Consider the following 57671-nt stretch of genomic DNA (forward strand, 5'->3'; position numbering starts at 1 on the left):
ACCGGGGATGCGGGCGCCATGCAGGTGCCGGGCGCCACGCTGGCGGGGGTCTTCAACATGGGCGGCACCGCCGTCGCCAACTACTGCTCCATCCTGGAGCGCGAAAGATGACAGGCCCCGCAGGCGGGCTGGTCCCCGTGTCCACCCGCGTGATGAACCTTGCGACCTTCCTGGCCCAGGCCGCCCGGCGCGATCCCGAGGGCATCGCGCTGGTCATGGGCGAGGCCCGCTGGACCTGGGCGGAATGGAACGCCCGCGCGGACGCCATGGCGCATGCCTTGCAGACCCGGTTCAACCTGCGCAAGGGCGACCGGGTGATGTGCCAGTCGCAGAACTGCATGGAGATGATGCAGGCCATGTTCGCGGTCTGGCGCGCAGGCGGGGTGTGGGTGCCCGCCAACTTCCGCCAGACGCCCGAAGAGGTGGCCTATCTGACCCAAGCCTCCGGCGCCTCGCTGATGTTTTGCAACGCCAGCTTCCCCGACCACGCGGCGGCCTGCAGGGTGACGACGCTTGCTTTCGGGGTGGCGGATTTCGGGCCGGATGTCGCGGCGATCACCGCCGATCACATGGGCCAGCGCCCGCAGGTGGCGGCAGTGGATCGCGACGATCCCTGCTGGTTCTTCTTCACCTCGGGCACCACGGGGCGGCCCAAGGCCAGCGTCCTGACCCATGGCCAGATGGCCTTCGTCGTGACCAACCACCTGGCCGACCTGATGCCGGGGCTGACGGCCGATGACGCTTCGCTGGTGGTGGCTCCACTGTCCCATGGCGCGGGGGTGCATCAGCTGACCCAGGTGGCGCGGGGGGTGAAGACGATCCTGCTGCCGACCGAACGCTTCGACGTGGCGCAGGTCTGGGACCTGGTCCGCGACTGGCGCGTGTCCACCATGTTCACGGTGCCCACGATCCTGAAGCTGCTTGTGGAACACCCCTCGACGGCGCAGGCCGACACGTCTTCGCTGCGCTATGTCATCTATGCCGGCGCACCGATGTACCGGGTGGACCAGCAGAAGGCGCTGCAAACGCTGGGTCCGGTGCTGGTCCAGTATTTCGGCCTTGGCGAAGTGACGGGCAACATCACCGTCCTGCCCGCCCATCTGCACCAGGCCGAGGACGGTCCCGCCGCCCGCATCGGCACGTGCGGTTACGCCCGCACCGGGATCGAGGTCCAGATCCAGGACGACAAGGGACACGAGGTCGCCCTTGGCGAGACGGGCGAAATCTGCTGCATCGGCCCCGCCGTCTTCGCGGGCTATTACAAGAACCCCGAGGCCAACGCGAAATCCTTCCGCGACGGCTGGTTCCGCACGGGCGACCTGGGCCACATGGACGAGCAGGGCTTCGTCTATATCACCGGGCGGCAGTCGGACATGTTCATCTCGGGCGGGTCCAACGTTTATCCGCGAGAGATCGAGGAGAAGATCCTCACCCATCCCGCCATCAACGAGGTCGCCGTGCTGGGCGTCCCCGACCCCCTGTGGGGGGAGATCGGCTGGGCGGTCTGCGTGGCGAACGGCCCCGTGGCCGAGGAAGATCTGGCCGCCTTCCTGGACGGGAAGCTCTCGCGCTACAAGATGCCGAAGCGCTTCCTGTTCTGGGACGCCCTGCCGAAATCGGCCTATGGCAAGATCACCAAGAAGATGATCCGCGAGGAACTGGAAGCCCGCGGCATGATCGCATGAAGCAGCGGATGGTCCATCCCGGTCCGCCCGCGGCGGAACGCGCGACGGCGGTGCCCGCCGATCTGCGGCGGATCGCGGGGGTTCTGCCCGCCGGGCGGAGCGTGATGACGGCTGTGGCGCGGCTTTTCGCGGATGCGGGCTGCAAGGGCGGCGTGGTCTGGCTGGACAATGCTGCCTGCGATCCGATGCGCTTCGTGCTGCCCGCGCCCTCGAACGACGGCATCCATGCGGCCTGGTATTCCGACACCCATGCGCCTGCGGGACCCGTCGCCATCGAACGGGCCACGGCCACGGTGGGTTGGAAGGACGGCGCGCCCTTCCTGCATTGCCACGGCACCTGGGGCGGCATGATGGGCCATCTGCTGCCGCTGGATTCGGTGCTGGCAGCGGATGCCCCCGTCTCGGGCATCGGCGCGCCGGATGCCTGGTTCGAAGCCCTGCCCGACGCCGAGACCGCCTTCACCCTGTTCACCCCCCAGGGCGGCGGTGCGGGCGACGGCCTGCTGGCGCGGATCGGGCCGGGCGAGGACGTGGTCACCGCCATCGAGGCCCTTTGCGCCTGCCACGGCATCACCGATGCCCGCCTGCATGGCGTGGGCAGCATCGACCATGTCCGCTTTGCGGATGGCAGGCGGATGGACTGCCACGCCACCGAACTGCGGCTGGACGGCGCGGCCCTGACCCAGGGCCGCGCCACCGTCCCGGTCGAGGTCGTGGACATCGCGGGCACCATCATGCGCGGCACGCTGGAACGCGGGGAAAACCCGATCGGCGTGACGCTGGAACTGATCGTCGAGACTGAAAGGACAGACACATGACGCAGGACGCCAAAGTCGCCTCCAAAGTTGCCATCGTGACCGGCGGCTGCCGGGGCATCGGCCTTGCCGCGACCGGGATCTTCCTGGAACAGGGCTGGCGCGTCGCCGTGGTGGACCGCGACACCGTCGAACTGCACCGCGCCTGCGACGCCATGGAAAACGTCCTGCCCGTCGAGGCGGACATATCCGACCCGCAGGCTGTCGATGGCGTGATCCGGCAGGTCGTCAGCCAGTGGGGCCGCGTCGATGCGCTGGTCAACAACGCGGGCGTGGCGCTGTTTTCCCGCGCCCACCAGACCAACTTCGAGCAATGGCGCGAGGTGATGGCCACGAACCTGGACGGCGTGTTCCTCTGCACCCAGGCCGCCATCCCGGAACTGGCGAAGACCCGGGGCGCCATCGTCAACATCGCCTCGATCTCGGGTCTGCGGGCCTCGACGCTGCGGGTGGCCTATGGCACCTCCAAGGCCGCCGTGATCCACCTGACCAAGCAGTTCGCGGCGGAACTGGGCGAACAGGGCATCCGCGTCAACTGCGTCGCCCCCGGCCCGGTCAGGACCAAGCTGGCCATGGCCGTCCACGCGCCGGAAATCATCGGCGCCTATTACGACGCGATCCCGCTGAACCGCTATGGTGAGGCGCGCGAGATCGCCGAGGCCATCGTGTTCCTGTGTTCGGACAAGGCCAGCTTCATTTCCGGCCAGACGCTGGCCGTCGATGGCGGCTTCGATGCCACCGGCGTCGGCCTGCCCGCCCTGCGGCGTGAGGACGGCACCGTGCGCGATGCCGCCGTGGTCCAGGATCCTCAGCCCGCAGGCTGAGACCTTCCTGGGCGCGGCCCGACGCTCTGAACAAGGTTCTGGCGACCGGCGCCCCGCTTTATGCCGGTTTCCCGGCGCATGCTGCGCTTCACAGGGCTTCCGGCGCAAGGACGGCTGGCCTAGCCCTGGTCGAACTGCTCGGCCAGGGCCTGCACCATCTGCCGGCCCAGGGGGCCGGGGCGGCGGTGCGTGGGCCAGGCCACGACAACGGTGCGGACCGGGTGGAACTGCATGTCCTCGCAGGTCAGGGCCACGACCTCGCCCCTCGCGATCTCGGGTTCGAAGGTGCGGCTGGCAGAGAAGCACCAGCCCAGGCCCGCCGTGACCATCGACTTGATGGATTCGATATCGTTCACCGTCCAGACATCGGTGGAAAAAAGACGCCCCACCCGCTCCATGTCGATCTGGGGCGAGCCGACGTAATAGATCTGCCGTTCCCGGTCGAAGGCGCGCATGGCCAGCGGCTGCGGCAGCCGGACCAGCCTGTGGCTTGCCGCGCAGACCGGGCCCAGGGTCTCGCTGCCCAGGTGCCGGGCCGAGATGTCGGAGGGGATGGCGGCGGCCAGCGTCAGGGCGAAGTCGAAGTTCCCCTCGCGCAGGTCGTCCCACAGGGTCGCCAGGGACGAGTTGAAGAACTGGAACCGCGCATGGGGGTGATCGGCCGCAAAGGACCGCAAGGCCCGGTTCAGGTCGGCGCGCGGGAACAGCACATCGACCAGCACGCGCAGGCGCGTTTCCTCGCCCTTTTCCAGCGATTGGGCATGGGTGGTGAAGCTGCGGGCGCGTTCCACGACGCTGCGCGCCTCGGCCAGCAGAACGCGGCCGCGCTCGGTCAGTTCGGCCCGGTTGGCGCCGCGTCCCAGCAGCGGAAAGCCGCATTGGTCCTCCAGTTGTGCCAGCGAATAGCTGACGGACGAGATCGGCCTCCGCAGTTCCTTCGCCGCCGCCGTCAGGCTGCCATGGTCGGCGATGGCGCAGAAGGCGCGCAGGTGATCGACGAGGTTCGGGTGCATTTCAGGAATTCCGAAATGGTTTTGCCATTCTTTTCGGTTTACCCAAAAACGAATCCGATGCTAGCCTTTCCTTATCCGAGGTCGGGGGAGGAACCGACCGGCAGAACTGTTTGGGAGGACAGCCTATGCACGGTTTTAGCGGCGCATGAGCAGCGATCACGTCCTTGTCTGCGACAACATCGTCCGACGCTTCGGCGGGGTGGTTGCGCTGAAGAACGTCTCGGTCGCCGTGGGGCGGGGCGAGATTTTCGGGCTGGTCGGGCCGAACGGGTCGGGCAAGACCACGCTGGTCAATGCCATCACCGGCTTCTATCCGCCACAGGAAGGCCGAATCACGCTGGACGGCCAGCAGATCAACGGGCTGAAGCCGTTCCGCATCGCCTCCATGGGCGTGGCGCGGACCTTCCAGAACGTCGCGCTGTTCCACGGAATGTCGGTCCTGGACAACATCCTGATGGGCCGGCACATCTTCATGAAGCCGAACCCGCTGGCGTCCTTTTTCTATCCATGGTGGGCGCGCAAGGAAGAGGTCGCCCACCGCCGCCATGTCGAGGAGGTGATCGACCTTCTGCAGCTTGCGCCCGCGCGCGACGAGCATGTCGATGTGATCCCGCTGGGCCTGCAGAAGCGGGTTGAACTGGCCCGCGCGCTTTGTGCGGAACCGCGCCTGCTGGTCCTGGACGAGCCGATGGCGGGCATGAACCAGGAAGAAAAGGAATACATGGTCCGCTTCATCCTGGATGCGCAGGAAGCCCTGGGGCTGACGGTCCTGATCATCGAGCACCACATGGATGTGGTGACGGCGCTGTGCGACCGCGTCCTGGTGCTGAACAACGGCCAGGAAATCGCGCAGGGCCCCGCGCGCGAGGCGATCGCCGATCCCCGCGTGGTCGAGGCCTATATCGGAAAGCCCCGCCATGCAGCATGATCCGGTTGACATGACAGGCGCGCAGGCGCTGCACCCGAACTGGCGCGCGGACGACACGATCCTGGCGCGGCTGTCGCAGAACGCGGCCGAGGTGCCGACCCAGGTCGCCATGCGCGAACGCGACCACGGCATCTGGCAGGAATATACCTGGGCCGATTACCTGCGCGCCGTGGTGGAATTCGCGGCCGGGCTGGAAGCGCGCGGCGTGAAGCCCGGCGACGTGGTCATGGTGATCGGCGACAACCGCCCGAACCTGTATTTCGCGATGCTGGGCGCGGCCTGCCTGCGCGCCATCCCCTCGCCCGCCTATGCCGATGCGCCGACCGAGGAGCTTGCCGCGCAGATGGAGCGCGAGGATATCCGCGTGGCCGTGGCCGAGGACCAGGAACAGGTGGACAAGATGCTGGAGGCCCGGGGCCGCTGGACGCATCTGGATCTGGTGATCTATGACGATCCGCGCGGGCTGGCGGGTCGCGAACCGCCGGGCGTGGCGGGTTTCGACGCCATCCGGGCCGAGGGCGCAGCACGTCTTGCCGCCGATCCGAATCTGGCCCGTGACCTGATCGCCCGGTCCACGATCCACGACACCGTGGTCCTGATGCATTCGTCCGGCACCACCGGCGCGCCGAAGGGCATCCCGCTGAAGCATGGCCATGTCCTGTCGGGCGTGCGCAACGCCGCAGCCGCCGGCTATTTCCAGCAGGGCGAGGTCCACATGGCCTATCTGCCGATGGCCTGGGTTGGCGACTTCATCTTCTCGGTCGGCGCGGCGATGGAACTGCGCTTTACCGTCAACATCCCCGAAGCCAATGAAACGGCGCTGCACGACCTGCGGGAAATGGCGCCGACGCTGTATTTCGCGTCCCCCCGCGCCTGGTCGGCCATGCTGACCCGCGTGCAGGTGGGGATCGCGGAAACCACCGGCATCAAGCGGCGGCTGTATGACTACTTCATGCCCCGCGCGATGGAGGCCGAACGGGCGCGCCTGGACGGCAAGCCCGCAGGCGGCGGGCTGACGCGGTTTCTGGGCGAATGGCTGATCTATGGCCCGATCCGCGACCAGCTGGGCCTGGGCCGCGTCAAGCGCGCCTATACGGCGGGCGAGGCCATCGGCGAGGACGTGTTCCTGTGGTTCCGCGCCATCGGGCTGAACCTGCGCCAGTTCTATGGCCAGACGGAAAACTGCGCGCTGGCGGTGGCCCAGAAGCCCGAGGACATCTCGCTGACCACGGTCGGCCGCCCCTTCCCCGGCGTCGAGATGAAGATCGACGAGCATGGAGAAATCCTGCTGCGCGGCGACAACATCTTCGACGGCTATTTCCAGAACCCCAAGGCCAGCGCCGAGGCCTTGCAGGACGGCTGGCTGCACACGGGCGACGCGGGCCAGATCGAACCGGACGGACAGCTGGTCGTCCTGGGCCGCGTGTCCGAGGTGGTGGAAAAGCGCGACGGCACCCGCTTCATCCCGACCTATATCGAGAACCGGCTGAAGTTCAGCCCCTACATCAAGGACGCCGCCGTCGTGGGCCAGGGCCGCGACATGCTGGTGGCGATCGTCTGCATCGACTTCCAGGCGGTCGGGCAGTGGGCGCAGGAACATGGCGTGCCCTATACCTCCTATGCCGAACTGTCGCAGCAGCCGCGCATCTATGACCTGATCTCGGGCCAGATCGCCGACGTGAACGCGCATCTGCCGCACGGGCTGTCCATCGACCGCTTCGTCAACCTGCACAAGGAATTCGACCCCGACGACGGAGAGGTCACGCGCACCCGCAAGCTGAAGCGTAACGTGATCGACGACCGCTATGGCCCGATCATCGAGGCGCTGAACGGGGGCCGCGATCAGATCGACTTCAAGGCCCGGATCACCTATGAAAACGGCCAGACCGGGTCGCTGGACCGGGTCCTGCGGCTGGCCGACGTGAAGGGGGCCGCGTGATGGCTTATTTCCTGGAACTGCTGATCTCGGGCGCGCTGACCGGGCTGATGTATTCGCTGGTCGCCCTGGGCTTCGTGCTGATCTACAAGTCGGCGGGCGTGCCGAACCTGGCGCAGGGCGCGCTGGTGATGACGGCGGGCTATGCCGTCTGGCTGGTGATGGCCTGGGGCCTGAACGTCTGGATCGCCATTCCCATCGCCGCCGCGATCATGTTCGGCTTCGGCCTGGTGGTGGAACGGCTGCTGCTGCGCCGCATGGTCGGCCAGCCGGTCATCATGGTCGTGATGCTGACCCTGGGGCTGGAGATCCTGCTGCGCGGGCTGGTCCCCGGCGTGCTGGGATCGACGCCGAAGCCCATCGACCTGGGGATCGACTTCGCGCCCATCATCATCGGCGACGTGTTCATCAACCGCACCTCGCTTTACGGGGGCATCGTGGCCCTGCTGCTGGTCGGCGCCTCGCTCCTGTTCTTCCGCACGCGGCTGGGGACCAAGCTGCGCGCGGTCTCCGACGACCACGTGTCAAGCTGGGCGGTCGGCATCTCGGTCGAACGGGCCATCGGGATTTCCTGGGGGCTGGCGGGCATCGCCGCCGTGGTCGCCGGGGCGCTGTGGGGATCCTCGCAGGGGGTGGACTGGACGCTTTCCACGCTGCTGTTCCCCGCCGTCGCCGTGGTGATCCTGGGCGGAGTGGACTCCGTCCCGGGCGTGGTCGTGGGCGGCATCCTGGTGGGCGTCCTGGGCACGGTGATCCCCGGCTACCTGGACAGCGTCGCGGGCGGATCGACACGCGATGTCGTGACCTCGCTTATCATCCTGCTGACCATCATGGTCCGCCCCTTCGGCATATTCGGCCGCGAAGACATCGAGAGGATCTGAGTCATGTTCTATCGCCTCTCGGGCACCTACCACACCAGCTACGAAGCCGACCGCAAGCTGTGGAAGATCCCCACGGATCGCTGGCTGGTCGTCGCCGTGCTGCTGCTGGCGCTGCTGGCGCCCTTGTATGTCTCGCCACTCTATCTCGGCAGCTATGTGCTGCCCTGGGTGATCTGGTCGGCGGCGGCGCTGTCGCTGACGCTGCTGATGGGGCTGGCGGGGCAATTGCATTTCGGCTTTGCCGCCGTGATGGCGATCGGGGCCTATGCCTCGATCCACCTGGTCCGCTTCGGTGTCCCGTTCGAACTCGCGCTGCTGCTCTCGGGCCTGATCGCCGCCGTGATCGGCGCGGTCTTCGGCGGCGCCGCGCTGCGGGTGAAGGGGCTCTACCTGGTGATGGCGACGCTGGCGATGCAGTATCTGGTGGATTGGGTCGTGGTGAACGTGCCCGCGATTTCCGGCGGGGCGCATGCCACGCTGAGAACGCCCGCCGTCAGTTTCCTGTTCATGCCGGTGGAAAGCCTCGCTGCGCGCTACTGGCTGGCGCTTGGATGGGCGGTGCTGCTGACCGTCTTCTTCATGAACGTCAAGCGCACCTCCTTTGGCCGGGCCCTGGTCGCGATCCGCGACAAGGACTTCGCCGCAGCCGTGATCGGCGTCGATCCGTTCAAGACCAAGCTGATGGCCTTCTTCACGTCCTCCTTCATGGGCGGCGTGACGGGCGCGATCCTGGCCTTCTGCTTCTATCGCGCGGTGACGCCGGAACAGTTCGGCTTCAACGTCTCGATCCAGCTGGTCGCCATGGTGCTGGTCGGCGGACTGGGCTCGGTGATCGGATCCTGGCTGGGCGCGGGCTTCGTGCTGCTGGCGCCGATCTTTTTGACGAACCTGGTGTCCGGGCTTGCCGCCGCGGGCTGGGTGCCGGTCAGCCAAAACTTCCTGTCGCACCTGCCCTTGATGATCTACGGCGCCATGATCATCGGCTTCCTGCTGCTTGAGCCGCTGGGGCTGGCGAAAATCTACGACAACATCCGCAAGTATTTCCTGGTCTGGCCCTTCCGCCACGCCAGAAGCTGAACCCTGGGGAGGGAAAAGGAAGAATGAAAGGAAAACACATGACCTTTCTGCGCAAGCTGGCGCTGACGACCGCTCTTGTCGCCGGCCTGTCCGCGCCCGTGGCAGCCGAGGACATCAAGTTCGGCCTGCTGCAGGACTTCACGGCGGTCTATACCTTCGTGACCGGGCAGTACAACCAGGGCCAGCAGGACTATCTGGCGCTGGCAAATGCCGAGGGCATCCTGGGCGAAGGCAACTCTGTGACCGCCATCGTCCGCGACACCGGCAACCAGCCACAGCGGGGGATCGAGGCCTATAACCGCGCCAAGGAGGAAGGTGCGGTTTTGTTCGACTTCCTTTCGACGCCGGTTTCCGCCGCGATCCTGGACCAGGCGCAGGCCGACAAGAACGTCGTCATCACCCCCGCACACGGCCGGGGCGACGCGTCCGACGGCACCGTCTTCCCTTATGTCTTCCCGATGATGCCGACCTATTGGGCACAGGCCGCGAACCTGATCGAGCACATGAAGAACAACGGCGGACTGCAGGGCAAGAAGATCGCCATCGTCCATATCGACAGCCCCTTCGGGCGCGAGCCCGGCCCGATCCTGCAGGCCCTGTCCGAACAGGAGGGCTTCGAATTCCAGGCCTTCCCCTATGCCAGCCCCGGCAACGAACAGTCCGCCGCCTGGTCCGAGGTCCGGCGCTACCGCCCCGATTATGTCCTGATCTGGGGCGCGGGCGGCGGGCAGGCCGTGTCGGTCAAGACCGCCATCCAGAACGGCATCCGGCCTGAACAGATCCATTCGGTGATCTGGCTGGCCGAAACCGACGCCGCCAATGTCGGACCGGCCATGAAGGGCGTCAAGCGGTTCGAGGCCACGGCGGCGGGCACCGACCATGCGATCATCCAGCGGATCCAGGAAAAGGTCATCGACGCGGGCAAGGGATCGGGCGACCAGGCCAATGTCGGCACCAGCTATTACAACCTGGGCGTCGCCACCATGGCCGTCGCGGTCGAGGCCGCACGCCTTGGGCTGGAAGGCGGCCAGCCGCTGACCGGCGACACGCTGAAGGCGGGGTTCGAGAAGATCGCCGGCTATGACGCCGAGGGCCTGATGCCGGCCGTCACCTACACGGCCGAGGATCACCAGGGCGGCGGCGCCGGGCGGGTCTCGGAATGGGACGGCGAGAAATGGGTGCCGGTCAGCGACTGGCACGCGGCCTATCCCGACCTGATCCGCCAGGTGATCGAGAAATCGGCCGCCGAATACAAGGCGGGGCACTGAGGCCATGCCCGCGCTGGTCCTGGAAAACGTCGAGGTGATCTATGACAAGGTCTTCCTTGCCATCAAGGGCGTCTCGCTGGAGGTTGGCGAGGGCGAAATGGTCGCCCTTCTCGGATCGAACGGCGCGGGCAAGTCGACGACGCTGAAATCCATCTCGGGGCTGCTTGGCCCCGAGCGTGGGCTGGTCACGCGCGGAGAGATCCGCTTCGGCGACCGGTCGATCCTGAACCTGGGCGCGCCGGAACGCGTGGCGGGCGGCCTTGTGCATGTGCTGGAAGGCCGCCGCATCTTCGGCCACCTGACGCCCGACGAAAACCTGGTCGCCGCCTATCGCGGGCGCAGCGCCGGCCGGTTCAACGAGCTGCGCGAACAGGTCTATGCCTATTTCCCGCGCCTGAAGGAGCGGATCAAGTCGAAGGCTGGCTACCTGTCAGGGGGCGAACAGCAGATGCTGGCCATCGGCCGGGCGCTGATGACGGAACCGAAGCTGATCATGCTGGACGAGCCGTCGCTGGGCCTGTCGCCGCTTCTGGTGCAGGAAATCTTCGGCATCATCGGCGAGATCAACGCCCGCGAGGGGCTGTCGGTGCTGCTGGTCGAACAGAACGCCGCAGCCACCCTAGACATCGTCGGCCGCGCCTATCTGATCGAACAGGGACAGGTCGTCATGTCCGGTTCGGCCGAGGTGCTGAAGTCGAACCCAGACGTGCAGGACTTCTATCTGGGCGGGGCCGAGCACACCGACTACCGCAACGTCAAACACTATCGCCGGCGCAAGCGCTGGCTGGCCTGAGGAAAGCCCCATGACTGCCGATCCCGACCACGACCGCGGCGCCCGCGAGGGGGACCCGCTTGCCCGACTGAACGTGCAACTGGCGCGGATGCGCGAAACCCAGGCCCGCTGGGCGGGGCTGCCCGCCGCCCCGCTGGCAAGCCTGGACGATCTGGCCGGGCTGCCGGTGCTGCGCAAGTCGGAGCTGGTGGAGATGCAGGCGGCGCAGCCGCCCTTCGGCGGCCTGAACGGCAACCCGGTGGCGGGTCTGCGGCGGTTGTTCGTCTCGCCCGGGCCGATCTTCGACCCGGAAGGGCGCGCGCCCGACTGGTGGGGATCGGCGGCGGCCTTGCGCGCCGCGGGCGTGCAACAGGGCGACGTGATCCTGAACACCTTTTCCTATCACCTGACCCCCGCCGCCTTCATCTTCGAGGCAGGGGCCGAGGCGATCGGCTGCCCGGTCGTCCCTGCGGGCCCCGGCAATACTGCCGACCAGATGATAGCCATCGGCCAATACCGCCCCCGGGTCTATGTGGGCGTGCCGGATTTCCTGAAGATCCTGCTGGACAAGGCGGACGAGGCCGGCGTGGACCGGTCCTGCCTTCAGGTCGGCATGGTCACCGGCGCGGCCCTGCCCGACAGCCTGCGCGCGGAACTGTCAGGCCGGGGCGTCGCGGTCAGTCAGTGCTATGGCACCGCCGACCTGGGCATCGTGGCCTATGAGGATGGCGGCCCGGGGATGGTGCTGAACAAGGGCGTGATCGTGGAAATCACCCGCCCAGGCACGGGCGACCCGGTCCCCGACGGCGAGGTGGGCGAGATCGTGGTGACGCGGCTTGATCATGACTATCCCCTGCTGCGCTTTGCCACGGGCGACATGTCGGCGATCATCCCGGACGCGCGCGATCGCCGCATCAGGGGCTGGATGGGCCGCGCCGACCAGGCCGCCAAGGTCAAGGGCATGTTCGTGCGCCCCGAGCAGATCGCCGCCATCGGACGTGCCATTCCCGGCTGCCACCGGCTGCGGCTGGAAATCAGCCGGGCGGGCGAACAGGACCGGATGCACCTGCTGGTCGAGCATGACGACAGCAATGCCGCCGCCCCCCTGGCCGACAGGCTGGCCGCCGTTACCCGCCTGAAGGGCACGGTCGAGGTGGTGGCGCCGGGCAGCCTGCCGAACGATGGCAAGGTCATCGCCGACCTGCGCTGATCACTCCATCGCCGGGGCGCCGTCGGCCAGCCGTTCGCGGTCCAGAACGCGGACGGCGTTGCGGCCAAGCTCGATGATGCCCGCGTCGCGCAATTCGCCCAGCATCTTGTTCACGGTCTGGCGCGAACAGCCGATGACCACGCCCAACTGCGACTGGCTGATGCGCACCGCATTGTCCGAATCGCTGGTCAGCTGGCGCAGATACAGCCGGATGCGCTGTCCGGCATTGTAGTAATGATCCGCCGTCCGGTTCCGGTTTTCCCGCATCAGCCGGTCATGCAGGAGGGTGCACAGGTTCGGGATCAGGATCTTCGAGGGCACATGGGCATAAAGCGCCTTTGCCGGGCAGAACAGCACGGTGGTGTCCGCCATGGTCAGGCAACTGCAGGCGCAGGGGCGCCCCGACAGGGCCTCGACCTCTCCCACCATCTCTCCGGGGGTGGCCAGATGGACGATCACCTGATTGCCCGAGGCATCGACATAGCCCACCTCGACCCGGCCCGAGGCGATGAAATAGCTGCCATCCGTAAGCTCTCCTTGCCGCAGGATGTGGGTCGGGGTTTTCAGGACGCGCGGGGTGCAGGATGCCAGCAAGGCGTGTTTCTGGTCCTGTGTGAGACCCGACAGGATCGGTGCATCGAACAGATGGGCGTAATCTGCAGGGTCGGTCATTGGAAAACGGTCCATCAACAGTCCGAATGACTGCCAGTAATCCAGGAAATGTTGTGGAAGAACCAGCGAAAACGGCTATCCCGGCCCGGCAGGGCACCGCATTGAAGCGTCGGGATAGCCTGAACTCGCACTTACCCCAGATTGTCACGCACCACGACTGCGTGTCTTAGGTGATAGCCCTTTTGGTGTAGAAGAAGTGTCAACCAGGCGACATTTCACCGCGAAGAAGGGGAAAATTATTTCCTGTCGGCCAACAGCGGAAAGACAATCAGACAATCAAAATTGTCCGGAAATCATTAACATTTGTCAATGTGGGTCCTGTGACGACCTGCGCGCCGATCCGCTGAAACAGGCCGTGGGCGTCGTTGGCCAGCAGCGACCGGTCTGCCCGGTCCGGGGTCGCGCGCGCCAGCGTATCGGGGCCGATCACCGCGCCCGCGACCTCGGCCGCGCCATCGATGCCGTCGGTGTCGCAGGCGAGCGCATGGATCCCCGCCGCACCCTGCAGCGCCAAGGCCAGCGCCAGGCAGTATTCCGCGTTCGAACCACCGATCCCACCGCCCCGGCGGGTCACCGTCAGCTCCCCGCCCGACAGGATCACCAGCGGCGGATCGCCCGGCCTGCGCGCGGCCTGCCGGTGCAGCGCCAGGCGGGCATGGGCCGCGGCGACCTCGCGCGCCTCGCCTTCCAGGGAATCGCCAAGGATTTCGACCGCGCATCCCGCCGCCCGCGCCAGATCGGCCGCGGCGGCCAGCGATTGGGCCGGGGCGGCGATGACGCGGTTCTCGGTCCGCGACAGGCGGGGATCGCCGGGCGGAACCACCCCGCTGCCGACTTGCAGCGCGCGGGTGACGCTGCCCGGCACCGAAACCTGCCAGCGATCCAGCACCGCCAGCGCCTCGGCAGGGGTCGAGCCGTCGCCCACCGTCGGGCCCGATCCGATAAGGGCCGGATCGTCGCCCGGCACGTCCGAGATCATCAGGGACAGCATCCGCGCGGGCCAGGCAGCCTTTGCCAACTGCCCGCCCTTCACGCGGGACAGATGCTTGCGCACCGTGTTCATCTGACCGATCGGCGCCCCCGAAGCCAGCAGCGCCGCATTCACCGCCTGCTTTTCCGCCAGCGTGACCCCTTCGACCGGCGCGCAGAGCAAGGCCGAGGCCCCGCCCGAGATCAGCGCCAGCACGAAGTCTTCCTCGCCCAGGCCGTCCAGCAGCGACAGCATCCGCAGCGTCGCCTCGGCGCCTGCCGCGTCGGGGACCGGGTGGGCGGCAAGGGCGATCTCGATGCCGGGACAGGGGCGGGCATGGCCATAGCGGGTGATGACCAGACCCTCGCAGGGGCCCCAGGCGGCAAGAACGGCCTCGGCCATGCGGGCGCTGGCCTTGCCCGCGCCGATCACCACCACCCGGCCCGGGGGCTTCGGCGGCAGATGCGCTGCCAGCACCCGCATCGGGTCGGCGGCCTGGACGGCGCAATCGAACAGGCTGCGCAGGAAGGACGGGGGATCGGCCAGCGGATCGGTCATGTCCGCCGCTGGCCCAGCCCGCCGCCCGACTGGCGGCGCCGCGCGGTTTCCAGTTGCGCCTCGGCCTCGGCCAGGTTGCGAGCGGCCTGGCGCACATAGGCCAGATGCGCATGGGCGGACGTCCGGGCGGCCTCGGGATCGCCTGCCAGGATCGCCTCGGCAATCGCCCGGTGCTGGGCGCGCAGGTGGTCGCGGACCTGCGGCAGGGTGAACATGCGCCCCCGGTTGGCCGCCACATTGCTGCGCAGGTTGCCCGAAAGCGCCCTCATGATCTGCAGCAGGACCAGGTTATGGCTGGCCTCGTAGATCGCCTGGTGCAGGGCGGCGTCGGCCTCGGCCTCCTCGCTGGGGATGGCGGCGGCATGGGCGGCCTCGATCCCCTCAAGCGCGGCGCGGATGCGGGCGTGATCGACGGGGGTGGCGCGGGCGGCGGCCAGCCCGGCGGCATGGCTTTCGACCACATCGCGGAAATCCAGGTAATCGTCCTCGACCTCGGGCCGCTCGGCCAGCAGCGCCAGCAGCGGATCGGTGATCGCCGCGCGGCCAAGCGGGGCCACGCGCAGGCTCCGGCCCTTTTCGCCCACCAGAAGCCCGCGCTCCTGCAGCAGCTTCAAGCCGTCGCGCAGGGTGGGGCGCGACACGTTCAGCCGGACCGCCAGGTCACGCTCGGGCAGCAGGCCTTCGTCCGGGGCCAGCGATCCTTCCAGGATCAGCGTCTCGATATGGCGCGCCACGGCCTCGGCGGCGCGTTCGGGGCGGATGGAGAACTCGGTCATAGGTTGCCCTTATCGTCGCCCCCATGTCATCGCAATTGACAGACTTGGTCAAATGATTTTACCACAGAAGGGCAACAGGGAGGGCAGAGCCATGACCATCGCCATGCCGGCGCCCGATTCGCGCGTCATCGCGCAGGCGCCCCGGATCGTCGCGGCCCTGCGCGCCGTGCTGCCCCCCGACGCGGTGATCGACGATCCGCAGGAAACCCGCGCCTATGAATGCGACGCCCTGACCGCCTATCGCTGCCCGCCGATGGCCGTGGTGCTGCCGCGCACGACAGCCGAGGTCGCGGCCGTGATGCGCATCTGCGCGGACATGGGCGTGCCGGTGGTCCCGCGCGGGGCGGGAACCTCGCTGGCGGGGGGCGCGCTGCCGACCGCCGATTGCGTGATCCTGGGCACCATGCGCCTGCGCGAGGTGCTGGAGATCGACACCGCCAACCGATACGTCCGCGTGCAGACGGGCGTCACCAACCTGTCGGTCAGCGCGGAACTGGAGCCGCACGGCTTCTTCTATGCGCCCGATCCGTCCTCGCAGCTGGCTTGCACCATCGCGGGCAATATCGCCATGAACTCGGGCGGCGCGCATTGCCTGAAATACGGCGTCACCACCAACAACCTGCTGGGCGCGACCGTGGTGCTGACCACCGGAGAGGTCGTGGACCTGGGCGGCCCCGAGATGGGACCGGCGGGCCTCGACCTGCTGGGCGTCCTTTGCGGGTCGGAAGGCCAGCTTGGCGTCGTGACCGAGGCCGTCTTGCGCATCCTGCCCCGCCCCGAGGGCGCGCGGCCGGTGCTGATCGGCTTCGATTCCCCCGAGGTCGCGGGCGAATGCGTGGCCAACATCATCCGCTCGGGCGTGTTGCCGGTGGCCATCGAATACATGGACGAGCCGTGCCTGCGCGCGGTCGAGGCTTTCGCCAAGGCCGGATACCCCGACTGCCCCGCCGTCCTGATTGTCGAGGTCGAGGGATCGAAGGCCGAGATCGACGACCAGATCGCCCGCATCCGCGCCATCGCCGATGCCCTGAACCCCGTCGAGTTCCGTGAAAGCCGCAATGCCGACGAGGCCATGGCGATCTGGAAGGGGCGCAAGTCGGCTTTTGGCGCCATGGGGCGGCTTGGCGACTATATCTGCCTGGACGGCACCGTGCCCGTTGGCCAGCTGCCCTATACCCTGCGCCGGATCGGCGAACTGTCCCGCCAGCACGGGCTGGAGGTCGCGAACGTCTTCCACGCGGGCGACGGCAACATGCATCCGCTGATCCTGTTCGACGCCAACAAGCCCGGCGACCTGGCCCGCGCCGAGGCCTTCGGCGCCGACATCCTGCGCCTCTGTGTCGAGGTCGGCGGCTGCCTGACCGGCGAACATGGCGTGGGCGTGGAAAAGCGCGATCTGATGTCGGAGCAGTATGCGCCCGATGATCTGGCGATCCAGATGCAGGTAAAGGACGTCTTCGATCCCGGCTGGCTCTTGAACCCCGCCAAGGTCTTTCCGCTGGAGGCCAGTGCGGCGCATCGCGCAAGGGCGGCGGAATGACGGTTGCCCTGGATCTTGCCCCCGCGACCGAGGCCGAAGTCGCGGACATCCTGGCCGATTGCCACGCCCGGCGCACCCCTCTGCGCATCTTGGGTGGTGGCACGCGGGTCGAAAATCGCGTCCCCGGCGAAACCCTGACCCTGTCGCGCCTGTCCGGCGTCGTGACCTATTCGCCGGGCGAGATGACCCTGATTGCCCGCCCCGGCACCCCCCTGCCGGAAATCGAACAGATGCTGGAAGCCGAGGGCCAGGCCCTGGCCTTCGAGCCGCCCGACATGCGCGGCATACTGGGCCGCAACGGCACCCCCACCCTGGGCGGCACCGTCGCCGCGAATGCCAGCGGCCCGCGCCGCTTGCTGGCGGGGGCCTGCCGCGATCATCTGCTGGGCGTGCGCTTCGTGGACGGGCGGGGCCGCGTGCTGAAGAACGGCGGGCGGGTGATGAAGAACGTGACCGGCCTTGACCTGTCCAAGCTTCTCGCCGGATCGCACGGCACCCTGGCCGTGCTGACCGAGGTGGTGCTGAAGACCCTGCCCCTGCTGCCCGCCCGAACGACCTTGGCCTTTCCCGACGTGACCGAGGCCACAGCGCTGCGCATCTTCACAACGGCCCTGTCCACGCCCTACGAAGTGTCCGGCGCGGCCCATGTCGGCGGCGCGGCATACCTGCGGATCGAGGGGCTGGACAGCCAGCTTGCCTATCGCCGCGACCGGCTGCTGGCCTTGCTGGCCGAACACCGGCCCGAGGTCATGGACGACGCCCCGTGGCAAGCCATCCGCGACGCGGCGCATTTCGCGGGCACCGACCCGCTGTGGCGGATCCTGTGCAAGCCGACCGAAGCGCCGGGCCTTTGCGACGGGCTGCGGGCGATGGGCGGCGATTGTTCCCTGGACTGGGGGGGCGGGCTGATCTGGTATCGCGGTCCCGGCAACCCGCGCGACCTTGCCGCCCATGCCACACTGGTCCGCCGCGGGGGCGTGTCCGGCCCGGCCTTCCCGCCGCTGGCCCCCGCCGTTGCGCGGCTTCAGGACGGGCTGCGCCGCAGCTTCGACCCGGCAGGCATCCTCAACCCCGGCCTGATGGACGGCTGACATGCAAACAACCTTTACCGCCGAACAACTGGCCGACCCGCTGACCGCGCGGTCGAACGAAATCCTGCGCACCTGCGTCCATTGCGGCTTCTGCACGGCGACCTGCCCGACCTACAAGGTTCTGGGCGACGAACTGGACAGCCCGCGCGGACGGATCTACCTGATCAAGGACATGCTGGAAAACGCCCGCGTGCCCGACGCCAAGACCGTGCAGCACATCGACCGCTGCCTGTCCTGCCTGTCCTGCATGACGACCTGCCCGTCGGGCGTGCATTACATGCACCTGGTCGATCACGCGCGCGAATATATCGAGGCCAATTATCGCCGTCCCCTGCCCGACCGGCTGCTGCGCTGGCTGCTCGCGAAGATCCTGCCCTATCCGGGCCGCTTCCGGCTGGCGCTGCGCGGGGCGAAGATCGCGCGCCCCTTCCGCCGCCTGGTCCCGGACGCGCGGCTGCGCGCCATGCTGGACATGGCGCCCCGCGACATCCCGCCGCCCAGCCTGAACGACCGCCCGCAGGTCTTCCCGGCCCAAGGGCCGCGCCGCAGGCGGGTGGCGCTGCTGGTGGGCTGCGCGCAGCGGGCGCTGAATACCGACATCAACGACGCCACCATCCGCCTGCTGCGCCGCCACGGCTGCGAGGTGGTGATCCCGCGCGGGCTTGGCTGCTGCGGCGCGCTGACCCATCACATGGGCCGCAGCCATGACAGCCATGCCATGGCAGGCGCCAATATCCGGGCCTTGGTGGCGGAAATCGACGGCGACGGCCTGGATGCGGTGGTCATCAACACCTCGGGCTGCGGGACGACCGTCAAGGACTATGGCCACATGTTCGCGGGCGGCCCGATGGAGCATGACGCCACCCGCGTCGCCCGGCTGGCCCGCGACATCACCGAAGTCATGGCCGATCTGGGCCTGAGGGACGCGACCCATGCGGCGCCGCTGCGGGTCGGCTATCACGCCGCCTGCTCGCTGCAGCATGGCCAGCAGATCAAGGCCACGCCCAAGGAACTGCTGGCGGATGCGGGCTTCACGGTGCTGGAACCCCGGGACAGCCACATCTGCTGCGGATCGGCCGGCACCTACAACCTGATGCAGCCCGCGATCAGCGCCGAGTTGAAGGCCCGCAAGGTCGCGACGCTGGAGGCCACCCAGCCGCAGGTCATCAGCGCGGGAAACATCGGCTGCATGATGCAGATCGGATCGGGCACGGGCGTGCCGGTCGTCCATACGGTGGAACTGCTGGACTGGGCGACCGGAGGTCCACGGCCCCGGGCGCTGTGCATGACATGAAAATATCACAGCAAGGGTAAATGTCGTAGAATTTTGGTCAGGAAATGGTTGACGGGCCGAACCCCCGGGTCCAAGGGGTCCGCAAAGCACCATTCCTCCAGGACCAATCATGCCCGCTTTCTCTCGTTTCCTGTTCCTTGCCAGCGTCAGCGCGCTGGCGCTGGCCTGTCCCGCCCTGGCGCAGGATGCCGGCACCGCCACGAACACCACGACCGCCGACGATTCCGTCTTCGTGCTGGGCGACATCACCCTGACCGTGGATGACGTGGCGGGCTATGTCGCGGATGGCGCGCAGACGACCAAGTCCTCCACTCCGATTGCCGAGTCCCAGCAGTCGGTGTCGGTGGTGACCGAGGAACAGATCGACGAGCAGGGCGCGCAGAACCTGGGCCAGGCGCTTGGCTACACGGCGGGCGTCCTTGCCGAACCCTTTGGCATCGATCCCCGCTTCGATTCGCCCTATATCCGCGGCTTCAAGGCCGACAATGCCCAGTATGTGAACGGCCTCCGGCAAGGGCGTTACTTCGGCTCGATCAGCCAGGAAATCTACGGCCTCCAGCAGATCGAGGTTCTGCGCGGGCCCTCCTCGTCGCTTTACGGGGCAGGCTCACCCTTGGGCGTCATCAACATGGTGCAAAAGCGCGCCCGGTCCTCCGACTTCGGCGAGGTCGGAATCGGCTATGACAGCAATGGCAGCGGCCAGTTGTTCTTCGACGTGAACAAGGTCCAGGACGACACGCTGTCCTATCGCCTGACCGGCATCGGCCGCGACGAAAGCACGCAGATCGAGGATCTGACCAACAAGGGCGGCTATCTGGCGGGCGCGGCCCGTTGGACGCCCGACGAGGCCACGACCATCGACCTTCTTGCGACCTATACCAATGATGCGCCGCTGTCGCCGACCGGCGTGCCCTTTGCGCTGGCCCGGACCGGCGACGGTGACTATCTGCGCGACCTTTACACCGGCCAGAAGGACTGGGACGACAGCGACCGCACCGCCTACAGCCTGGGCGCCGAGATCAGTCACGAACTGGAAAGCGGCTGGACGCTGAGCCAGGGCTTCCGCTACGAGAAGCTGGATTGGAAATACCGCAGCACCTATGCGATCGCCGTCAACGGCCCTGACACCTTCAGCCGCGGCTCCAGCCGGCAGAGCGAGGACAGCGAGACCATCAGCCTCGATACCCGGCTGAACGGCGAGATTGTGACCGGAGGAGTGACGCACAGGCTGCTGTTCGGCGCCGATGTCCGCAAGTACGACGCCTTCGAAAGCAGCCAGTTCGGCACCGCCGCCGATCTGAACTGGCGCAATCCCGATTACCACGTGGATGACCGGACGTTCTTTGGAACGCCCAACGCGGGCCCGTCGACGCTGCGCCAGGTGGGCTTCTATGCGCAGGACGAAGTCGAATACGGCAACTGGCGCGGTTCGCTGGGCCTGCGCTACGACTGGGTGAGGCAGACCGGCGAGCGTTATGGCAACCCGTCCGAATACAAGGACAACAAGGTGACCGGCCGCGCGGGCCTCGGCTATGTCATGGCGAATGGTGCCGCACCCTATATCAGTTACTCGACCTCGTTCGATCCGCAGGCGGGGCAGAACATCGACGGCGACGCCTTGCTGCCGACCGAAGGCGAACAATGGGAAGTCGGCATCAAGTACAAGCCGACCGACTTCGACGGCTTGATCACCTTGGCGCTCTATGACTTGCGTCAGACCAACGTGAACCGCTCGGTGATTGAAAACGGTGTGCCCGGAACCCGCCAGATCGGCGAGGTGAAGTCGCGGGGCGTCGAGATCGAGGCGACTGCCGAGATCGCCGATGGCTGGAAACTGCGCGGCGGCTATGCCTACAACAAGACCGAGCAGGTTGCGCCTTCGGACAATGTGCTGGATGGCAAGGAACTGGCCGATGCGCCGAACCACCTTGCGTCGCTCTGGATCGACCGCGACTTCGGCAATGGCCTGCGTGTCGGCGGGGGCATCCGCTACATCGGCTCGCGCTTTATCAACAACACCAACACCGACAAGCTGGACAGCGTCACGCTGGTCGATCTTGGCGGCGGCTACACCCGCGACAATGTCGAGATGTCGCTGAACGTCACCAACCTGACCGACGAGGTTTATGTGGGCGCCTGCGGCTTCTCCTACTGCTCGTATGGCGAAGGCCGCACGGTGACCGCGACGGTGAAATACACGTGGTGAAGCCGCTGGACGGCCGGGGGGCATCTGCCCGTCGGCCCCATCGCCGCGCCTTCCTTTCCGCCGCCGGGGCCATCCTGGCGGCGGGCTTGCCCTTGCGGGCCGCCCCGCCTGCGCCGCGTCTTGCAGCGATCGACTGGGCGATGCTGGAAACCGCCGCCGCCATCGGCCGCATGCCGGTGGCCGCCGCCGAACTGGTGCGGTTCCGCGCCGACGTGATCGAGCCCGCGATCCCGGGCCATGTCACCGACCTGGGCCTGCGCGGCGCCCCGAACTTCGAACTGCTGCAACTGACCCGGCCCGACCTGATCCTGTCCTCGCCCTATTACACCCACTACGAGGGCCGGCTCCGGGACATCGCCCCGGTCCTGTCCCTGCCCTTCTTCACCCCCGGCGAGCCGCCCTTTCCCAAGGCGCTTGCCGCGCTGACCCTGCTGGCCGATGCGATTGGCGACACGGCGGCGGGCAGGCGGACGGTGACAGAGACCGAAACGGCGCTGGATGCGCTGGCGCTTCGGCTGGCACCCTTCCGCGACCGGCCCGTCGCGCTGGTCGAGATCGGCGATGCGCGGCACATGCGGGTTTTCGGCTTTGACAGCCTGTTCGGCAGCACGCTGGAGCGGCTTGGGCTGCGGAACGCCTGGACGGACAAGACGCAGTTCAGCTTCCTCGCCCCCGTTCCCATCGAGCGTCTGGCCGGAATGCCCGATGCCCGGCTGGTCAATATCGGCACCCTGCCTCCTGCCGCCGGACGCGGGCTGTCGCGCAGCATCCTGTGGCGCGCCCTGCCACCGGTGGCCGAGAGGCGGACCTATCTGCTGCCCGACACCAATGCCTTCGGCGCCATCCCCGCCGCGCTGCGCTTTGCCACGCTGCTGGCCCGGGCCTTCGAGACGGGGCCAGAGGCCATCGCATGACCGCACGCCTGCTGCCCTTTGCCGTGCTGGCCGCCCTGCTGTGGCTGACCGCGGCCCTTCAGCTGCTGCCTTTCGCCCAGTGGCCCGCCTGGCCGCTGGATCCCGCGCGGATGGAGATCGGGCAGATCCTTCTGGGCTTCGGCCTGATGCCGCGCGGGGTCGTGGCGCTGCTTGCGGGGGGCGTGCTGGGTCTCTCGGGCGCGATCCTGCAGGTGGTGCTGCGAAACCCCGTCGCCGATCCGACCACGCTTGGCATTTCCTCGGGCGCGCAGCTGGCGCTGGTCATGGCCACCATGTTGGCGCCCGGCCTGCTGGACGGGGGCCGCTGGCCGGTGGCGTTGGCCGGCGCGGGGCTGGCCGCCATGCTGGTCCTGGCCATCGGCGCGCGGCGGGGCTTTGCGCCTGTCACCATGGTCATCGCCGGGATGCTGGTCGGCATGACGGCCAGCGCGGTTGCCACGGCGATGACGCTGGCGCAGGGGCAATATCTGCTGTCGCTGGTGATCTGGAACGGCGGCGCGCTGGTCCAGCAGGACTGGTCGGGGGTGAGGGTGCTGGCCGGGGTGCTGGCCTTCGGCGCTGTCGCGGCGGCCCTGCTGGCGCGTCCCTTGCGCGTGCTGTCCCTGGGGGTCGAGGGTGCCTCGGGCCTTGGCCTGAACGTCGCAATGGTGCGGCTCCTGGCGGTGGGCGTGGCGGTGATCCTGGCCGCTGCCGTGTCCGCCGAACTGGGGCTGATCGCCTTCGTGGGCCTGGCCGCGCCCGCGCTGGCGCGGGCCCTGGGCGCGGTGTCGATCCCGCGCCTGCTGGCGCTGTCGCCGCTGATCGGCGCGCTGATCCTGTCGGTCTGCGACGGGCTGGTGCTGTTGGTCGCAGGCAGCCTGGGCGAGATGTTTCCGACCGGCGCCCTGACCGGCCTGATCGGCGGGCCGCTGCTGATCTGGCTTCTGCCCCGCCTGCGCGGATCGACCCCGCCGGGGACCGAACGCGCCGAAGGCCCTGCCCCGCGCCGCGGCCGCCCCGCGCCGCTGCTGATCGCCCTGGCCCTGGCCCTGGTCATGGCGGCTCTGGTGCTGGTCTGGATCGGCCGCGTTCCGGGCGGCTGGACGGTTCTGGACGCCCGAAGCTTCTCGGCCTTCCTGCCGATGCGCCTGCCGCGCCTGATCGCCGCCTGTTCGGCGGGCGCGGCGCTGGCGATCGCGGGCGCGATCCTGCAGCGGCTGACCGCAAACCCCCTGGCCTCGCCCGAGGTGCTGGGCGTCTCGGGCGGGGCGGCCATCGGCTATGCGGGCGTGGTCTATCTGGCCGCCGCGCCGACCGCCCTTGCGCTGACAGGGGGCACCATGGCCGGGGGGGCGTCGGCCCTGGTGCTGATCGCCGCTTTCGTCAGCCGTCGCGACATGCCCGCCGAACGGGTGCTGCTGGCGGGGATCGCGGTCTCGGCGCTCGCCTCGGCGGTGTTGTCGGCAGCGATGGCCGTGGGGGATACGCGGTCCTTCCAGATCCTCGCCTGGCTGTCGGGATCGTCCTCGGCGGTCACCATGCCGGGCGCGCTGGCGCTGGCGGCGATGGCGGCGGTGCTGTGGACCGGGGCGCTTGCCGCGCGGCGCTGGCTGGCGGTGCTGCCGCTGGGCACCGGCGTCGCGGGCGGGCTGGGCCTGCCCCTGGGGTTGGCGCGGATGGTGCTGATCGCGCTGGCGGGAATGGCCACGGGGGCGGCAACCGTGCTGGTCGGCCCCTTGTCCTTTGTGGGGCTGATGGCGCCGCATCTCGCCCGCCGCCTGGGCCTTGCCCGGCCCGGCGATCACGTCACGGGTGCCGCGCTGATCGGCGCCGGGCTGATGCTGGCCGCCGATTTCGGGGCGCGCATGGCGGGCTTTCCCTATGAACTGCCGCTGGGGCTGTTCGCGTCCCTGATCGGCGCGCCCTGGCTGATCTGGCTGATGATGAGATCCCGCCGATGAACCTCTTTTCCATCACCGACCTGACCGTCGATGTCTCCGGCCGCCGCTTGCTGCACGGGCTGACCCTGGATCTGCCGGCAGGGCGGATGATCGCGCTGATCGGCCACAATGGATCGGGCAAGTCGACGCTGCTGAAGGTGCTGGCCCGCCAGATCGCGGCCAGCGGCGGCCGTGTCGCCTTCGAGGGCCGGGCGCTTGCCGACTGGCGCGCCCGCGATTACGCCCGCCGCCTGGCCTTCCTGCCCCAGCATCCCCCTGCGGCCGAGGGGATGACCGTGCGCGAGCTTGTGGCCCTGGGCCGCTATCCCTGGCATGGCGCGCTTGGCCGCTTTGGCCCCCACGACCACCAGGCCGTGGCCCGCGCCATGGCGGAATGCGGCGTCACCGCCTTTGCCGACCGGCTGGTCGATACCCTGTCGGGCGGCGAACGCCAGCGGGCCTGGCTGGCGATGATGGTCGCGCAGGAGGCCGGCACCCTGCTGCTGGACGAACCGATCAGCGCCCTGGACATCGCCCATCAGGTCGAGGTTCTGGCGCTTGTCCGCCGCATGTGCCATGAAACGGGCCGCAGCGCCGTGATCGTGTTGCACGAGGTCAACATGTCCGCCCGATTCTGCGACCATGTGGTCGCGCTGAAGGGCGGCCGCCTGGCCTTGCAGGGCGGCCCCGCCGACCTGATGCAACCCGAGGCGCTGGAACGGATCTATGGCCTGCCCATGCAGGTGCTGACACGCCCGGATGGCAGCCCGGTGGCCATCCCCGCCTGAAGGAAAACCCGATGCTGCGCCAGTTCTTTTCCTATTATCGCCCGTTCATGGGACTGTTCTGGCTGGATTTCGGCTGCGCGGTGCTGTCGGGCCTTCTGGAACTGGCCTTTCCGCTGGCCATCACCGCCTTCATCGACCACCTGCTGCCGCAGGGAAACTGGACCCTGACCGTCGCCGCCGCCGCCGGGCTGCTGGCGCTTTATGCCGTCAATGCGGGCCTGCTGACGGTGGTGATCTACTGGGGCCACAAGCTGGGCATCAATATCGAGACGGAAATGCGCGCCCGCGCCTTTGACCACCTGACGCGGCTGTCCTGGCGCTGGTATGACCGCGCCCGCACCGGCAAGCTGGTCGCCCGCGTGACCCGCGACCTCGAGGAGATCGGCGAGGTCGCCCATCACGGTCCCGAGGACGCCTTTATCGCGATCATGACCTTTGTGGGCGCCTTTGCCCTGATGTTCTGGGTCAACCCGCAGCTTGCGGTGATCGTGGCGCTGATCGTGCCCGCGATGCTGGCCCTCGTGATCGTCTATGGCGGGCGCATGACCCGCACTTGGCGGGCGATCTATTCCCGCGTGGGCGATTTCAATGTCCGGCTGGAGGAAGCGCTTGGTGGCGTCCGCGTGGTCCAGGCCTTTGGCAACGAGGCGCATGAGAACCACCTTTTCGCCGCCGACAACGCCCGCTACCGCCAGGCCAAGCTGGACGCATACAAGGTCATGGCCGCGTCCAACGCCCTGCAATACCTGGGCCTGCGGCTGGTGCAGGTGATCGTCATGGTGGTGGGCGCGGGCTTCGTGCTGTCGGGCGAGCTGACCACCGGCGGCTTCGTGGGCTTCCTTCTGCTGGTCGGCGTCTTCTACCGCCCCCTGGAAAAGATCGCCGCCGTGATCGAGACCTATCCGCGTGGCATCGCGGGCTTCCGCCGTTACCAGGAACTGCTGGCCACCGATCCCGAGATCACCGACGCCCCGGACGCCGTCGAGGCCCCCGCCCTGCGCGGCGACATCGTCTTCGAGAATGTCGGCTTCGCCTACGAGGAAGGCCGCACCATCCTGGATGGGGTCGACCTGACCGTGAAGGCAGGCGAGACCGTGGCCTTTGTCGGGCCCTCCGGCGCGGGCAAGACCACGCTTCTGGCGCTGCTGCCCCGGTTCTACGAACCCACGCGGGGCCGGATCACCGTGGATGGGCTGGCCCTGGCCGACATGCGGCTGAACAGCCTGCGCCGCCAGATCGGGCTGGTCAGCCAGGACGTGTTCCTGTTCGGCGGCACGCTGCGCGAGAACATCGGCTATGGCCGCCTGGGCGCCACGGATGACGAAATCCGCCAGGCCGCCGCGCGGGCGCAGCTGACCCAGATGATCGACAACCTGCCCGACGGGCTGGACACGGTGGTCGGCGAACGCGGCGTGATGCTGTCTGGCGGGCAGAAGCAGCGCGTGGCCATCGCCCGCGCCTTCCTGAAGAACCCGCCCATCCTGGTCCTGGACGAGGCGACAAGCGCGCTGGACAGCCAGACCGAACGCGAAATCCAGCAGGCCCTGGACGCCTTGTCCGTGGGCCGCACGACGCTGGTGATCGCGCATCGGCTTGGCACGATCCGCAACGCCGACCGCATCGTCGTCATGCAGGCGGGCCGGATCGCGGAAATCGGCAGCCATGCCGACCTGATGGCCAGGGGCGGCATCTATGCCAGGCTGGCAGCCTGACGGCAGACCAAGGCCGGACTGCGGCACCCGGTCCCCACCCAGACGGGAAAAGTTAACGAAAACTCGAAATAAATCTTAATAAATCGTTAATTCATGGCATATTGGGCCGCATCGCCCGTTCGTTTCGTGCCGGCGGTGCTGGTCTCTCGAAGCCCGCCACGGGCTTCTTGTATGTTACCTTGTGAAGGAGAAGTTTATGACGACAGTTTTGAAGGCGGCCGTTCTTGCCGCCGTGACGAGTTTTGGCATCAGCCATGCCGCCGATGCGGCCACCGTGGCAAGCGTGGACGTGTCCTGGGGTAAATTTGGGACCATCACCCATGAAGTCGCCCAGGCAGGCGACTATTCGCTGGATTTCACCGGCAAGGGCAAGCTTTGGTTCAATCCGAACTACCTGGGCAAGGCGGCCTATGTCTTTGCCGAGGTGGATGAGGGGCTGGACGATCTGCTCGACACCCTTGGGGGCGGCATCACCTGGAGCGCCATGAAGAACGATTCGGTCGATCTGGGCTATCTGGGCCTGGGCGTCGATTTCATCGCCGGGATCTGGGCGATCGGCGGCAACGTGACGATGAGCCTGAATCTGGCGGATGCCCCCGCGCCGGTTCCGCTGCCGGCAACCCTGCCGCTGCTGGCGGCGGCGGTCGGCGCTGCGGGCTTGGTCGCACGCCGGCGCAAGGACGCCTGAAACAACGCGCAGGCGGGGCCAGTCCCCGCCTTCAGCCCACCCGTCTTCAGCCCCAATAGGCGGCGGCGGTGAACGCCTTGCGATCCACCCCCCGCGCCAGAAGGTGCTGCCGCGCCTGCCGCGCCTGCCCCGCCTCTCCCGCGAACCAGACAAAAGCTCCCGGCGCCAGATCCAGTCCTGCCAGGGCCGCAAGCAGGTCATCGCAGCGCGTCACCCGCGGATCGGCGGCCAGCGGCCCCATGTCGGGCCAGGCAGCGCGGACATGGGCGGTCGCTTTGCCCCCGGCCAGTTCCAGCATCCGCGTGATGGCGGGAAGCGCGGTTTCATCACCCAGCAGGTGCAGCCGCCCGGCCTCGGGGCACCAGCCGCCGCCGGGACCGATGATGCCGACCTCGGCCCCTTCCGGCCCCGACAAGGCCCAATCGCAGGTCGGGCTGCCGTCATGGCGGTAGATGTCGAAATCCAGCCAGTCGCCCCCCTGGTCCGCCACCGTATAGACGGGCCGGTGCAGCGCATCCGCACCCCCAGGCCATTCCGTCCGTCCCGTGGCGCCGATCCGCGGCCAGACCGGGGCGCGGCCCGCAGGCGGCAGAAGCAGGCGGAAATGCAGGCTGCCGATGCCGAACCGCGCCGCGTCCGGCCCTGACAGCCGCACCCGGATGAACCCGGGCGATCGTTGCTTGGCCGAGACCACCCGCATCAGCGACAGCCCGGGCGCCAGGGCGCCGGCATCGACGCGGTCCCAGGAAACCTCCAGCCCCGCTTCGGCGAACAGTTCCGTGGCGCTGTCCTGCAAGCTTCCGATCAACCGCGCCTCGGGGGCCGACAGTTCGATCCGGACGGCATCGCTGTCGGGCACCAGCCGCAGTTCGCAGCCCCAGACGAACAGGCTCAGCGCCTCGGGGGTTTCGACCAGCGGCACCTCCCAGGCGGCGGCGCGCGCCTTCAGCGCTGCCGCAGCGGCGCCCGAAGCCTGCGGGATGGTGCCGGAATTCCGGTGGCTGCGCAAAAGCGACATGGCGCGACCCTTTCCAATGTTGCGCTTTCCATATAGTAAAGTGATTCAGTCAACAATGCGGAAACAGGCGTTTTCTGCCGGCTTTCACACGCGAAAACGGCGGCTTGCGCGGTTCCCCGGCCAGCGGCGGAGTGGAATTGAGCTATCTGCACAGGATGACCTGCCAGACCGAAGGCATCCGTGCCACGGACCCGGTCCGCTGGCGGTCCCTGGACGGCATGATGGGCGTTTTCTGGCGGGCCGAGGGCCAGGCCGGGGCGCGCGGCTATTACCTGTCGCCCGACCCGCGGATCGTGGTCTTCCTGAACGACGTGTCGGGCCATATCCGGATCTCCAACCGGGATGGCGGAATACCGGCCCAGGGCCGGCCGATGATGCGCGCGCTGTATGTGCCCGCGGGTGTGCCGATGTGGTCCCGCTTCACGGACGGCCACCGCTTCTCGCATCTGGATCTGCATCTGCACCGCGACCGGCTGCTGCACATCCTGACGCCCGCCGTCGGCGGGTCCGAGGCGCTGGCCGTTCTGCGCCGCCCGGTCGAGATCGGGGACGCCCCCGCCATCGCCACGCTGACCGGGCTGCTGGTGGACGAGCTGTCGCAGTCCGCGCGACACCCGGCCTTTGCCGAAAGCCTGGCCGGCAGCATCGCGGCGGGACTGCTGGACATCCCGGCCATCGGCGCGAAACCCGCCGCCGGCGGGCTGACGCCCGCGCAGATGCGCAAGCTGGTGGCCCGGCTGAAGTCCCGGCAGGACCACCGCATGACGGTGGCCGAGATGGCGGCAACGGTCGGGCTTTCGGAAAGCTGGTTCGCGGCGGTCTTCAAGCAGACGACCGGCCAGACGCCGCTGCAATGGCAGATGGGCCAGCGGATCGCGCAGGCGCAGCGGCTGCTGACCGAAAGCGACCTGACGGTGGCCGATGTCGCGGCACGCCTGGGCTTTTCGGACCAGGCGCACCTGACCCGCGCCTTCCGCCAGGTCGCGGGCGAGACGCCCGCCGCCTGGCGGCGCATGCAACGGGCGGGCCACCTTACCAGGTCCGGCGCAGGGTGACCCCCACCTCTCGGCCGGGATTGTAGGTGATCGCTCCCGACGCGGCCTCGCGGTGCTTTTCATCCAGCAGGTTCGTCACGTTGATCGCAAGCCGGGTGTCTTCGGCGATGTCATAGCTGTAGGCGGCGTCGATCAGCACGGCGGCCTCGCTCTTGGTGGTGTTGTCGTCGCCGCCGTAAGCCGTGCCCTTGTAGCGCGCGCCGATCCCGAAGGTCATGTCGTTCCAGCGGTCATTGCCTGCCAGCGTATAGTCCAGCCAGACCGAGGCCAGGTGCCGGGGCACGTTGCCCAGGCTGTTGCCCTGATAGGGCGACAGAGGATCGGTGATCTCGGTGTCGGTATAGGAATAGGCCGCGATCACGTCCAGGTCGCCCGGCAGTTCGGCCCGGGCTTCCAGTTCAAGGCCGCGCGCACGGATTTCGCCGATGGTGCGCTGGATGGGCGGGTTGCTGCCGGCATCCGTGCGGGTGATGTTGGTCTTGCGCAGGTCATAGACGGCCGCGGTCAACAGCGCGTTCATCCCGGCGGGACGGTATTTCACGCCCATCTCGACCTGCTCGCCTTCTTCCGGCTCGACGGTCAGGGCGGCGGGCAGGACCGACTCGGCATAGCTGGCATAGGCCGACAGATCGGGCGTGATCTTCCAGGTCAGCCCAAGGCTGTGCGTGGTCTTGCTGAAGTCGGCGCTTGTGCGGATCCCGGCCAGATCGGTGCGGGCCAGATCCATCCGGTCGTGGCGCAGCCCGAAGGTCGCGATGAAGCGGTCCGAGAAGGTCAGCTCCTCTTGCAGATAGACCGAGGCGACCCTGTCATCGGCTTTCGTGCCGGTAAAGGGGTCCAGGACATCCAGGTCGATGCCGCCCGTATAGACCGGGTTGGTGTAGTCGATGGGGGTGGCGGCTGTGTACCAGGTCCGCGAATCCGATTCGACATCGCTGTATTGCAGGCCGACCAGGGTCCGGCTTTGGATGCTGCCGAAGCTGGCATCGTACTGCAGGTTCGCATCGGCAACCAGCTGGTCGCCGGACCCGGCATTGGCGAAATAATAACGGTCGGCCGGGTTCAGCCCGTCGGCGTCCCAGATATAGACATAACCAAAGCCGCGATCCTCGTTCTGGTAACGGGCATTGGCGTTGAACGTCAGCCCGTTGCCGAAATCATGATCCAGCATGACGCTGATCGCGCGGCGGGTGTTGTCCACATAGTTGAAGTCCGGCTCGCCAAAGAAGACATCGCGCGAGAAGTCGGTGCCCAGCGGCCATCCCGATCCCGTGGATCCGTCGCGGTCCAGATAGTCGGCCACCACGCTGAGGATGGTTTGCCCGGTCGGCCGCCAGGTCAGCCCGCCCATCACCAGCGTCGCGTCGTCCCGGCTGTAGTCCAGTTCCTTGTCCGACTTCTGCACCCGCGCGGTCAGGCGATAGGACAGGGTCGCATCCGGCGTCAGGTTGTCGCCGAAATCCACACCCGCCTCCGCATGGCCGAAGGAACCCCCGGTGACATAGGCCTCGCCGAACCGCTCGGTCCGGGGCAGCTTGGTGACGAAGTTGACAATGCCGCCCGGCTCGGACGGGCCGTTGACAGTGGAATTGCCGCCCTTGACGATCTCGACCCGCTCATAGGCAAAGGCATCCTCGCGGATGCCGCCGAAGGCCTTCTGCATCGGCTGTCCGTCGCGATAAACCGAGGCGTCGAAGCCGCGCAGCTTGTAGTAATCGAAGCGGTCGTCCCCGCCATAGAAGTCGGTGGCGACGCCGGTGGTATAGCGCAGCACCTCCTCGGTCGTGCGGGCGCCGCGCTGCTCGATTTCCTTGGCCGTCACGACCGAGACCGAGGCCGGGATGTCCAGGATCGGCGTGGCAAGCTTGCTGCCCGCCGAGGTGGAATAGGCTACGACACTGTTTGCGTCGTTGTCGCCCTGGCCTTCCAGGGTGATCGGCGCCAGAACGGTCAGATCGTCCTCGGTGCTCTGCTGGGCCAACAGGCTGGCGGGGGCAAGGGCGGTGCAGCCCAGCAGCAGAACGGTCAGATAGTGGCGCCTGCCTTTGCCGGCGGTCTTGTCGATGGACATGGGTCGTATTTCCAAGGCTTTGGGTTTCGCTGCTGGCGACCGGCGGCGTGCGAACCCGTGCCGGATGGCTTGCAAAAGGGTTGACCACAGGCCGCGCCCCCACGGAGCGGCTGGCCGGCGATCATCTTGACGCGCGTCTAATCAGGCCGCGCGACGGCTGTCTTGTAGATTCCTACGTTTTTTGTCAGAAACCACGGAATTCTGCCCGTCACGCGTCCTGACCCTGCGTGACAGGCTTGACGCGGCGCGGCCGCGACAGGCAAGCCGCCGCCCGAGCGTGATGGAGATCCCGATGCGAAGTTTCCCGATCTGGCTGTTCTGGCTTGCCGCAGCGGGCGCGGGCCATGCCCAGGACTATCCCATCGCGATCCCTCATGCCTTCGGCACGACCACCATCGCGGAAAGGCCGCAGCGCGTCGCCACCGTCAATTCGGGCAATCACGAGGTTCCGCTGGCGCTTGGCGTCGTGCCGGTCGGCATGGCCGCCGCGAACTATGGCGATGACGACGGCGACGGCATCCTCCCCTGGGTGGCCGAGAGGCTGGAGGAACTGGGGGCGGATGCCCCGGTCCTCTTCGACGAAGGCGACGGGATCGACTTCGAGGCGGTGGCCGCGACCCAGCCGGACGTGATCCTGGCCGCCTATTCGGGGCTCACGCAGGCGGACTACGACACGCTGTCGCAGATTGCCCCGGTCGTGGCCTATCCCGATGCCCCCTGGACGACCGAATGGCGGCAGATGATCCGCATGAACAGCGCCGGCATGGGCATGGCGGTCGAGGGCGATGCCCTGATCGCCCGGATGGAGGCCCGGATCGCCGAGACCGCCGCGCGGCACCCGCAGTTGCAGGGCAAGACGGCGATGTTCGTGACGCATCTGGACAGCACGAACCTTTCGGTCGTGAACTTCTACAGCGCCCATGACACGCGGGTGAAGTTCTTCGCGGATCTGGGCCTTGCCATGCCCCGGAGCGTCATCGAGGCGACCCGGCCGGGGCAGTATTCGGGATCGATCAGCGCCGAACGGATCGACGCCTTCGACGACGTGGACATCGTCGTGACCTATGGCGGCGCGCCCCTGCTGGCGGCGATGCGGGCGGATCCGCTGATGCGCCACATGCCGGCGGTGGCCCATGATGCCATCGTCACCCTGGGCAACGATCCCCTGGGCAATGCCGCCAATCCGACCCCCCTGGGACTGCCCTGGGTGCTGGAGGACTACGCCGCCCTGCTGGCCGGGGCCGCGCGGAAATCCGAATGACGAATGCCGCCCCCAGCCCCGGCTTTGCCCTGCGCCCGGACCGCTTCCGCGGGTTGTGGCTGCTGGCCGTGCTGGCGCTGCTGGCGGTGCTTTGCGCCCTGTCGGTCGCCATCGGCACGCGGGACGTGGCCCTGGGCGACATCGCGGCCGCCTTGCGGGGCGAGGTGGACACGATCGCCCAGGCCGCGGTTGCCGCCCGGATCCCGCGCACAGTGCTGGCGGCGCTTGCGGGCGCGGCGCTTGGGATGGCGGGCACCATCATGCAGGGCGTGACGCGCAACCCGCTGGCCGATCCGGGGATCCTGGGGGTGAACCTGGGAGCCTCGCTGGCGATCGCGGTGGCGGTGGCCTTTTTCGGGATCGCCTCGGCCCAGGCCTATGTCTGGGTGGCGATCGGGGGCGCCGGAGGCACGGCGGTCTTCGTCTACACCATCGGCTCGCTGGGCCGCGGGGGACCCACCCCCCTGAAGCTGGCGCTGGCGGGAATGGCGACCTCGGTCGCCTTTGCCTCGCTGGTGCTGGGGGTGATGCTGTCGCGGGGCGACATCGCGGGCGGGCTTCATGCCTGGCAGATCGGCGGCGTCGGCGGGGCGACCTTCGCGCGGATGGTCCATGTCCTGCCCTTTCTTGCGGTGGGATTCGTGATCAGCCTGGCCTCTGCGCGCAGGCTGAACTCTCTGGCCCTGGGGGACGAGACGGCGGCGGGCCTGGGCGAACGGGTGGCGGTCGCGCGCGGCCTGGCCTCGCTTGGGGCAATCCTGCTCTGCGGGGCGACCACGGCGATCTGCGGCCCGATCGGCTTCGTGGGCCTGATCGTGCCGCATCTGTGCCGCCTGCTGGTGGGTGTCGATCACCGCTGGCTGCTGCCCTTCTCGGCCCTGGCTGGCGCCTGCCTGCTGATCGGGTCCGACATCGCGGGCCGCATTCTCGCCCGCCCATCCGAGCTTGACGTGGGCATCGTCACCGCCTTTATCGGCGCGCCCTTCTTCATCTGGATCGTCCGCCGCACCCGGGTGCGCGCGCTATGACCGCCCTCGACCTGATCACGGCCGGCCGCCTGCGCCGCGCCAGCCGCCGCAGAACGGTCATCGCGGCGGCACTGGCGATGCTGCTGGCCGGATTCGCGCTGACCCTGATGCTGGGCCAGTCCTTCGTGGCGCCCCAGACCGTGCTGCGGGTGCTGGCGGGACAGGAGGTGCCGGGCGCATCCTTTACCGTGGGCCAGTTGCGCCTGCCGCGCGCGGTCCTGGCGGTGCTTGCGGGGCTGTCCTTTGGCCTGGGCGGCGCGGCCTTCCAGATCATGCTGCGCAACCCGCTGGCCAGCCCCGACATCATCGGCATCAGCCGGGGCGCCAGCGCGGCCGCGGTCTTTGCCATCGTGGTCCTGGGGATCGACGGGCCGATGGTGTCGGTCTTTGCCGTCATGGCCGGGCTTGGCGTTGCCATGGCGATCTATGGCCTGTCCTTCCAGGGCGGGATCGCGGGGACGCGGCTGATCCTGGTGGGCATCGGCGTTTCGGCCATGCTGGACAGCTTCATCGCCTATACCCTGTCGCGCGCGCCGTCCTGGGATCTGGACCAGGCGATGCGCTGGCTGACAGGCAGCGTGAACGGCGTGCAACTGTCCCAGGCCCTGCCGCTGCTGGTTGCACTGGCGGTCTTCGGCGGTCTGCTGGTCAGCCGCGCGCGCGACCTCGAGGCGCTTCGCCTGGGCGAGGACACCGCCGCGGCGCTTGGCACGAATGTCGCCCTGACGCGCGTGCTGGTGATCGTCGCCGCCGTGGGACTGATCGCGGTCGCCACCGCCATCACCGGGCCGGTTGCCTTTGTGGCCTTCCTGTCCGGCCCGATCGCCGCGCGCATCCTGGGACCGAACGGATCAGTGCTGGTCCCGGCGGGCCTTGTCGGCGCGCTGCTGGTCCTGGGGGGCGATTACGTGGGCCAGTTCCTACTGCCCGCGCGCTTTCCGGTGGGCGTCGTCACCGGGGCGCTTGGCGCGCCATACCTGATCTGGCTGATCGTGCGCGTGAACCGCGCCGGAGGATCGTTGTGAGCAACCATTCCCTTTCCGTCCGCAGCCTTGTCGCGGGCTATGGCGACCGGACGATCCTGCGGAGTCTGGACCTGGAGGTGCTGCCGGGCCGGATCACCGCCATCGTCGGCGCCAATGCCTGCGGGAAATCGACCCTGCTGCGAGCCATGTCGCGGCTGCTGCCCCCGCGTTCGGGTCAGGTCTTGCTGGACGGAAAGGCGGTCCACCGCATGGCCCCGCGCCAGGTCGCGCGGATCATGGGCCTTCTGCCGCAATCGCCCGTCGCGCCGGAGGGCATCACTGTGGCCGACCTGGTCAGCCGGGGCCGCCATCCCCATCACGGCATCCTGTCCCGCTGGTCGCCGCGCGATGACGAAGCCGTGGCCGCCGCGCTGGAGGCCACCCGCACGACCGACCTGGCCGAACGCGCGGTGGACGAGCTTTCGGGCGGGCAGCGCCAGCGGGTCTGGATCGCCATGGCGCTGGCCCAGCAGACCGACCTGCTGCTGCTGGACGAACCCACGACCTTCCTGGACATCAGCCACCAGGTCGAGGTTCTGGATCTGCTGACGGACCTGAACCACCGGCGGGGCACGACGGTCGTGATGGTTCTGCATGACCTGAACCTAGCCGCGCGATACGCTGATCATCTGGTGGCGATGGCCGGCGGCAAGCTGCACGCGCAAGGGTCCCCTGAAGCGGTGCTGACCGAGGACAACGTCCGCGCCGTCTTCGGCCTGGACAGCCGGATCATCCCGGATCCGACCTCGGGGCGGCCGATGATGCTGCCCATCGGGCGGCACAGGATGGCGGCGGAATGATCCTGACGTGACCAGCGGCGAAGGCCATCGCCTTCGCCGCCTGTCTCGGGTCCATGAAGCCGGGCCGGTGAAGCCCGGCTTTTTCTGTCAGACCGGGTTCAGTTCGCGCCGCGCGTCGAACCGGTCGGCGTTCATCACCTTGGACCAGGCGTGGCCGAAGTCGCGCACGAACTTCTGCTGGCAGTCGTCCTGGGCGTAGACCTCGGCGATGGCGCGCAGTTGCGAGTTCGACCCGAAGATCAGATCCACCCGCGTTGCCGTCCAGCGATGTTCTCCGGTGCGGCGGTCGGTGCCGTCAAAGACCATCTGGTCGTCGTCCTGAGCCTTCCAGACCGTGTCCATCGACAGCAGGTTGACGAAGAAATCGTTCGTCAACTGCCCCGGACGGTCAGTCAGCACGCCATGATCGGTATGGTCCCAGTTGGCGTCCAGCGCGCGCAAGCCGCCGACCAGAACCGTCATCTCGGGCGCGGTCAGGGTCAGAAGCTGGGCGCGGTCGACCAGCAGCTCCTCGGCCGGGACATTGAACTTCTGGCGCTGATAGTTGCGGAAACCATCGGCCATCGGCTCCATCCAGTCGAAGCTTTCCACGTCGGTCTGCTCTTGGGTGGCATCGCCCCGGCCGGGGATGAAGTCCAGCGTCAGGTCGTGACCCGCAGCCCTGGCCGCCGCCTCGACCGCCGCGTCGCCGCCCAGCACGATCAGGTCGGCAAGCGAGACCTTCTTCGCGCCCTTGGCGTCGAATTCGGCCTTGATGCCTTCCAGCACCGACAAGACGCGGGCCAGTTGCTCGGGCTGGTTCGCCTCCCAGTCCTTCTGCGGCGCCAGGCGGATCCGCGCGCCATTGGCGCCGCCGCGATAGTCCGAGCCCCGGAAGGTCGAGGCCGAGGCCCAGGCGGTCGCGATCAGCTCCGGCCCGGTCAGGCCGGATGCCAGCACCCGCGCCTTGAGATCCGCCACGTCGGCCGCGTCGATCAGCGGGTGATCCGGCGCGGGGACCGGATCCTGCCAGATCAGGTCCTCGGACGGAACCTCGGGGCCGAGATACAGCACCTTCGGGCCCATGTCGCGATGCGTCAGCTTGAACCAGGCCCGGGCAAAGGCATCCGCGAACTGGTCGGGATTGTTCAGGAACCGCAGCGAGATCTCGCGATAGATCGGATCCTCGCGCAGCGACAGGTCGGTCGTCAGCATCGCCGGCGCGATCTTCCTGGACGGGTCATGCGCGTCGGGCACCGTGCCCTCGCCCGCGCCGTCCTTGGGCTTCCACTGCCAGGCGCCCGCGGGCGACTTGGTCAGTTCCCATTCATAGCCGAACAGGTTCTTGAAGAAGCCCATGCTCCACTGCGTGGGGGTCTGGGTCCAGACGACCTCCAGCCCGGACGAGATGGTGTCCGCGCCATGGCCCTTGCCGAACTTGCTGGTCCAGCCGAGGCCCTGCAATTCGATGGCCGATCCTTCGGGATCCACGTCCACATGGCTTGCCTCGCCCGCGCCGTGGGTCTTGCCGAAGGTGTGGCCGCCCGCGATCAGGGCAACGGTTTCCTCGTCGTTCATGGCCATGCGCTTGAAGGTCTCGCGGATGTCGCGCGCGGCGGCGATCGGGTCGGGCTTGCCGTCCGGGCCTTCGGGGTTCACGTAGATCAGGCCCATCTGCACGGCGGCCAGCGGGCTTTCCAGCGCACGGTCGCCCGACCAGCGGCTGTTCGGCTTGTCGGAGGTCGCCAGCCACTCGGTCTCGGATCCCCAGTAGATATCCTCGGCCGGTTCCCAGACATCGGGGCGTCCGCCGCCGAAGCCGAAGGGCTTGAAGCCCATCGATTCCAGCGCGACGTTGCCCGTCAGGATCAGCAGGTCGGCCCAGGACAAGGCGTTGCCGTACTTCTTCTTGATCGGCCAAAGAAGGCGGCGGGCCTTATCCAGGTTCACGTTGTCGGGCCAGCTGTTCAGCGGCGCGAAACGCTGCGCCCCCGCCCGCGCGCCGCCGCGTCCGTCGGCGGTGCGATAGGTGCCGGCGCTGTGCCAGGCCATGCGCACGAACAGCGGGCCGTAATGTCCCCAGTCGGCGGGCCACCAGTCCTGGCTGTCGGTCATCAGCGCACGCAGGTCGGCCTTGACGGCGGCCAGATCCAGCCTGCCGAATTCCCTGGCGTAAACGAAGTCGCCACCCAGGGGGTTCGACTGTTCGTTGTTCTGATGCAGGATCTTCAGGTTCAGCTGTTCCGGCCACCATTCGCGGTTCGAGCGCGCCTTGGCGCGCGTGTTGCGGTTGCCGCTGTGCTGGATGGGGCAGAGTGCGCCCGCACTGGGTGTCTTGTCGTCCATGTCATCCTCCTTGATCCGCGGCGAGAAGCCGGGGCCTGGGCGCCCGAACCGGGCCGCTTGCGCGGCCGCGCGGCAGGGCCGTCGTGGTGATGAGATAGAATCCAGAAGACCGGGAATCAATGCGGTCTTCAGCCGCAAGGAAGTCCTTCGTTCCTGACCGGCAACGACCCGGCAGCCGCACAAATTGCACGAGTAGATGCAACTTATAGGCGATTTTTTGCCTTACTTCATCTCCAGCGTGTCCCAAAGGTTAATTCTGGCAGGTTTCATGCTATCTGCAATCTGCCTCCAATCAGCATCCGTGCCCCGACCCCTTATTAAAGGATCGTTTGATGCCTATTGAATTTCAATGGATTGTTTCTGAAAACCGCACAAGTTGCCCATTGGTCCTGTTCCGCCGCAAGGAGCCCGGAAGCCTTGTTCACTCATGGGACCGGGGGTAGAACATGGCCAGCGTCACCTACAGCATGCTTTATCTCGGCAGGTTGCCGGATGCAGATCCCACCGAAACGAATACTGCGCCCGAAAACACCGCCGTCCTGAACGGCAAGACCTTCGGGTCGTCGGGAAATCCGATCTTTGCACAAAGTACGCGGGTCACTCTCAACGACTTCAACAATGACGGTTCGGTTTCCACGAACTATGCGGCCGCCAATACGACGGACAATGTCACCTATCGGATCGGCACCACCAATTACACACAGGCGGCGGACTCGATCTTCTTCGTGACCAATGCCACTGTCGTGCAGACATTGGACGGCGGCGGCACGCGCACGCTGACCAACGTCACGCTTCGGGTTTTCCAGGCGGCCAATGGCGACACGTTCCTGCTGCCGCCTGCTTCGGCGAACCAGCAACCGGGCGAGGCGCAGCTGGTCGAGTATCCGATCTCCAGCATCACGATCCCCCCGACCGGCACATACAACACGACCTTCAACGCCATATCCACCTCTCGCGTCGCCCTTCCCTTCGAGGACGGCTATGTCGATGGCACGGACGGAAACGACCTGATCGCCGACAGCTATACCGATGGCTCGGGTGACCGGATCGACGCCAATGACGCGATGCTGCCCGGGACCACCGGCAATCAGGATTTCATCCGCGCGGGACTGGGGAACGATACCGTCTATGCCGGCAACGGCGCCGACAGCGTGCGCGGCGGCGACGGGGACGACCTCCTTTACGGCTATGGCCAGACAACGGGGGATGATGGCGCGAACGATTCCCTTGAGGGCGGCGCCGGGAACGACACGGTCTATGGCGGAGGCGGGGCCGACAGCATCCTGGGGGATGCGGACAACGACCTGCTGGACGGTGGCACCGGCAATGACTTCCTGGACGGAGGGGCGGGCCTGGACACGCTGCTTGGCGGCGCCGGGAGCGACGCCCTTCTGGGCGGCTCCGAGGCCGACAGCCTGGTCGGCGGCGCGGATGGCGACAGCCTCGGCGGCGGCGATGGCAATGACCGGATCTTCGGCGACGATACCCTGGGCACCGACACCACGGGCGGCGCCGACACCATCGACGCGGGCGCGGGCGATGACGTGGTGGTTGCCGGGGTCGGCAATGACAGCGTGATCGGCGGCCTGGGTGCCGATTCCGCCACGGGGGGCGCCGGCAACGATTCGCTTTACGGCGACGACAGCCTGGGGACCAATACCGCGGGCGGGGCCGATACCCTGGACGGCGGTGCCGGAACCGATGTCCTGATCGGCGGATACGGCGCCGACAGCCTGATCGGCGGCGCGGGGGGCGACAGCCTCGGCGGCGGCGAGGGCAATGACCGGATCTTCGGCGACGACACCCTGGGCACCGACATCACGGGCGGCGCCGACACCATCGACGCGGGCGCGGGCGATGACTTCGTGGTGGCCGGCGCGGGCAATGACACGGTCACCGGCGGCCTGGGCGCGGATTCGCTGTCCGGAGGCGCCGGCAGCGACACGCTTTACGGCGATGACAGCCTTGGCGCTGACACCGCGGGCGGGGCGGACACCATCGACGCCGGCGCCGAGGCCGATGCCGTCTTCGGCGGCTTCGGATCGGACAGCCTGGCTGGCGGGACCGGAGGCGACACGGTCAATGGCGGGGCCGGAAACGACGTGCTGGGCGGCGGATCGCTGTCGGGCGGGGCCTTTGTCGATGACAACACGGCCGACACCCTGACGGGCGGCGAGGGGTTCGACCGCTTCATTGCCGGGAACGGGGATCTGATCTCGGACTTCGGGACAACGGGTGGCAATCCCGGCGGCGGCAACGACAGCGTCGATCTGTCGGGCTATTACAACGCGGCCAACCTGGCGATCGTCAACGCGGCGCGGGCCGCAGCCGGCCAGCAGCCTTATGCCACGCCGCTTCGCTGGTTGCGGGCGGACCAGGCCGACGGCACGCTGAACGACATCAGCACCGCCAATGGCTTTGGCAGCAGCTTCTCGCTGCGGATCCAGAATGGCGGCACGGCTGTCGAAGGCAGCGCGCTGACGTTGGAAACCGTCAACGTGGTCTGCTTTGCCGATGATGTCCTGATCGAAACGCGGGACGGGCCGGTTGCCGCGGGCGACCTGTCGGCGGGCACCATGGTGCGGACCCGCGATGCCGGGCTTCAGCCGATCCGCTGGATCGGACGCCGCAGGCTGAACGCGGAAGATCTTGCCGCCATGCCCCATCTGCGGCCGATCCGCATCCGCAAGGGCGCGCTTGGCGCGGACACCCCCCGGGCCGATCTGGTGGTCTCGCCCCAGCACCGCATCCTTGTGCGGTCCGGGATCGCGCAGAAGATGTTCGGCGCGCCCGAGGTCCTGGTCGCGGCCAAGCAGCTGTTGACCATCGAGGGGATCGAGAACGCCGATGACATGGCCGCGGTCACCTATGTCCATTTCCTGTTCGACGGCCACCAGATCGTCATCTCGAACGGAGCCGAGACCGAGTCGCTGCATACCGGCGCGCAGGCGCTGAGCTCCGTCGGCCCTGCCGCGCGCGAGGAAATCTTCACGATCTTTCCCGAATTGCGCCAAGGGGCGGAACGGCCGGCCGCCCGTCCGCTGGCTTCGGGACGCATGGGCCGCAGGCTGGCCATGCGGCACCACCGGAACCAGAAGCCGCTGGTGGCCTGACGACGGAACGCCGCCCCGGAACGGGCGGCGTCCTTTCCGGGCATCCGGCCCGGGCAGCTTGGGCGGCGGGAAAAATCTTGCTGCCGACCGGCCCTTGCCGCGCAACCAATTCTTTGCGGGATCGGTTTTGCAGATGACTCCTTCCTGCAAGGGGCGCAGTGAAGGACTTTCCATGACGACACAGCAGATGCTTGCCTTCGCCATCGTCGGCGTGATGATGGTGTTGTTCATCTGGGGCAGGCTTCGATACGACGTGGTGGCGATGCTGGCGCTGCTGGCCTCCCTGCTGGCGGGAACGGTCTCGCCCGACAATGCCTTTACCGGCTTTTCCGACGACATCGTCATCATCGTCGGCAGCGCCCTGGTGGTCAGCGCCGCCGTGTCCCGGTCCGGCCTGATCGAGGCGGTGCTGCGCTGGCTGGTCCGCCGCCTGTCCACCATGGGGATGCAGCTTCTGGTGCTGGTGGGGTCGGTCACGCTGCTGTCGTCGCTGGTCAAGAACATCGGCGCCTTGGCGATGATGATGCCCGCGGCGCTGAAGATGGCGCGCAAGTCCGGGCAGTCGCCCTCGCTTTACCTGATGCCAATGTCCTTCGGCTCGCTTCTGGGCGGGCTGATCACGCTTGTCGGCACCTCGCCCAACATCATCGTGTCGGGCGTGCGCGAGGAAATGACCGGCCAGCCCTTCCGCATGTTCGACTTTGCCCCCGTGGGCCTGGGACTGTCCGCGGTGGGGGTCACGTTTCTGATGTTCGCCTGGCGCCTGCTGCCGTCGGACCGTCGGGCCACCGCATCGCTGGGCGAGGCGGTGACGATCAGCGACTACAACACCGAAGCGACGGTGCCCGAGGGCTCGGTGACCGTGGGGGTGACGGTTGGCGCGTTGATCGGCATGGTCGATGGCGAGATCACCGTGACGGGCCTGATCCGGAACGGCGAACGGCGCAAGGTCGTGCTGTTCGACACGGTGATCGAGGCGGGCGACATCCTGCTGCTGCGGGGCGAGCCCGACCGGCTGGAACGGACGGTCGCCAAGGGCGGGCTGGAACTGGCGGGGCACGACACGGCCTCGAAGCTGGAACTGCCGCCCAGCCGGATCGGCGTGATCGAGGCCGTGACCACCGTCAACTCGTCCCTGATCGGCAAGAGCGTGGGCAGCATCCGGCTGTTCGACGAACAGGGCATCAGCCTTCTGGCCGTGTCGCGGTCGGGGCACCGGATGACGGAACGGCTGTCCAAGATGCGCCTGCAGGCGGGGGACGTTCTGCTGCTGCAAGGCCCGGTCGAGCTTTTGCCCGAACGCATCCGCACGCTTGGCCTGCTGCCCCTGGCCGAACGCAGCCTGCAGATCGGCAGCGTCAGGAAGGAACTGTTGCCGATCCTGATCCTGGGCACGGCCATGGCCCTGACCGCGATGGGCATCCTGCCCGTGGCCATCGCCTTTTTCGGCGCGGCGGTGCTGATGATCGTGACCGGCGCGATCAGTCCCGAACGGGCCTACGAGGCGGTCGAGTGGCCGCTGCTGATCATGCTGGGCGCCCTGATCCCTGTCAGCGAGGCCCTGCAGACGACCGGCGGCACCGACCTGATCGGGGCCTGGCTGTCGAATGTCGCCACCGGCCTGCCCGTCTGGGGCGCGGTCGCGCTGATCATGGTCGCGGCCATGGCGGTGACGCCCTTCCTGAACAACGCGGCCACCGTGCTGGTCATGGCCCCGATCGCCGTGACCTTTGCGGGCACCCTGGGCCATGCGCCCGAGGCCTTCCTGATGGCCGTGGCCGTGGGCGCGGGCTGCGATTTCCTGACGCCCATCGGGCACCAATGCAACACGCTGGTCATGGGGCCGGGGGGCTATCGCTTCAGCGACTATCCCCGGCTGGGCCTGCCCCTGTCGATCCTGGTCGTGCTGACCGGGGTGCCGCTGATCCTGACGGTCTGGCCGGTCTGATCAGCGGACGGACTGCATCCGGCGCGGCGCCTCGCGTTTGGCAAGGCGCAGGACCGTATAGCCCGCGACACCGGAAATCAGCGACCCGATCAGGATGCCGATCTTGGCCTCGTCCTGCAGCAGCGGATCGGCGAAGGCCAGAAGCGAGATGAACAAGCTCATGGTGAAGCCGATCCCGCACAAAAGCGCGGTGCCGAACATCTGCATCCAGCTGGCCCCGACGGGCAGGTCCGCCCAGTCCAGCCGGACCAGGATGATGACCGATCCGAAGATGCCGACCAGCTTGCCCAAGGCCAGGCCCGTCGCAACGCCCAGCGTGACCGGGGCAACCAGCGCGTCGGCGCCCAGGCCCGCGAAGCTGACGCCGGCATTGGCAAAGCCGAAGATCGGGATGATCACGAAGGACACCGGCGTCATCAGCGCATGCTCCAGCCGGTGGAGCGGGCTTTCGGCGGGGGGCGCCTCGGGCGTGGCGGGGGTGCGCTTCAGCGGAATGGTCAGGGCCAGCAGGACGCCCGCGATGGTCGCATGGATGCCGGACCGCCAGACGAAGAACCACAACATCACGCCCAGCACCAGATAGGGCCACAGGCGCAGCACGCCGGCCCGGTTCAGACCAAGCAGCGCCGCGAAGATCAGCGCCGCGATGCCCAGATCGGCCGGCGACAGGCCCGTCGTGTAGAACAGCCCGATCACCACCACCGCGCCCAGGTCGTCGATGATCGCAAGCGCCGCCAGAAACACCTTGAGCGACGTCGGCACCCGCGATCCCAGAAGCGAGATCACCCCAAGCGCGAAGGCGATATCGGTGGCCGAGGGAATCGCCCAGCCATGCGTGGCCCCGGTGCCCCATGTGAAGAACAGGTAGAACAGCGCCGGCACCGCCATGCCCGCCGCCGCCGCAACCCCGGGCAGGATCCGCCGGGGCCAGGACGACAGGTGGCCGTCCACCATCTCGCGCTTGATCTCCAGCCCCACCATCAGGAAGAACAGCGCCATCAGCGCGTCGTTGATCCAGTGTGCCAGCGACAGCGGGCCGATATAGGCGTGGAGGGCGTGGAAATACGTTTCGGACAGCGGCGAATTGGCGATGATCAGCGCCAGGATCGCCGCCATGATGAGCAGAATTCCCCCCGCCGAGCCGCTGTCAAGGAATTTGCGGATGGTATTCTGGATTCGGCCTGCCATGAACGGACCCCCTTTTTCAGAAACGGTTCAACCAGTCTCCGTATTCAGGGGTCGTCCCTGGGCGCACGCAGCACACGCCATGCGCGGGATAATATTCAGCAAGACCCGGGGATCAAGGGGTTTGCGAATGGCTTCGGATTTCACGCAGCCATTCGCGCCAGATGGCGACCAGCAGCGCCATCAGCACCGGGCCCACGAACAGCCCGACGATTCCCATGGTCTTGACGCCCCCCACCAGCCCGAAGAACGTGGGCAGGAAGGGCATCTTGACCGGGCCGCCGACCAGCACGGGACGGATTGTCTTGTCCACCACGAATAGCTCGATCGACCCCCACAGGAACAGCAGCACCCCCGCCAGGGGCGATCCGCTGGCCGCCAGATAGATCGACACCAACGTGAAGCACAGCGGCGCGCCGCCCGGGATCAGCGCCATGATCCCCGTGATGACGCCCAGCGTCACCGGCGACGGCACCCCCGCGATCCAGTAGGCGATGCCCAGGATCACGCCCTCGCCCATGGCGATCAGGGCCATGCCGGTGACGGTGGCGCTGATGGTCAGCGGCACCACGCGCGACAGCCGTTCCCAGCGGACGGGCAGGATGCGCGCGCCGATGATGTCGATCTGGCCCGCGATCTTGTGACCGTCGCGATAGAAGACGAACAGCGCGATCAGCATGAACAGCAGGTTCAGCGCCAGGTGGAAGGCGATGTTTCCCGCCGCCAGGACGCTGCGATAGATCGAGGCGATGGTGTTGCCGCTGGTCAGTTGCACCAGTTCCGCAATGGCGCCGGGGCGGCCCACATGGCGGGCCCATTGTTCGTCGATCCAGCCCCCGATCTGCGGCAGCTCGCTCATCCAGGCAGGGGTGGGCGCGCCATAGGCGTTAACCTCGAACCCCCAGGAAATCCACTGCTGCAGCTCGCGAAAGGCGTAAAGCAGCGCCATGGTGATGGGCACCACCAGAAACAGCACGATCACCAGGATGAACAGCGCCGCGGTGGCGGTGCGGTCGATTCCCAGGGCCCACTGCACATTGCGCGACAAGGGCCAGCTGGCAAAGGCGATGATCGTCGCCGCCAGCACCGGCACAAGAAAGCCGTGGAAGAAATAGATGGCGGCGGCGATGATGAAGACCAGAAGCCAGCGGGCCGCCGATATGTCGCTGATCAGGGGAAAGGGCGTCACCGGTTCGTCCGGTTCCGGCGTGTCGATCCGTGGCGTTGCAAAATGGGAGTCGATCATGCCGTCGTGCCTGTTCCTCGGATTGCCGCTGCTTTCATGACTGTTGCATTGCTGATCGCCGCGTCAACCCGTCTTCGGGGGAAATGACCCTCCCGGAGCTTGCAGGCGGCACGGCAACCCGCTAGCCGGCTGGGCTTTCACCAAGGCCAGGCCCATGTCCTCCATTCTTGCCATCGACTTCGGAACCTCGAACTCAGCCGCGGCTATCCTTGAAGGCGGCGCGGTGCGGCGCGTGCCGATCGAGGGGGCATCGGACACCCTGCCCACGGCGGTCTTCTTTCCCGCGCGCGGCGGGGCCATGCGCATCGGCGATGCCGCGGCGGCGGCCCTGATCGGGGCCGAGGAAGGCCGCTACATGCGCGCGCTGAAAAGCGTGCTGGGCACGCCGCTTCTGCACGAATCGCGTCTGATCGGCGGACGGCGGCGGACGCTGGCGCAGGTGATCACCGCCTTTCTGACCGAATTGCGGCAGCGCGCCGAGGCCGGGACAGGCCGGCCCCTTGCCCGGGTCCTGTCCGGCCGGCCGGTGCGGTTCCACCCCGATCCGGCCCGCGATGCGCAGGCCGAGGCCGACCTGCGCGCCTGTTATCATGCCGCGGGCTTCGAGGACGTCGCCTTCATGCCGGAACCCGAGGCAGCGGCACTGGCGTGTCACGGCATGGGCGGGGCAAGCGAGACCGGGCTGATCATGGATATCGGCGGCGGCACTTCGGACTTTTCGGTCTACCGGACCGAGGGCGGCAGGGTGCGGATCCTCGCCAGCCACGGCATCCGGCTGGGCGGGACGGATTTCGACGGGGCCGTTTCGCTGACCCATGCGATGCCGCTTTTGGGCCATGGATCGCAGTTGCGCCGAGAGATGGGACCGGGCCTGCTGCCCGTGCCGAACGCGATCTACGTGGATCTGGCTGACTGGGCGCATATTCCCTTCACCTATACGCCGGAAAACCGCAGGCAGGCCCGGCAGATGGCCCGGCTGGCGGCAGAGCCGGCCTTGCTGGAGCGACTGGTCACCCTGCTGACCGACGAATTGGGCCACGACCTGGCCTTTGCGGTGGAACGCGCCAAGATCGCCGCCAATGACGGAACGGGGACGCAGATCGGCATGGGCTTCATCGAGCCTCACCTTGCCGCAGCGATCAGCCGCGCATCGCTGGGGGATGCCCTGGAGGGGTTTGGCCGGGATCTGCAGGAAGCCGTGTCGGACACGCTGGCGGGCGCGGGCGTGGCGGCGGGCGAGATCGGCAGCGTGGTCCTGGTCGGGGGCTCCAGCCTGATGGGCCTCGTCACCGATCTGGCGGCCCGGATGCTGCCCGCGGCACGCCTGCACCGGTCCGAGGCCTTTACCGCCGTTGTCGATGGTCTGGCATTGGGCACAGCCGTGGAACAGCGTTCCTGATGGGGCGGAATATCCAGGAAATGCTGATTTTCCTTGCATTCCAAACTTGCATCTTGCCCGGTGCTGAAGGATAGCGTTTCCGCCTGTCCTGAAGGATGTTGTCCGCCCGTGACGAACCGAAAGTTGATGCCATGAACAGCCTTGCCGAAACCGTGATCACCCCGGCGACCCTGACGCATCTCCAGCGTCTTGAAGCCGAAAGCATCCACATCATGCGCGAGGTGGTGGCCAATGCCGAAAACCCGGTGATGCTGTATTCGGTGGGCAAGGATTCGGCCTGCATGCTGCATCTGGCGCGCAAGGCCTTCTATCCGGCGCCGCCGCCCTTCCCGCTGCTGCATGTGGACACGACCTGGAAGTTCCGGGCGATGTATGAACTGCGCGACCGGGCGGCCAAGGCGGCGGGCATGGACCTGATCGTCCACCACAACCCCGAGGCGATGGAAAAGGGCATCAACCCCTTCGACCACGGCAGCCTGCATACCGACATGTGGAAGACCGAGGGGCTGAAGCAGGCGCTGACCAAGTACAATTTCGACGTGGCCTTCGGCGGCGCGCGGCGCGACGAGGAGAAATCCCGCGCCAAGGAGCGCATCTTCTCGTTCCGCTCGGCCAACCACCGCTGGGACCCGAAGAACCAGCGCCCCGAGTTGTGGAAGCTCTACAACACCCGCAAGGCCAAGGACGAATCGATCCGGGTCTTCCCGCTGTCGAACTGGACCGAGCTGGACATCTGGCAATACATCCACCTGGAAAACATCGAGATCGTGCCGCTGTATTTCAGCGAACCCCGTCCTGTGGTGGAACGCGACGGGTTGCTGATCATGGTCGATGACGACCGCTTCCCGCTGAAGGATGGCGAGCAGCCGCAGATGCGGTCGGTCCGCTTCCGCACGCTGGGCTGCTATCCCCTGACCGGGGCCGTGGAATCCGAGGCGCGGACCCTGCCCGAGGTTATCCAGGAAATGCTGCTGACCACCACCTCAGAACGCCAGGGCCGCGCCATCGACAAGGATCAGGCCGCCTCGATGGAGAAGAAGAAGCAGGAAGGGTATTTCTGATGACCGCCCATAGCCAAGATCCCGTCTATGTCACCGATGCCCTGATTGCCCAGGATATCGACGCCTATCTGCTCCAGCACCAGCACAAGACCATGCTGCGCTTCATCACATGCGGATCGGTGGATGACGGCAAGTCCACGCTGATCGGCCGGCTGCTTTACGACAGCAAGATGATCTTCGAGGACCAGCTGGCCTCGCTGGAGGCCGATTCCAAGGTTTCGGGCACCCAGGGCGGAGAGATCGACTTTGCCCTGCTGGTCGACGGTCTGGCCGCCGAGCGCGAACAGGGCATCACCATCGACGTCGCCTATCGCTTCTTTGCCACCGACAAGCGCAAGTTCATCGTGGCCGACACGCCGGGGCATGAACAATATACCCGCAACATGGTCACGGGCGCATCCACCGCCGATCTTGCGGTGATCCTGATCGACGCGCGCCAGGGCGTGCTGACACAGACCCGGCGTCACAGCTACCTGGTGAACCTGCTGGGCATCCGCAACGTCGTGCTGGCCGTCAACAAGATGGACCTGGTCGATTACTCGGCCGAGCGGTTCTATGAGATCGTCGCCGATTACAGCCACTTCGCCAAGCAGATCGGCATGGACAGCTTCCTGCCGATCCCGATTTCCGGGCTGAAGGGCGACAACATCGTTTCCAGAAGCCCCGAGATGCACTGGTACCAGGGGCCGACCCTGCTGGGCCACCTGGAACAGGCGCCGGTCAACGACGCCCGGATGCAGGACAGCCCCTTCCGCATGGCCGTGCAGTGGGTGAACCGCCCGCATCTGGATTTTCGCGGCTTCGCGGGCCAGATCAGCGCCGGGACCGTGCGTCCGGGCGATGCGATCCGCGTCCTGCCCTCGGGCAAGGTGACCACCGTGAAATCCATCGCGACCTTTGACGGCGACCTGAGCCAGGCGGTCGCGGGCCAGTCCGTGACCCTGACCTTCGCGGACGAGATCGACTGCTCACGCGGCGACGTCATCGTGCAGGCCGACGCGCCCTGCGAGGTCGCCGACCAGTTCGAGGCCACCCTGGTCTGGATGGCCGAATCCGAGATGCTGCCGGGCCGCCCCTATCTGCTCAAGATCGGCACCCAGACCGTCAGCGCCACCATCACCGAGCCGAAATACGAGGTGAACGTCAACACGATGGAGCATCTGGCCAGCAAGACGCTGGGCCTGAATGCCATCGGCGTGGTCAATATCTCGACCGACCGGCCCGTCCCGTTCGAGGCCTATGACGACAACCCCGACCTGGGCGGCTTCATCCTGATCGACCGGATGACCAATGCCACCATCGCCGCCGGGATGCTGCATTTCGCGCTGCGCCGGTCGCAGAACATCCACTGGCAATCGACCGACATCAACCGTGACGCCCATGCAGCGCAGAAGAACCAGAGGGCCAAGGTCGTTTGGTTCACCGGCCTGTCAGGTTCGGGCAAGTCGACCATCGCCAATATCGTCGAACGCAAGCTGCACGCGATGGGCAAGCACACCTTCCTGCTGGACGGCGACAACGTGCGGCACGGGCTGAACCGCGACCTGGGCTTCACCGATGCCGACCGCGTGGAAAACGTCCGCCGCGTGGGCGAGGTCGCGAAGCTGATGACCGATGCCGGGCTGATCGTGCTGACCGCCTTCATCTCGCCCTTCCGGTCTGAACGGCGGATGGTCCGCGACATGATGGCCCAGGGTGAGTTCCTCGAGGTCTATGTGGACACCCCCCTGGAGGTCGCCGAGCAGCGCGACGTGAAGGGCCTCTACAAGAAGGCGCGGTCGGGCCAGTTGAAGAACTTCACCGGCATCGACAGCCCCTACGAGGCGCCCGAGCAGGCCGAACTGGTGGTCAACACCGTGGCCCTTTCGGCCGAGGACGCCGCCGACCGCGTGGTCGAGGCGATCCTGTCCCAGGGATAGACGCCGCTTCGACAGGCGATCAGGGGCATCCGGCAGGGCCTGCCGGGCGCCCCTTTTCGTCTGGAGTCATCGGGCCGACAACTGCCGAATGGCCTCGGCGACGGTTTCGTCCAGGGGGCGCGTCATGTCCAGCCGGATGGCGGCCTCGTCCGCCCCGGGCTGTTCCAGCGTGGCCAGTTGCGATTGCAGCATCGCCGGCGGCATGAAATGGTCCCGCGCCTGCATCCGCGCCAGGATCACGGCGGCTGGCGCCTGGGGATAGACCAGCACCAGCGGCCCGATCCGGTCGCGCAGGATGTCGCGATAGCTGCGCTTGAGGGCCGAGCAGGCAAAGACCGTCTCGCGCGTCATGGCGGACAGCCGCACGGCCTCGGCTAGGGCCAGCAGCCAGGGGCGCCGCATCGCATCGTCCAGCGGACGGCCCGCCGCCATCGCAGCGCGGTTCCCGGGCGGGTGGTAATCGTCGCCCTCGATGAAGGCGGCGTTCAGATGGCCCGCGATGGCTTTGGCCAGGCTGGACTTTCCGACCCCGCTTGGCCCCATGACCAGGATGCAGCGCTGCATCCTCTAAACGTCGCGCTGGCGGTCCGTCCGGGTGAAGTCCTCGCGAAAGGCGAAGCGGGCCGGATGGTTGTCAATGATGGCCTGCAGGCGTTCGACTGCCGCCGCGCCCGTGACAGTGCATTGCAGCCCCCTGTCCGACACGCCCAGCCGGGCCTTGCCGATCTCGAAGCCGATGGATCCTTTGTCCCTTTCGACCGCGCTGGACATCTTGTGGCCGAAACCCTTGCAGGGCTGCATCATGGGGCGGTGCGCGTGGCTGGTCTCAAAGCCGCCGGTGCTGAGTTCGGTGCCCATCCTTGTCCTGTTGCTGTCTTCATTCGGCCGGCAGGTGGCGCCCGGGCAGGACGAATGTCAATCGAGCCAGCCGGTTCAATCCGGTGACAATAAAGTCATGGGACAGGAACCAAGGCCAGGGAAAATCGTTCTTCGCCCGTGTAAAGTTGCTATTTCGCAATAAGTTATCGAGTTTGCCCGCCGTTAAGCGGGCTTTTTCGGTTGGCTTTGCTCGCCCAGGCCACGCGTGGTCAGAAACTGAAGATGTCGTCGGCCACGCCCTCGACCGTCAGGTTCTGGCCTGCCACGAAGATCCGGTCTCCGCCGCCCAGATCGATGGCAATGCCCCCGCTGGTCTTTGTCATGTGATCGCGCATGAAGACGGCCGGGCTGGCATCCAGCCGGTCGGCATCGATGATCAGCCGGTCGATGCCGTGCTGATAGGCCTGAACGACATCCGCTCCGCCACCGATCTGGAAGACGAAGCTGTCGGCCCCTGCCCCGCCGTTCAGCAGATCGTTGCCCCCCCCGCCCCGCAACACGTCGTTTCCGGCACCGCCCGACAGGGTATCGTTGCCGGCATCGCCGCTGAGCCAGTCATTGCCTGCCTGTCCGGCCAGCTTGTCCGCTCCGTTGCCGCCGAACAGACGGTCATTGCCATTGTCGCCCGACAGGATGTCGTTCATGGCCTCGCCCATCAGGATGTCGTGGCCCTCGCCGCCATGAAGCCGGTCGTTCGCGCCACCGCCCTGCAGGGTGTCATTGCCGATCGCACCTGCCAGCAGGTCGGCGCCCTCGCCCCCGATCAGCCGGTCGTTGCCCCCGTTGCCGCGAAGCGTGTCGTTGCCCCCGCCGCCCGAGACCCAATCATGGCCCTCATTGGCCCAGACGGACTCGCTCCGGGCGGTCAGCCGGTAATCGTCGTTTCGCGCGGTTCCGGATGCCGGGGTGACGAAAACCTCTCCGTTGGCGATCTGCATCCATTCGGCGCGCGTGGTCAGATCGGTCGTGGGCCTCGGCTCGGCCACGCGCAGGAAGCCGCCGGTGTCGATCCGAAGCTGTCCGTCGGTATCGGCGAAATTCTGGGTCGCCATCAGCACCTTGTAGTCGCGGCCCCCGACCGTCAGAAAGCCGACCTCCAGGCCGATTCCGACATAGGCGGCATCGCCCAGGATATTGGCGCGGTGGCCGGGGCTGTTCATCAGGTTCTGGTGCAACTGCCGGATCTCGTCGCGCAGGTCGGCTTCGCCCTGGATCGAGACATAGCCGATGTTTTCGGCCGTCATCCACGACCCCGCCAGATCGAAGCCCGCAGCCTCCATCCTTTCGCGCGACGAGGAGCCGCCCTGCCCCGTATGGGAAAAGGCATCCGCGTTCAGCATCCAGCGGCTATGCGCCTCGGATGAATCGTTCAGTCGCTTTTCCAGAGCCAGAGGGTCTAGCCCCTCGGCCCGGCGGGCCTGGTTGATCAGGGTGGCAAAATAGCGTTCGTCGGCATTGGCGTAGGACATGGCGCACCTTCGCAGAAGCAGAACAAGAGAAACTTTCTACAACCTTAGCACGAAATACCCCAAAAATCCCCTCTAAAATCTTTATAATGCAGTGGACTGACGAACCTGACTTCAGCGGGCCAGCTTCTTCCAGATCATCGCACCCAGCAATGCTGCGCCCAGCAGGCTACCCGCCGCAGGCAGCGGGACTGGCGCAGGCGCGGGCGCATCCTGGACCAGCGTCATCGTACTGGTGCCGTGCGTGGGATAGAAGACCACATAAACCTGCTTCATGATCTTGCCGAAATCCAGCGTCAGGGCGTCCTGTGTCTTGTTCCAGGACAGGCCCCAGTTTCCCGCCTTGGTTCCGCACCAGGCACAGACGGGAACCGTGCTGTATTGCAGTTCGCCACCGGCGGAATAGCTGTAGCCGGGAGTCTTGGTCAGCGCCGCAAATTCGAATTTCAACTGCGAGACGTTCTTGTATTCAAGCGCAAGGGGTTGGTTCTGGGTCAGGGTGGCCATGGATCATTACCGGATGACAGGGGAACAAGCCTCCGCCCTGCGGTCTTTTGTCTGTTTTGTCATTCGTGCCGCGACGTCACGACCAGGGTTCCTGACCGAAAGGACAGGGGCGGATGCGCCCCCGCCCCTCAATAGTCCCGCTCGAAATAGATCCCCAGGGTGCTGTCGCCGTCGCTGCCGACCGATCCGCGCGCCGTAAGGGAATTGGTCACATCCAGGTTCAGGTTCAGCGAGCTCTTGCCATCCGCCCCCACCTGAACATCGGTATACACATTGTCCGAAAGGTATTTGCCCGCCCGGACCTGGACATTGCCTTCGTCGTCGGTAGCCAGATCCAGATCGTCCAGACCCACCTGGTTCCGCAGGTTGCCGATGATCCCCTCGCCTCCGCGCCCGGCCAGCACGGCGATGGCATTGGCAAGCTGGGCGGCCTGCAAGGGACTGATATTGGCCAGACCGCGGCCGAACAGCAGTTGGGACAGCACCTCCTCCTCGGGCAGTTCGGGCGAAGATTCGAAGGTGATCTCGGGATCGCGCACCTCTCCGTCGATGATGATGCGGGTGGTGATGCCGTCCTGTTCGGTTTCGGCCACCAGACGGATCACGGGGATCAGGCTGCCCTGCAGCTCCACCAGGCCCTCGGTCAGGTCGAAGCGCTTGCCCAGCAGGTCCACGCGGCCGCGGATCAGTTCCAGATGGCCGATGGGAATGGCGTTGCGCGTCGTGCCCTGCACCTGCAGCGATCCTCCCAGCTCCGCGTCCACCCCGCGCCCCCGGACAAAGAACTGGTTCGGCGCGTTGATCAGCAGATCCAGCCGCGGCGGCGCGGCGGGCGGGGTGGAAGGCGGCCCCGCCAGCCCCGCCTCGCGAGAGGCTTCGCTGGGATAAGGCTCCAGCCCGGCCTTGGCGCGGGTGGACCGGACCGGGCGCGTGTCGCCCACATGGTTGATGTCGGGGATCGCCTTTGCCCCGCCCAGCCCGGTCGAGGGGATGCGGATCTCGGTCTCGCCCAGGTCGATGGTGCCGGAAATCAGCGGGCCGTCGGCATTGCGGCCGGACATGCGCAGGCGGCCGTTGATCTCGGTCTGGTACAGGTTCGGGTCGCGGGCGATCACCCGGTCCAGAACGATGGCCAGATCCAGCGTGCCGCCCTGCAGATCGACCGGCCCGCTGACCTGCACCCGCCCGCCATTCGAGACATTCGCGTCGGCATTCAGAGTGATCCGCCCGCCCGCGAGATCGGCGGTGGCATTGACCGCCTCCAGCCGGATGCCGACCCCTGGGTCGGAAATCTGGCCGTCGGTCAACCGCACCCTGCCGCTGACCGCCTGCAGGGACGGCGCGCCATTGATGGCTAGGTCGAAGGACAGCGGGCCTTCGATGCTGCGCGTGCGGATAAAGGTATTGGCGACCGAGGCGTCGCTGCTGCCGCTGATCCCCAGATCCAGCGTCGAGAAGTTGCGCGCGGCGCTGCCCGTGACCTGCAATTGCGTGCTGCCCGGCGCGGTGGCCTGCAGGTTCACCTGGAAGTTCGCGCCCTCCTCGCGGATGGTGCCATTGGCCTGCACGGGGCCGGGGAATTCGGGCTTCAGCAGGCCCAGGTCGGCCAGCCGGGCCTGGACATTCATGCCGCTGGCCGTGTCGCCCTCGGCCTGGATCTGCAGTTGCGGGTTCTGGACGTTGAGCCGCTGGAAGGACAAGCCTGCCTGCGATTGCGTGGCCGCGACATCGAAGCCGGTCTGGCCCGCCAGCAGAGGATCGACGCGGGGCTGCCCAACGGACAGGCCGTCGGCCGTTCCCGTCGCGGTCAGCCGCCGCGTGCCCCCCTGCTGGACAAGCCGGGCATCGGCCCGCAGCGCGCCGCTGATTCCGTTGCCCAGGAAGCGCAGATCCTGCGCATTCACCTGCGCGGTCACATCCGTCTGGTCGCCGCCCGCCGTGCCTGCGGCGGTGACGGTCAGGCGGGGATTGTCGATCCGGGCCTGCTCGATGGTGAAGACGCCGCCCTTCTCGGTTCCCGTGACGGCCAGCCGCGTTTCGCCCGCCAGCGCGCCATCGACCTGGGCCTGGCCAAAGGACAGGTCGCGCCCGGTGCCCGCAACCTCCAGCCGCCGGATGCCGTCGCCCGCCTCGCGGAAGCTGCCGGTCACATCCAGCGCCCCGCGCCAGCCGGGGCCGAAGGAAGCCAGCGAGGCCACGCTGACATCGGCGGAAATATCGGTGACGCCGGGGCCATAGACGCCCTGCGCGGTGGCGTTGATCTGGTCGTTCGTCAGCTGCACGTCGCGCAGGGTGACGGTGCCGTCCTTTTCCTCGGCCGAAACCCGCAGGCGGGTCATGCCGGTCAGGGCCGCGTCCGCGTTCTGGACGCCGAAGGACAGGTTCTGGCCCGAGCCGGTCAGGTCGATGAAGCGGGTGCCATCCTGTTCGGTCAGCCGCGCCATCGCGTCAAAGCCGCCCGTCCACCCCTCGCGGATCGCCGCAAGATCGGGCACCGACAGATCCAGGCTGGCATCGAGCGCGCCTTGGGCAAAGCTGCCCCGGCCTTCGGCTCGCAGTTGTGGGTTCGCCAGCCGGAAGACCTCGACCTCGTAGCCCTGCGGCTTCTCGGCGGCAAGGACCGTCAGCGTTGTCGTGCCTTCCAGCGCGTTGTCCAGGGCCTCGACGCCGATCCGCAGATCCTCGGCCTCGCCGCTGACGGTCAGCTGGCGCTGGCCTGCCGGGCCCGACAGCTTGGCATCCGCCTGCAGCCCGCCCGAGAAGTTCGGATCGGCATCCTGCAGTGAGGGCATCGAGATTGTGGCCGTCACGTCGCTGGACAGGCTGTTCACATAGCCCTGGGCCTCGGCCGTCAGGCGCTGCGCGTTGACGGCCAGCCGCCCGATCTCGATCCCGGTTTCATCGCGACGGGCGTCCAGCACGATGGTTGAACGTCCTTCCAGCAGCCGGTCGACCTGCGGCTGGTCCACCGCGATGTCGGTGCCATTGACCGAGGCATCCACGTCGAAGCCTCGCGTCAGGAAGCTGTAATAGCCCGTGACGCTGGCATCCGCCCTGCCCTTCATGTCCCGCCCGGCCAGGGTCGAGATACGCGCCAGATCCTCGTAGCGGGCATCCAGATCGGCGGACGCGACAAAGCCGCTGCCCAGGCCCGACAGCAGCAGGAAGCCGTCCAGGCCATAGTCGCTGCCGTTGACCGACAGGTCGGTGAACTCGACCGCGTTGCCGGGGGTGAAGTCGAAATTCGTGCTGCCGGTGATTTCCGGCCCAATGGCCTCGGCAAGGCCCGCATCCGTGAACACCATCTGCCGCGACCCGAAGCGGATGCCGCCATTCACGGATTGCAGGCTGCCGCCGTCCAGCACCACGGCGCCGGACCCGTCCAGCCGCAGGTCACCCAGCGACACATCGCCCATGTCCAGGGCCCCCACCTGGCCGGCCAGCGTCCAGCCCTGGCCCTGGGCCGCGTCATACTGAAGTTCCAGCCGGCCGGATTCCACCGTCGAGTTTTCGCCCGCGAAGGGCAGGGCGACCGGCACCTGGGCCGCGCCCGCATCCGAGCCAAGCGTGATCAGCAGGTTTGCGGTCTGCGGGGCGCCCTGCGCGTTCACGGCCAGATCGCCGTCGAGTGTCAGCGCCTCGGTCGCAAGGTTCAGCTTCGGGATCTCCAGCCGGCCGTCGTCGCCCCGCCAGCCCTCGGCCAGCAGTTGCACGTCGCTGCCGAAGAAGGTCCGGTTCTCAGGCGCCAGAAGCGAAGCCACGTCGCCGCCCAGTTGCAGGTTGAACCGGGTGCCCGGGCTGCCCGCCCCATCGGGCGCGCCCGCCGCGCTGACCCGGCCCGTGACGCGGGGCAGGCCGTCCGTCGCCAGCTTGATATCGACGCCGAAATCCTTGATCTGGCCTTCGCCGCTGATTTCCGCCACGACCGAGGGTTTGTCGTAAAGGTCGATCAGGTTGACCAGCAAGCCGTCCTCGGCCTCGTCCAGCGCCAGGTTCACGCGCAGGATCTGGGATGCATTGGAATAGCCGGCATCCAGGTCGAAGGCCCCGCGCGGTCCGTCCAGCCGCTGGATCGCCAGCTTGGCCTGCCCTTCGCCGCCTTCCAGGCTCATGCCGCCCCCCAGCGAGATCGCGGCGGCAAGGCCGATCACGGGCTCGCCCAGTTCGACACGTTCGGCCTTGATCTGGTTGATGTTGATGGCGACGGGCAGTTCGGGCAGGGCGAATTCGAATTCGCGCGCTTCGGCCGTGGGCGCTGCCCTTTCGCCCTGGGGCAGGCGCGGCAGCAGGATTTCACGGGCCGACATTTCCGCGATCTCGATCCGGCCGCGCAGCAAGGCCGAGCGGTTCCACTGGATCGCGCCGTCGTTCAGGGTCAGCCACACGCCCTCGCCGTCGGCAATGGTGATCCGGCGAAAGGTCGCGCGGGATGACAGCGCGCCTTCGAAGCCGTCGATGACCACCTCGCGGCCCGCGCTGGACAGGTTGCGTTCCAGAAGCCGGGTCAGGAAGCCCCGGTCGTCGCTTTCCTGCTGCGAAATCTCGGCTGCGCTTTGCGCCATCACCGACAGCGGGAACAGGATCGCGAAAAGGATCAGCCAGAGTTTGCGCATCAGCCCCGCCTTCATCAGAACGCCTGCCCCAGTCCAAGATACAGTTGCACGCCCTCGCCGGTGTCCCCCCCGGTAGGTCCTGCCACGTCGAAGCGCAGCGGCCCGATGGGCGTGTCGTACCTAACGCCGATCCCCGCGCCCGAGTGCCATTCGCTGGTTCCGTTCCAGCCATCTTCCGCCCAGACCTCGCCGTA

Annotated in this window: 44 protein-coding genes and 1 pseudogene (2 of these 45 running past the window's edge); 30 read left to right on the forward strand and 15 right to left on the reverse strand. The window is 67.4% G+C overall.

Translation table 11 applies throughout. The features are described 5' to 3' along the window. The 4 genes in view from OU682_RS06805 to OU682_RS06820 are tightly spaced (each overlapping or abutting the next) and all read left to right on the forward strand, a layout consistent with a single transcriptional unit that may run on beyond the window. Positions 1–111, forward strand: partial view of an acetyl-CoA acetyltransferase gene (locus OU682_RS06805; RefSeq protein ID WP_268941320.1) — the 3' end only. The gene continues 1059 nt to the left of window position 1, outside the view; the window shows 111 of its 1170 coding nt (coding positions 1060–1170); the start codon falls outside the window, past its left edge; its stop codon occupies positions 109–111. Then, complete coding sequence (locus OU682_RS06810; RefSeq protein WP_268941321.1) at positions 108–1685, forward strand: acyl-CoA synthetase; 1578 nt, start codon at positions 108–110, stop codon at positions 1683–1685. Before OU682_RS06805 ends, OU682_RS06810 begins: the two co-directional genes overlap by 4 nt. Then, positions 1682–2503: a PCC domain-containing protein gene (locus OU682_RS06815; RefSeq protein ID WP_268941322.1), complete on the forward strand. Its 822-nt coding sequence runs from the start codon at positions 1682–1684 to the stop codon at positions 2501–2503. Before OU682_RS06810 ends, OU682_RS06815 begins: the two co-directional genes overlap by 4 nt. Next, the gene (locus tag OU682_RS06820) at positions 2500–3324 is read left to right on the forward strand and encodes an SDR family NAD(P)-dependent oxidoreductase (protein ID WP_268941323.1); all 825 of its coding nucleotides are present in this window, start codon (positions 2500–2502) and stop codon (positions 3322–3324) included. The genes OU682_RS06815 and OU682_RS06820 overlap by 4 nt, the downstream gene beginning before the upstream one ends. A gap of 119 nt (positions 3325–3443) precedes the next feature. Here OU682_RS06820 and OU682_RS06825 read toward each other — a convergent pair whose 3' ends face one another. After that, complete coding sequence (locus OU682_RS06825) at positions 3444–4337, reverse strand: LysR family transcriptional regulator (protein WP_268941324.1); 894 nt, start codon at positions 4335–4337, stop codon at positions 3444–3446. Between the two features lie 145 nt (positions 4338–4482). Between OU682_RS06825 and OU682_RS06830 the strand changes: the two genes are divergently transcribed. From OU682_RS06830 to OU682_RS06860, 7 genes are read left to right on the forward strand one after another with little or no spacing between them, the layout of a single operon-like run. Continuing rightward, positions 4483–5265 carry an ABC transporter ATP-binding protein gene (locus tag OU682_RS06830; RefSeq protein WP_268941325.1) on the forward strand — a complete coding sequence of 261 codons (783 nt, stop codon included), beginning with the start codon at positions 4483–4485 and terminating at the stop codon, positions 5263–5265. After that, positions 5255–7204, forward strand: coding sequence for an AMP-dependent synthetase/ligase (locus OU682_RS06835; protein ID WP_268941326.1), 1950 nt, complete (start codon positions 5255–5257; stop codon positions 7202–7204). The genes OU682_RS06830 and OU682_RS06835 overlap by 11 nt, the downstream gene beginning before the upstream one ends. After that, positions 7204–8082: a branched-chain amino acid ABC transporter permease gene (locus OU682_RS06840; RefSeq protein ID WP_268941327.1), complete on the forward strand. Its 879-nt coding sequence runs from the start codon at positions 7204–7206 to the stop codon at positions 8080–8082. The genes OU682_RS06835 and OU682_RS06840 overlap by 1 nt, the downstream gene beginning before the upstream one ends. 3 nt (positions 8083–8085) lie before the next feature. Further along, complete coding sequence (locus tag OU682_RS06845; protein WP_268941328.1) at positions 8086–9159, forward strand: branched-chain amino acid ABC transporter permease; 1074 nt, start codon at positions 8086–8088, stop codon at positions 9157–9159. Between the two features lie 38 nt (positions 9160–9197). Beyond that, the gene (locus OU682_RS06850; RefSeq protein WP_268941329.1) at positions 9198–10427 is read left to right on the forward strand and encodes an ABC transporter substrate-binding protein; all 1230 of its coding nucleotides are present in this window, start codon (positions 9198–9200) and stop codon (positions 10425–10427) included. A 4-nt stretch (positions 10428–10431) separates the two neighbouring features. Continuing rightward, positions 10432–11220, forward strand: a complete 789-nt coding sequence (locus OU682_RS06855) for an ABC transporter ATP-binding protein (protein ID WP_268941330.1) — start codon at positions 10432–10434, stop codon at positions 11218–11220. A 10-nt stretch (positions 11221–11230) separates the two neighbouring features. Further along, entirely contained in the window at positions 11231–12409 is a 1179-nt protein-coding gene (locus OU682_RS06860; RefSeq protein WP_268941331.1) for a phenylacetate--CoA ligase family protein, read from the forward strand. On the opposite strand, the gene OU682_RS06865 is transcribed toward OU682_RS06860, so the two are convergent. The 3 genes from OU682_RS06865 to OU682_RS06875 all read right to left on the reverse strand — a co-directional run bounded on the left by OU682_RS06865 (position 12410) and on the right by OU682_RS06875 (position 15385). Beyond that, on the reverse strand, positions 12410–13081 hold the full coding sequence (locus OU682_RS06865; RefSeq protein WP_268941332.1) for a Crp/Fnr family transcriptional regulator: 672 nt from the start codon (positions 13079–13081) through the stop codon (positions 12410–12412). It lies immediately after the preceding gene. A 268-nt stretch (positions 13082–13349) separates the two neighbouring features. Further along, positions 13350–14609 (reverse strand): glycerate kinase type-2 family protein, encoded by a 1260-nt coding sequence (locus tag OU682_RS06870; RefSeq protein WP_268941333.1) that lies wholly within the window; start codon positions 14607–14609, stop codon positions 13350–13352. Continuing rightward, positions 14606–15385 (reverse strand): FCD domain-containing protein, encoded by a 780-nt coding sequence (locus tag OU682_RS06875; RefSeq protein ID WP_268941334.1) that lies wholly within the window; start codon positions 15383–15385, stop codon positions 14606–14608. Before OU682_RS06875 ends, OU682_RS06870 begins: the two co-directional genes overlap by 4 nt. 97 nt (positions 15386–15482) lie before the next feature. On the opposite strand from OU682_RS06875, the gene OU682_RS06880 reads away from it, so the two are divergent. The 9 genes from OU682_RS06880 to OU682_RS06920 all read left to right on the forward strand — a co-directional run bounded on the left by OU682_RS06880 (position 15483) and on the right by OU682_RS06920 (position 27558). Then, positions 15483–16925 (forward strand): FAD-linked oxidase C-terminal domain-containing protein, encoded by a 1443-nt coding sequence (locus OU682_RS06880; protein WP_268941410.1) that lies wholly within the window; start codon positions 15483–15485, stop codon positions 16923–16925. Beyond that, the gene (locus tag OU682_RS06885; RefSeq protein ID WP_268941335.1) at positions 16922–18016 is read left to right on the forward strand and encodes an FAD-binding protein; all 1095 of its coding nucleotides are present in this window, start codon (positions 16922–16924) and stop codon (positions 18014–18016) included. Before OU682_RS06880 ends, OU682_RS06885 begins: the two co-directional genes overlap by 4 nt. 1 nt (position 18017) lies before the next feature. After that, complete coding sequence (gene glcF / locus OU682_RS06890) at positions 18018–19310, forward strand: glycolate oxidase subunit GlcF (protein WP_268941336.1); 1293 nt, start codon at positions 18018–18020, stop codon at positions 19308–19310. A gap of 109 nt (positions 19311–19419) precedes the next feature. Continuing rightward, entirely contained in the window at positions 19420–21516 is a 2097-nt protein-coding gene (locus OU682_RS06895; RefSeq protein WP_268941337.1) for a TonB-dependent siderophore receptor, read from the forward strand. Next, the gene (locus OU682_RS06900) at positions 21510–22430 is read left to right on the forward strand and encodes an ABC transporter substrate-binding protein (RefSeq protein WP_268941338.1); all 921 of its coding nucleotides are present in this window, start codon (positions 21510–21512) and stop codon (positions 22428–22430) included. Before OU682_RS06895 ends, OU682_RS06900 begins: the two co-directional genes overlap by 7 nt. Further along, complete coding sequence (gene fhuB / locus OU682_RS06905; RefSeq protein ID WP_268941339.1) at positions 22427–24391, forward strand: Fe(3+)-hydroxamate ABC transporter permease FhuB; 1965 nt, start codon at positions 22427–22429, stop codon at positions 24389–24391. The genes OU682_RS06900 and fhuB overlap by 4 nt, the downstream gene beginning before the upstream one ends. Then, entirely contained in the window at positions 24388–25158 is a 771-nt protein-coding gene (locus OU682_RS06910; RefSeq protein WP_268941340.1) for an ABC transporter ATP-binding protein, read from the forward strand. Before fhuB ends, OU682_RS06910 begins: the two co-directional genes overlap by 4 nt. Before the next feature lie 11 nt (positions 25159–25169). Next, positions 25170–26870 carry an ABC transporter ATP-binding protein gene (locus OU682_RS06915; RefSeq protein WP_268941341.1) on the forward strand — a complete coding sequence of 567 codons (1701 nt, stop codon included), beginning with the start codon at positions 25170–25172 and terminating at the stop codon, positions 26868–26870. A gap of 196 nt (positions 26871–27066) precedes the next feature. Further along, positions 27067–27558, forward strand: a complete 492-nt coding sequence (locus OU682_RS06920) for a PEP-CTERM sorting domain-containing protein (RefSeq protein ID WP_268941342.1) — start codon at positions 27067–27069, stop codon at positions 27556–27558. A 46-nt stretch (positions 27559–27604) separates the two neighbouring features. On the opposite strand, the gene OU682_RS06925 is transcribed toward OU682_RS06920, so the two are convergent. After that, the gene (locus OU682_RS06925) at positions 27605–28576 is read right to left on the reverse strand and encodes a siderophore-interacting protein (RefSeq protein WP_268941343.1); all 972 of its coding nucleotides are present in this window, start codon (positions 28574–28576) and stop codon (positions 27605–27607) included. A gap of 137 nt (positions 28577–28713) precedes the next feature. On the opposite strand from OU682_RS06925, the gene OU682_RS06930 reads away from it, so the two are divergent. Then, entirely contained in the window at positions 28714–29631 is a 918-nt protein-coding gene (locus OU682_RS06930; protein ID WP_268941344.1) for a helix-turn-helix domain-containing protein, read from the forward strand. On the opposite strand, the gene OU682_RS06935 is transcribed toward OU682_RS06930, so the two are convergent. Continuing rightward, the gene (locus OU682_RS06935; RefSeq protein ID WP_268941345.1) at positions 29609–31702 is read right to left on the reverse strand and encodes a TonB-dependent siderophore receptor; all 2094 of its coding nucleotides are present in this window, start codon (positions 31700–31702) and stop codon (positions 29609–29611) included. The genes OU682_RS06930 and OU682_RS06935 overlap by 23 nt on opposite strands. Positions 31703–31994: 292 nt before the next feature. Between OU682_RS06935 and OU682_RS06940 the strand changes: the two genes are divergently transcribed. The 4 genes and pseudogenes from OU682_RS06940 to OU682_RS06955 all read left to right on the forward strand — a co-directional run bounded on the left by OU682_RS06940 (position 31995) and on the right by OU682_RS06955 (position 35816). Further along, positions 31995–32963, forward strand: coding sequence for an iron-siderophore ABC transporter substrate-binding protein (locus OU682_RS06940; RefSeq protein ID WP_268941346.1), 969 nt, complete (start codon positions 31995–31997; stop codon positions 32961–32963). Next, positions 32960–33913, forward strand: a pseudogene (locus OU682_RS06945) (FecCD family ABC transporter permease); the annotation flags it as partial. The gene OU682_RS06940 and the pseudogene OU682_RS06945, both read left to right, overlap by 4 nt. A gap of 74 nt (positions 33914–33987) precedes the next feature. Continuing rightward, the gene (locus OU682_RS06950; RefSeq protein ID WP_268941348.1) at positions 33988–35016 is read left to right on the forward strand and encodes a FecCD family ABC transporter permease; all 1029 of its coding nucleotides are present in this window, start codon (positions 33988–33990) and stop codon (positions 35014–35016) included. Next, a complete protein-coding gene (locus OU682_RS06955; RefSeq protein WP_268941349.1) occupies positions 35013–35816 on the forward strand; it encodes an ABC transporter ATP-binding protein in 804 nt (267 codons plus the stop codon). Before OU682_RS06950 ends, OU682_RS06955 begins: the two co-directional genes overlap by 4 nt. An 87-nt stretch (positions 35817–35903) precedes the next feature. Here OU682_RS06955 and katG read toward each other — a convergent pair whose 3' ends face one another. Continuing rightward, positions 35904–38141, reverse strand: coding sequence for a catalase/peroxidase HPI (gene katG / locus OU682_RS06960; RefSeq protein WP_268941350.1), 2238 nt, complete (start codon positions 38139–38141; stop codon positions 35904–35906). Between the two features lie 446 nt (positions 38142–38587). Between katG and OU682_RS06965 the strand changes: the two genes are divergently transcribed. Together OU682_RS06965 and OU682_RS06970 are read left to right on the forward strand one after the other, a co-directional pair. Beyond that, on the forward strand, positions 38588–41254 hold the full coding sequence (locus tag OU682_RS06965; RefSeq protein ID WP_268941351.1) for a Hint domain-containing protein: 2667 nt from the start codon (positions 38588–38590) through the stop codon (positions 41252–41254). A 172-nt stretch (positions 41255–41426) separates the two neighbouring features. After that, positions 41427–43202 (forward strand): SLC13 family permease, encoded by a 1776-nt coding sequence (locus OU682_RS06970; RefSeq protein ID WP_268941352.1) that lies wholly within the window; start codon positions 41427–41429, stop codon positions 43200–43202. Here OU682_RS06970 and nhaA read toward each other — a convergent pair whose 3' ends face one another. Then, positions 43203–44390, reverse strand: coding sequence for a Na+/H+ antiporter NhaA (gene nhaA, locus OU682_RS06975; RefSeq protein ID WP_268941353.1), 1188 nt, complete (start codon positions 44388–44390; stop codon positions 43203–43205). Positions 44391–44502: 112 nt separating this feature from the next. After that, entirely contained in the window at positions 44503–45633 is a 1131-nt protein-coding gene (locus tag OU682_RS06980; RefSeq protein WP_268941354.1) for an AI-2E family transporter, read from the reverse strand. Between the two features lie 154 nt (positions 45634–45787). On the opposite strand from OU682_RS06980, the gene OU682_RS06985 reads away from it, so the two are divergent. The 3 genes from OU682_RS06985 to cysN all read left to right on the forward strand — a co-directional run bounded on the left by OU682_RS06985 (position 45788) and on the right by cysN (position 50012). Next, positions 45788–47032 carry an Hsp70 family protein gene (locus OU682_RS06985; protein WP_268941355.1) on the forward strand — a complete coding sequence of 415 codons (1245 nt, stop codon included), beginning with the start codon at positions 45788–45790 and terminating at the stop codon, positions 47030–47032. A gap of 131 nt (positions 47033–47163) precedes the next feature. Then, on the forward strand, positions 47164–48093 hold the full coding sequence (cysD, locus tag OU682_RS06990; RefSeq protein ID WP_268941356.1) for a sulfate adenylyltransferase subunit CysD: 930 nt from the start codon (positions 47164–47166) through the stop codon (positions 48091–48093). Continuing rightward, complete coding sequence (cysN, locus tag OU682_RS06995; RefSeq protein ID WP_268941357.1) at positions 48093–50012, forward strand: sulfate adenylyltransferase subunit CysN; 1920 nt, start codon at positions 48093–48095, stop codon at positions 50010–50012. Before cysD ends, cysN begins: the two co-directional genes overlap by 1 nt. A 66-nt stretch (positions 50013–50078) precedes the next feature. Here the strand turns inward: cysN and OU682_RS07000 are convergent, their stop codons facing one another. The 6 genes from OU682_RS07000 to OU682_RS07025 form a co-directional block, all read right to left on the reverse strand. Then, positions 50079–50576: a gluconokinase gene (locus tag OU682_RS07000; protein WP_268941358.1), complete on the reverse strand. Its 498-nt coding sequence runs from the start codon at positions 50574–50576 to the stop codon at positions 50079–50081. 3 nt (positions 50577–50579) lie between these two features. Beyond that, complete coding sequence (locus OU682_RS07005) at positions 50580–50870, reverse strand: DUF2218 domain-containing protein (protein WP_268941359.1); 291 nt, start codon at positions 50868–50870, stop codon at positions 50580–50582. A 230-nt stretch (positions 50871–51100) separates the two neighbouring features. Next, entirely contained in the window at positions 51101–52360 is a 1260-nt protein-coding gene (locus tag OU682_RS07010; protein ID WP_268941360.1) for a CAP domain-containing protein, read from the reverse strand. A gap of 111 nt (positions 52361–52471) precedes the next feature. Continuing rightward, positions 52472–52864 (reverse strand): hypothetical protein, encoded by a 393-nt coding sequence (locus OU682_RS07015; protein ID WP_268941361.1) that lies wholly within the window; start codon positions 52862–52864, stop codon positions 52472–52474. Between the two features lie 128 nt (positions 52865–52992). Then, the gene (locus tag OU682_RS07020; protein WP_268941362.1) at positions 52993–57477 is read right to left on the reverse strand and encodes a translocation/assembly module TamB domain-containing protein; all 4485 of its coding nucleotides are present in this window, start codon (positions 57475–57477) and stop codon (positions 52993–52995) included. 14 nt (positions 57478–57491) lie between these two features. After that, on the reverse strand, positions 57492–57671 hold the final stretch of the coding sequence (locus OU682_RS07025) for an autotransporter assembly complex protein TamA (protein ID WP_268941363.1). The gene runs 1677 nt beyond the window's last position; 180 of the gene's 1857 nt are visible here — the last part of the coding sequence; the start codon falls outside the window, past its right edge — the gene reads right to left on this strand; the stop codon is at positions 57492–57494.

The organism is Paracoccus benzoatiresistens (assembly GCF_026913015.1).
Lineage (GTDB): Bacteria > Pseudomonadota > Alphaproteobacteria > Rhodobacterales > Rhodobacteraceae > Paracoccus > Paracoccus benzoatiresistens.

What these genes read in the sequence shown, in the direction of transcription:
- OU682_RS06810 (WP_268941321.1), top strand. Translation starts at nt 108, where the DNA reads ATGACAGGCCCCGCAGGCGGGCTGGTCCCCGTGTCCACCCGCGTGATG.
- OU682_RS06815 (WP_268941322.1), top strand. Translation starts at nt 1,682, where the DNA reads ATGAAGCAGCGGATGGTCCATCCCGGTCCGCCCGCGGCGGAACGCGCG.
- OU682_RS06820 (WP_268941323.1), top strand. Translation starts at nt 2,500, where the DNA reads ATGACGCAGGACGCCAAAGTCGCCTCCAAAGTTGCCATCGTGACCGGC.
- OU682_RS06825 (WP_268941324.1), bottom strand. Translation starts at nt 4,337, where the DNA reads ATGCACCCGAACCTCGTCGATCACCTGCGCGCCTTCTGCGCCATCGCC.
- OU682_RS06830 (WP_268941325.1), top strand. Translation starts at nt 4,483, where the DNA reads ATGAGCAGCGATCACGTCCTTGTCTGCGACAACATCGTCCGACGCTTC.
- OU682_RS06835 (WP_268941326.1), top strand. Translation starts at nt 5,255, where the DNA reads ATGCAGCATGATCCGGTTGACATGACAGGCGCGCAGGCGCTGCACCCG.
- OU682_RS06840 (WP_268941327.1), top strand. Translation starts at nt 7,204, where the DNA reads ATGGCTTATTTCCTGGAACTGCTGATCTCGGGCGCGCTGACCGGGCTG.
- OU682_RS06845 (WP_268941328.1), top strand. Translation starts at nt 8,086, where the DNA reads ATGTTCTATCGCCTCTCGGGCACCTACCACACCAGCTACGAAGCCGAC.
- OU682_RS06850 (WP_268941329.1), top strand. Translation starts at nt 9,198, where the DNA reads ATGACCTTTCTGCGCAAGCTGGCGCTGACGACCGCTCTTGTCGCCGGC.
- OU682_RS06855 (WP_268941330.1), top strand. Translation starts at nt 10,432, where the DNA reads ATGCCCGCGCTGGTCCTGGAAAACGTCGAGGTGATCTATGACAAGGTC.
- OU682_RS06860 (WP_268941331.1), top strand. Translation starts at nt 11,231, where the DNA reads ATGACTGCCGATCCCGACCACGACCGCGGCGCCCGCGAGGGGGACCCG.
- OU682_RS06865 (WP_268941332.1), bottom strand. Translation starts at nt 13,081, where the DNA reads ATGACCGACCCTGCAGATTACGCCCATCTGTTCGATGCACCGATCCTG.
- OU682_RS06870 (WP_268941333.1), bottom strand. Translation starts at nt 14,609, where the DNA reads ATGACCGATCCGCTGGCCGATCCCCCGTCCTTCCTGCGCAGCCTGTTC.
- OU682_RS06875 (WP_268941334.1), bottom strand. Translation starts at nt 15,385, where the DNA reads ATGACCGAGTTCTCCATCCGCCCCGAACGCGCCGCCGAGGCCGTGGCG.
- OU682_RS06885 (WP_268941335.1), top strand. Translation starts at nt 16,922, where the DNA reads ATGACGGTTGCCCTGGATCTTGCCCCCGCGACCGAGGCCGAAGTCGCG.
- glcF (WP_268941336.1), top strand. Translation starts at nt 18,018, where the DNA reads ATGCAAACAACCTTTACCGCCGAACAACTGGCCGACCCGCTGACCGCG.
- OU682_RS06895 (WP_268941337.1), top strand. Translation starts at nt 19,420, where the DNA reads ATGCCCGCTTTCTCTCGTTTCCTGTTCCTTGCCAGCGTCAGCGCGCTG.
- fhuB (WP_268941339.1), top strand. Translation starts at nt 22,427, where the DNA reads ATGACCGCACGCCTGCTGCCCTTTGCCGTGCTGGCCGCCCTGCTGTGG.
- OU682_RS06910 (WP_268941340.1), top strand. Translation starts at nt 24,388, where the DNA reads ATGAACCTCTTTTCCATCACCGACCTGACCGTCGATGTCTCCGGCCGC.
- OU682_RS06915 (WP_268941341.1), top strand. Translation starts at nt 25,170, where the DNA reads ATGCTGCGCCAGTTCTTTTCCTATTATCGCCCGTTCATGGGACTGTTC.
- OU682_RS06920 (WP_268941342.1), top strand. Translation starts at nt 27,067, where the DNA reads ATGACGACAGTTTTGAAGGCGGCCGTTCTTGCCGCCGTGACGAGTTTT.
- OU682_RS06925 (WP_268941343.1), bottom strand. Translation starts at nt 28,576, where the DNA reads ATGTCGCTTTTGCGCAGCCACCGGAATTCCGGCACCATCCCGCAGGCT.
- OU682_RS06935 (WP_268941345.1), bottom strand. Translation starts at nt 31,702, where the DNA reads ATGTCCATCGACAAGACCGCCGGCAAAGGCAGGCGCCACTATCTGACC.
- OU682_RS06940 (WP_268941346.1), top strand. Translation starts at nt 31,995, where the DNA reads ATGCGAAGTTTCCCGATCTGGCTGTTCTGGCTTGCCGCAGCGGGCGCG.
- OU682_RS06950 (WP_268941348.1), top strand. Translation starts at nt 33,988, where the DNA reads ATGACCGCCCTCGACCTGATCACGGCCGGCCGCCTGCGCCGCGCCAGC.
- katG (WP_268941350.1), bottom strand. Translation starts at nt 38,141, where the DNA reads ATGGACGACAAGACACCCAGTGCGGGCGCACTCTGCCCCATCCAGCAC.
- OU682_RS06965 (WP_268941351.1), top strand. Translation starts at nt 38,588, where the DNA reads ATGGCCAGCGTCACCTACAGCATGCTTTATCTCGGCAGGTTGCCGGAT.
- OU682_RS06970 (WP_268941352.1), top strand. Translation starts at nt 41,427, where the DNA reads ATGACGACACAGCAGATGCTTGCCTTCGCCATCGTCGGCGTGATGATG.
- nhaA (WP_268941353.1), bottom strand. Translation starts at nt 44,390, where the DNA reads ATGGCAGGCCGAATCCAGAATACCATCCGCAAATTCCTTGACAGCGGC.
- OU682_RS06980 (WP_268941354.1), bottom strand. Translation starts at nt 45,633, where the DNA reads ATGATCGACTCCCATTTTGCAACGCCACGGATCGACACGCCGGAACCG.
- OU682_RS06985 (WP_268941355.1), top strand. Translation starts at nt 45,788, where the DNA reads ATGTCCTCCATTCTTGCCATCGACTTCGGAACCTCGAACTCAGCCGCG.
- cysD (WP_268941356.1), top strand. Translation starts at nt 47,164, where the DNA reads ATGAACAGCCTTGCCGAAACCGTGATCACCCCGGCGACCCTGACGCAT.
- cysN (WP_268941357.1), top strand. Translation starts at nt 48,093, where the DNA reads ATGACCGCCCATAGCCAAGATCCCGTCTATGTCACCGATGCCCTGATT.
- OU682_RS07000 (WP_268941358.1), bottom strand. Translation starts at nt 50,576, where the DNA reads ATGCAGCGCTGCATCCTGGTCATGGGGCCAAGCGGGGTCGGAAAGTCC.
- OU682_RS07005 (WP_268941359.1), bottom strand. Translation starts at nt 50,870, where the DNA reads ATGGGCACCGAACTCAGCACCGGCGGCTTTGAGACCAGCCACGCGCAC.
- OU682_RS07010 (WP_268941360.1), bottom strand. Translation starts at nt 52,360, where the DNA reads ATGTCCTACGCCAATGCCGACGAACGCTATTTTGCCACCCTGATCAAC.
- OU682_RS07015 (WP_268941361.1), bottom strand. Translation starts at nt 52,864, where the DNA reads ATGGCCACCCTGACCCAGAACCAACCCCTTGCGCTTGAATACAAGAAC.
- OU682_RS07020 (WP_268941362.1), bottom strand. Translation starts at nt 57,477, where the DNA reads ATGCGCAAACTCTGGCTGATCCTTTTCGCGATCCTGTTCCCGCTGTCG.